Genomic DNA, 57,671 nt, shown 5'->3' with positions numbered 1-57,671 from the left:
CGAGTCCGCAAGCTTGTGACTAACTCGCCTGGTAAAGTCGCTTTGACATACAGCCGCAACAAATGCCAATCCCGCGCCTTGTTCTTAATTAACGCCTGGTAAGTACAAGCAACTGCCTCAGCAACTTGCTTACCCGCCGCCAACTCCTGATACAAAGCTGCGGCGGCTGCGGTTGCATCCGTATCTAAAACTTTTTGACCCCAACCTAAAACTGCTGTTGCACCTTCATTCAGCAACTCTTGTGCAAGCGAAGGCACAGCACCCGCGTTTCCTGCTTGCCCAGTGCGACAACCCGACAGAAAAATTAATTTGGGTAATCGAAATCTTAACTCTTGGGCGATATCGCTGGCGCTTGCATAGTTAGGCTCGCCCGTTTCCGATTCTGTTATAAAGTATGGTTTTGTATCTTGAATAGTAGCATGACCCGTCAAGTGTAAAACATCAAAATATCCCTTGTCGTAAACATCCACCAAAATAACCCAACTCCGACAAACAGCCGCTTTCTTCCACCGTCAGCGCTAAAGGTTGTCGTGCTGTCGCCGTCAAACTTGCCTCCTTCCTCCGCCTCAAATTCCAGCACTGGTTGTACACCTAGCGGGGAACTCGCCATAAACAAGACTTCGCAAACCCCGATTTTCTGGTTTCTCCTCCACAGATAACCGCTTCACCGGTCTCTGATGATAACCACCGCACCGACAATACCACGTTGAACCAGAAAGCCATTGCCATCGTGCAGCACTTCCCAGGCAAATGGGCGACTCTGCATCACAATGGCTAAAATGATACCTTCATCCCGATACTGATTGAGCAAACCTTGCCGGAAAGTCTGTTCATTGCCATCCAACCAGTTTTTATACAACTGCCGCCCAGTTATGGTATAATCCACAGCCAAACGCACATCCATCAGTCTTTTTCAGCTTGGTTGAGTAAGTCAGCAATTTGTTCTAAAGGTAGCGATCGCCGTTGATACTGATTAGGATTATCAACGAAATAACGTAGCTCTACATAATTACCCGCAACTTGTTTCAGGTCGAGATGAAGGACTTTCACACTGCATCACTCATCTAGAATTTGCTTAATTTGCTCAATTGTGGCGTTCTCCAAAAGGATGCGCCTACCATTGCGTCCAACAATCAGCACTTTTTCAATCTTTTTGCCAACTTACCTCTATATTCTTCTACCACTTGTCGATTCCTTCCGCCGCCGCCAAGGTACCGCCAACAATAAGCAACGATAGTACCGATTGTATGACGATGGTGGCTTCTCTATCAACTTCATCGACGGTTTCCCAATTACCGAAATTTCAATAATTCTTCTGTGGCTGTAACTGCATCTTGTCCTTGAATTTCAGTTGTATATCTGCCATTAATTCGCCTGCTATCACCTGCAACTATCTACAGGCTTATTTTATGAGGCGAGTGGTATTAACCAGGAACAGTAAACAGTGAACAAGAATTGATAACTGATAACTGGTAACTGGTAACTGATAAGTTGTCAATCAACTTCAGGCCTGCAAAATCAACCTTATCGTAAATATCTCTAACGAAATTTGAAAGGAAAGCGAAGCAAGTGACAGCATTTCATCACCATTTTCATATTCACAAAAGAGCCATTGATGATTATCAGTTTTGAAGTATTTCAATATGCATCGTGTACTGGTCAATGAGAACATATTCCTGAAAGCTGGAGATGCTTCGGTAAGCCGCAAATTTTTCATCTTTGTCATAACTTCTGGTAGATTTTGAGAGTACCTCAGCAATCATCAACGGGTTTGTGAGAGTGTCTCTCCGTCCTTCAGCAAATTCTAGTTGTCCTGCAACAACCATCACATCAGGATAAGTATGAATTCGCTTTTGGGGAATCCAAAGCCGTTGATCGGTGACAAACACTCGATAAGGCTGACGCTTGAGGGCAAAATTCAATGCACCGCTTAGGTTGAGCGCAATTTGGTTATGATTGGGTGTACCACCTGTCACAGGGATGATTTCTCCATTAATATATTCATGGCGTTCTTCTGAATTGACCTCCAGTTCCAGATATTCTTCAGGTGAGTAGTTGCGTTGCTCCTGTGCTTGGACGATCATGAAAGTTAAACCCCCAATATTTTGACTAGAGTATTGATCTGGGCGATCGCCTTCGCGGCGGCGGCTTCCGCATCGCCTTTCTATGCTTATATCAATTTCTCCCTGTCTGCGGACATCGTGAGATGGGGGAGAAATAACCAATGATTATATTGACTAATGACCGATGGCTAAAAAGCAGAAATTTCCTTACCTAGTTGGTTCTAAGTGGACAGCGCAGCAAAAGGTCGATGGCTGGCGACACTTCCAAGTCGTCAACCGTAAAAATCAGGGCAACTGGGTTTATGCTGAGATGGTCGCTGCTTGTGACCCTAATGTCCGCTTTTGGATAAACGCCAAATTGTTACAAGACCGTTCTCTGTGGGAAGCAGGCTGGCAATCTTTACAGGAGATGAATTCACCCCAAGAAGATGTTTCTTGAATTATTTCAATCCCTGATAGCGATTCATCACAAATCACATCCTGCCAGTACAAATGGAATTGCACACTCAGTGATGCGAGGTTTTTTCGCTGTGAATGAAAACCGCTATAACTGATTTTGGCAGCCTCAAGACCAGTAGATTTGATATTTGAGACAAAGTTTAACAAATATTGGCATCGGTAATAATTATTTATATTTTTCAGGCAGTTGCTCTCAAGTCGGAATAATTTTGTCTTAGCCGTTGACAATAAACTGCCAATTTATTTGCAAATTTACTTTCAACGACCCTCTCATAGCTCTTACACTCATTTCTCTACCAAGAGGTATACCTATCCACATAGGTCTTTTTGATACGCACAATCGGTGTAGCGGGATTTTTATTTTTTGTATTTTGTAACTTATTTTATATAAAAGTATTAATAAGGTATGATTTTTTAAGTTATTTTAGTTTTAAAAGTGTTTATAAATCAAAAAAACTATAATTCATTGAATTAAGGCATAATTCACTTGATAGAACCCTAGTAGACTTGAACAGCCCCTTTATTTTCCGTGTGATTTGCACAATAATGGCACTCACAGACCTCACAAATCGCCATCTTCGGCTAGGTGCAGGGAATTGTTTGAGCGACGAGTTTGACAAGAAACTATAAGAGGCAAACTACAGTGAAACTAGCAGTTTACGGAAAAGGCGGTATTGGGAAGTCCACAACAAGCTGTAATATCTCCGTCGCCTTAGCCAAGCGCGGCAAGAAAGTGCTGCAAATTGGTTGCGACCCCAAACACGACAGCACCTTCACCCTCACCGGGTTCTTAATTCCGACAATTATCGATACCCTGCAAGAAAAGGACTACCACTACGAAGATGTCTGGCCCGAAGATGTGATCTACAAGGGCTATGGCGGAGTGGATTGTGTGGAAGCAGGTGGTCCTCCCGCAGGTGCTGGATGCGGCGGCTACGTGGTAGGCGAAACCGTGAAATTATTAAAGGAACTCAATGCCTTTGATGAATACGATGTGATTTTGTTTGACGTTCTCGGTGACGTTGTTTGCGGTGGTTTTGCAGCACCCCTCAACTATGCTGACTACTGCTTGATTGTGACTGACAATGGCTTTGATGCCTTATTCGCTGCCAATCGTATTGCGGCTTCAGTCAGGGAGAAAGCCCGGACTCACCCACTGCGTCTTGCTGGGTTAATTGGTAACCGCACCTCGAAGCGCGACTTGATTGAAAAGTATGTGGAAACAGTGTCCATGCCAATTCTGGAAGTTTTGCCTTTGATTGAAGATATCCGTGTTTCCCGCGTCAAAGGTAAAACTTTGTTTGAAATGGCAGAATCTGATCCCTCTTTGAATTACGTTTGCGATTACTATCTCAATATTGCTGACCAAATTCTGGCGCGTCCAGAAGGTGTTGTCCCAAATGACGCCCCAGACCGCGACGTGTTCGCTTTGTTATCAGATTTTTATCTAAATCCCACTAAAACACAGGTTCCTAATTCAGAAGAGGAATTAGACTTGATGATTGTATAAATCATCTTAATTCCAGGATGGGGGACAATATGGCTTTCTTTGATAGTTTCACAGATTCTTTAAAGCAAAAGTGGTTGCAATTTTTCCAGTTAAATCGTGACTGGATTGCCCTGCACATGGAAGTGGAGTCTGTTTCCACCCCGGATGGTGGCAGACGACCATCTTCGTACCTCATCCTGGGAGTCGTTAACGCGCTGGAACCTAAGCTGGCACAGTTAATGCTGCCCTTTTCCAAATTGAATCCTGACGCCGATACCTTGGTCGAGGTGCTGGAGTTAAATTTTGATCCAGATATAGCTCTCGGTAACCGCGCCCTTCCCAATTTACGTATAGAAAAATACAGGGAATTAGATGTTTCATATGAAAACTTCAATGATGAAACACTAACAAATTCTCAGATAAGTAGCTTTGGGCAAGAGGGAATAGCTAACAAGTTGGAGCTGGGAGATACACACAACCAAACCCTTAGAGTATCTCATCCAACAATCGATAATGTGACTCAAAACCGGACCGGCAATTCCTCATCCAACGATACAAACTCGAACAATCAACCTCACCAAGCACATAACACAGTTAATGAGTTCGGTGAACTTTCTTTGGATCATTTGAACGAAGTAGACAGCAAAACTTCTGAGAGTGGCTTTGCCGGTGTGTTGTCAGATGCTTGGGGTGCTGAAAGCGCAACCCAAAATGAGGAAGCGCATAAAGAAATGTTTTTAGGGGAAGAACTACCTTCTGGTTCTTTTGATGACTCAGAAGATGACTCAGAGATTGCTCGTCTCTTCCCCAACCATTAAAGAGTGAAGAATGAAGAATGAAGAAGGAAACTCGATAAATTCTTCTTTGTTCTATCTTCTTTCTTATAAAAATTAAGGGGAGAAAATACCAAAATGATTGCTCAACCAGAAGCTTTAACTTTTGAGTGCGAAACTGGAAATTACCACACTTTTTGCCCAATTAGCTGCGTCGCTTGGCTTTATCAAAAAATTGAAGATAGCTTCTTTTTGGTAATTGGGACAAAGACTTGTGGCTACTTCTTGCAAAACGCAATGGGGGTGATGATTTTTGCTGAACCCCGTTATGCAATGGCAGAGTTGGAAGAAGGAGATATTTCCGCACAGCTTAATGATTATGAAGAGTTAAAGCGGCTGTGTTTGCAGATTAAGCGCGATCGCAATCCCAGCGTGATTGTGTGGATTGGCACTTGCACCACGGAAATCATCAAAATGGATTTGGAAGGCTTAGCACCCAAGCTAGAAGGCGAAATTGGTATTCCGATTGTTGTCGCACGCGCCAACGGTTTGGACTACGCCTTCACCCAAGGGGAAGACACCGTGTTAGCGGCGATGGCGACACGTTGTCCTGATAAAGCACCCGTGGCGGAAACAGAGAAAAACGAGCGCAACGCTATTTCCAAACTTCTCAACTTTGGTAAGAAGAAAGAAGAAGTCGTTAAAGAAGAGTCTGAGTATGTGGATCATCCACCTTTGGTGCTGTTTGGTTCCCTTCCTGATCCCGTTGTCACTCAGTTAACTCTGGAACTCAAGAAGCAAGGAATTAAAGTTTCTGGTTGGCTACCCGCAAAGCGCTTTACTGAACTACCTACCCTTGAAGAAGGGTATTATGTCGCTGGTGTCAACCCCTTCCTCAGCCGCACTGCTACGACTTTGATGCGTCGCCGCAAGTGCAAGCTGATTGGCGCACCTTTCCCAATTGGTCCCGATGGTACCCGTGCTTGGATTGAGAAAATTTGCTCGGTGTTTGGTATTACCCCCAAAGGGTTGGATGAAAGGGAAGCTCAAATTTGGGAAGGCTTGGAAGAATACGTCAAATTGATTCGTGGCAAGTCTGTGTTCTTCATGGGCGATAATTTGCTGGAAGTCTCGCTAGCACGGTTCTTAGTGCGCTGCGGTATGACGGTTCATGAAATCGGCATCCCTTACATGGATAAGCGCTATCAAGCTGCTGAGCTGGCGTTGCTGGAAAAAACTTGCCAGGAAATGGGCGCACCTCTGCCTAAGATTGTGGAGAAGCCAGACAACTACAATCAAGTGCAGCGAATTTATGAGTTAAAGCCAGATTTGGTGATTACTGGTATGGCTCATGCTAACCCATTGGAAGCACGCGGTATTAATACTAAGTGGTCTGTTGAGTTCACTTTTGCTCAGATTCACGGTTTTACCAATGCGCGTGACATTCTGGAGTTGGTGACTCGTCCGTTGCGTCGGAATAACAATTTGAAAGATTTGGGTTGGGATAAGTTGGTGAAGGAAGAAGCTAAGATTTAACCTTACTTCTAGATAATCTCTGTAATAAATTTCATTGGGTGCGTTCGTGTTTTTCGTAACGCACCTTATTTTTTTATGGAACCGCCAAGACGCCAAGGACGCCAAGAGAAGGAAAAGAGCGATCGCTTTCGCTGTGTTTTAAGCTGTCGCGCCTACAAAGGAAAAAGCGACAGCTTATCTGAGTTCTTGTGGGATGGGCATCTTGCCCGTCCAAATAATGCAAGTTAAAAGCAAGGACAGTTTAACTTAAAAGTGGCAAGTCTAAAGGCTTTTCTGGAATGATATACATTAAATTTGCCTTGTCCGGTTTTTCTTCTGTAGATGGAGTTAATTTAAGCCATTCATGGAAGCTGATTCCTAGTTGGGATATTGCTTGTACTTCTGCCTGATACGCTTCAAAACAGCGATTAGTTTCAATCATCGATTCCACGACTTCCAGCACTTGAGGAAGACGTTTATAAGCCTCTTTTTTCAAATCGTCGTGATTTGGACCGAACCAACCTCCTTGAACTTCAACACGAGTTAAAATTGCTGCTGGTAGCGAATCTACCCACTTACTGGGGTCTTGCGCTATCTTAATGAGATTTTCGCGTTGCATTTCAAATACAGTATTTTCATCCAAAGTTGGATTAATCCATTGGTAAATTCGAGTTAATCTCCGCAAGTCAATGTGTTCTTTAAACTCAGGCTGTAGGTATACTGCTGGATTTGAAGTAAGCAGAAGCTCAATATATTTCTGAATTCGTGAACGGAGAACTGTTGCACCTTCTTGGAAGCGACGAAGTGCTGTGTCATGTTCTTCTAATTCTAGATAACAACGCGCCTCAGCAAGATAAGCTAACGATAAAGTCAGCAGATATTCAAAAGAGCAAACTTCTGGGTAGTTGCAGCAGTTCCTCACCCTTACACCCGACAGCAAGCTACTCCTACAACCGTTAAAGCTACAATGAAAGGTAAACGGGAAAGCTGTTTAATATTTCTTAATTTATAAATTGCAATATATATGAGTAAAACATTATCTCAAAATGAAAGCCGCGAAATGTTGAAGTGGCTGAACCGCAACCGCCAAATGTTATTAGATTTATATCGAAATCAATATGTTGCTTACAATGCTAGTGGCTTAATTGCTCACAGTGAAAACTTGCGTGAAGTTTTAGAGTTAGCAGAGGCTTCAGAAGAGCTATATGCAATTTACTTAGTTCCCCGTAGCACCGCTTCTATCCAGATTTTGCCAATTCTCTTTCGTACAGTTAGTCGCCATGATTGGCAGCCAAATTATCATGTAAAGCTGAAGCACAGAGATATAAATATTTCTACAACAATGTTAGTAGACTCTGGTGCTGAACTGAGTTTAATATCATTAAAAGTTGGTCAAGATTTAGGATATGCTTTAGCTGATGCGGAATCAACTTTATTGGCAGAAACCATAGGCGGAAGAGTTGAGTATGTTTTACGCAATGTTGAAATGACAATTGATCAACACAGTTTTATTGCTCCTGTGGCATGGTTACAAACTAATACAGGTGGAGAGCAATTGCTTCTGGGGCGGGAAGTTGTATTTGATAAGTTTAATATCGAGTTTAGGCAGGCTGACGAGCAAATTATTTTTAAATGGCGTGAAGATTTAAACTCATAAGGCAAAGCTGGTATAAATGGCTGAAATCATTACTTTAGAACTTCCAGAAAGACTGGCACAACAGGCAAAAGAAATCGCTGCTCTCACTCATCGGCGACGGTCAGATGTATTAGTAGAATGGATAGACCGTGCAATTACGGAACTACCTGTTGAGTCGCTACCTGATGAGCAAGTTTTAGTTCTATGCGATCTACAAATGGAACGACAACAGCAAGAGGTTTTCAGTGACCTTTTGGCGCGTAACCAAGAAGGACAACTTAATGATGCAGAAGTGAAACGATTAGATGATTTGATGGAGGTTTACCGACGTGGGTTGGTACGTAAAGCGAGAGCCATGAAAGTAGCTGTTGAACGTGGCTTAAAACCTGCTCTCAACTAACAGCAATGGCTCGTAGTTATATTCCTATTAAGAAGGACTTATAAAATTATCCAAGCACAGGGCTTTTATTGTTATCCTAAACAATCATGAACTCACATTCCCTTTGAAGTTCAGAACATGAGTCAAGAGGAATGAAAAGTTCCACTCCAGGTACAAGTACAATCACATCTTGATTAGCATCATAAATTGTTTGCCAACAAGTGCGATCGCCATAAAATTTTTCAGCAATCCTCGGTAGTGTGTCTCCAGATTCTACGGTATAAAACATAACTAGCCTCTTTCATGAGTTGAGTTTTGGTGAGTAGAAGGTAACTTCTTCAAAACCTTTGTTCTGATTCTAAATATTTATAAGGTTGTGAAACTTACGCACTCTAAATAATTCTGGGCATGACGGTTGATACAGAATTACGCAAAGGCAAGCCTTCACAGCTTATTCCCCCAACTACCCGATCCTCTGATCCAGGACGTCGGTAGGATTGGAACCAAAAATCGAGTTTAGGATAAGGATTAAGGGTCTTCTTAAGAGCGGATAACACGGTAAAAGTGCTTAGTGTGTTGTACCTCTAACTTGTCTTGCAAGACGAGTTAAGAGGACGTTTGTTTCAAAAAAAAGAATAATTAAGTAGATATAGTAAAAATCCCCATTGGATTTGTATGTGATGAAGGCAATTTTAAATTAGTTAAGAATCATATTTTAGCCTAAAAACTACTATGAGACATGAGCAACCGCAGGATTTAGAGTCTACTTCTATTCAGGAGCCAGTGATATCAGCAGATACTGGACAAAATTCCCAGGAAGTAGAAGAAAAAGTTTCTTTTGAAAAAAAGACGGAACGCATTAGAGCTTGGAGTGACTTTATTAAGTCAGTGGCTCCCTTTATATGGGCTGTTGTCATTATCATTGTTATTATTCCCCTGCTAGGCAAAGCTTTAATAGCAGTCGATTCATCGCCCGTAAAAACAGGAAATTTAGGTAAGAATCCTAGTAAAGAAATCAGTGTAGTAATCCCACCACAAATACCCAAAGATATCGACCAAGCGCTTGTTACTGCTCTCAGGAATGCACACTCTCAATCAGAGAGTTTTGCTTCAGAACAATTAGATAAGTGGGTAGATGAATTAATGACCCGTGTTGATGATAGCTTTCTCGATTGGTATTTTAATTACTTCAATCAAAAGAAGATGGAGTTGAGCACTCCTTTTACATGGTTATATTCAGCAGTTGCTCATTGGACAAATAAAAATAACTTAGCTCCAGGACAAGCAGTCGCCGAAAAATTGACTGAGGATTTTCAAACAGAATTTGCCAAGCGTGTTCTTAGACCTAAAGTTGCACAGCTTGAACTTGAGAAAATCACAAGCGATAGTATAAATGTGTATGTGTCAGAATTGGGTAAAAATATTTCTAATATCCAAAGCAGTTACAAAATTCCCCAGGGAGATTGGGAGCGTTATCTGGGTGATATTGCAGTGACTATCAATGATACAGAAGGAAATATCTCTAATCTATCATTGAAGGTTTTGACGGGTGGAAGCGCTTACATACTTGCAAAGGCAATGATTCCAGCAGTGACAAAGGTAGGAAGTAAAATTGCTGTATCCTTTGCCGGAAAAGCTGGTGCAAAAATGGCAGCAAAGACTGGTGGTGTAGTGGCTGGAAAAATTGGAGCACAGTTATTAGACCCAATTGTCGGTATAGGTATAATAATTTGGGATATTTGGGATTATAATCATACAGTTGCAGTCGAAAAACCTATTTTACGCGATGCTATTTATGATTATTTTAAACAAGTCAAAATTTCTCTGCTAGAAAACCCAGAAAATGGCATCCTGGTAGCTATTAATCAAGTGGAAAATGGTATTTTTCAGTCAATTAAAACACCTCACTAACCGTTACCATTATAAATTTTACAACACTTGTTCTCAATAACAGGCTCAGCTTGTTATTGAAAATCCTAAAATTAGCCTTTGTAAGCATCAATAATTATTTTTTTATCCATCACTGCCAACATCACTGATAAATCTGGAGAAACTCTTTCAGATAAATTTAGTTCTTTCACAGCAGTATCAAAAGTTTTTCCTTGCAGTATTTGATAACCAATTTTCATGACTTCAGTCCAGGTAATATCGCTTTCAATATAAGCTTTAGCTACAGTTATGAGCAAATCTTGATATTTATTTCCCTCGGCTTTAGTCATCATAGTGTGAGGAATTTCAAAGATTTTATCAAAGTTGTGATACCAAGATTGTGGCAGTATATGAATTGCAGAGGTCGAAAATTTTAGTAATTCATGGTGGTTGATGGTTTGGTCGCTTTCACTATAAATAATAAACACTGGGACTGCTAAATCCTTTTTGACTCTCTCAGTAATTTCTTGCCCCATATCTAAAAAGAGCCGCAATGCTGGAATGCGAAAGCCGTCATAGCCAAAATTGCCTGGATTATCTTTATTGAGCCATTCATAATAAATGGGCAGAACCTCCACGCTGAAATTGACTATTGCATTGTTACCGCTGATATAAGGAGCAAATAATAAAGCTTTTTCAATTTGTTGGGGATGTTCTAAGGCTAAAGTTACTGCCAAATTTCCACCCGTAGACAATCCACCGACTATCACTTGCTGTCCTAATTTTTGTGCAACTTCCAACCAAGAAAGCGCAAAATCTTGATAAATTTCCCGTTCCGTCGGTAGAGGAGGGGGATTATCTCTATTCCAATTTCCTGCGACTCCATGACCTGGTTGTAAGGGAACCAAAACATTGTAACCTGCGTCAAATAATTTTTGTCCTATGGGTTCAAATTGGTAAGGACCAGCAGTGAATCCATGAAAAAAAAGGAAAACTTTAGCAGTTGGATGTGGATGCAAAAAAAATTTTGAGCGACAAGCATCGTTTTTTATTGGTATTTCCTCAACGGATTTTGCTTGTTCAATAATGGCTGCTGCTGTTGTGGAATAATCCGACATATTTGACATATTTTTTGACATATTTATGTATATTGAAGCCGCTATAATTAAAGTGGATAACAAAATTCATTTAAACTGAGATCTTGTACCTGTTGCAACAGTGAGTCGGCGAAGCCTCCAAACGCTCGTTACCAGGTTCAACCTGGTAACGAGATATTAGAGCCTCTGGCTCTTGTTAGGTGCAAGATCTGAGCTTAAATCTACTATCAGACGTAGAACTGTAAAAACTTAAAATTATTAGATTTTCCGTATCTTTTTTAACAAAACTTTTGTATGTAGAAAACATTAGACAACAAAAAAGAAGGTAGCAATAGTATTCTATGCTCCTACCCTTGGCAGGTTAAACTAAATCTGATAACAGCCGCTCTGTCAACATATGAGGCTTTTATGGCAGCTGATCTGCAACAGATTGCTTATTTCTTAGACAACTTAGGTTGGGATTACCGTATTGACGAACAAGAAGAGCGTATTATTACAGGTGTTGAAAGTGATAACGTCGAAGATTTCCTGATTGTTGTCCAGCTTGACGAGGACGGAAGATTTTTCCGGCTATTTGCCCCTCAGGTGCTATCAGGCGTGACAGATCATCCTCACAAAGAAGCTATTCTTCAAACAATGCTTTCCATTTCCTGGGAAACCAAAATGCTGCAATGGGAGTATGACCCATCGGATGGAGAGATCCGTGCGATAATTGAGTTCCCGTTGGAAGACTCAATTCTCACAGAAAAACAATTTAACCGTTGTTTACATGGATTAATTCAGCTTGTGGATAATGTCGCGATACCTCGCCTGATGGCGGTGATGGAGACCGGTCAGGATCCAGGGAATCTAGAACTGGGTGAGAGAATTTTACTTAGCATTCAAGAACAGGCTCCTGGATTGCTAGAACTTTTAGAAAAGGCGATGCAAGCTCGGAAAAGGCGGGGAAGTTTTCCTAGCGAATGAGCTGGAACGGCAGTGAAATCGCTATACTCCAAAGTGATACCCTCAATATACTGAAGTTTTCTAAGGCTGGATATTATGACATCCTATGTAACCTCATCTGCTAAAGCGGAAATGAGTGAACTAAGGCGGTTAAAGGGCTTACTACCGCCAGAATTGCAAAGCTGGGTCATGGTTGAAGGTACGACTGAGGTCAATCCACCCATGATCCGCTCTGAAGAAATTGGCAAAGACCAAGTTGAAATTCAAATTGACTTGGCAAAATGGGATTCGCTGGCGATGGATCAGCGGAATTTGTTGTTCTGGCACGAAGTTGCTCGCATTCAAAATGACACCATTCCTAAAGATGGTTGGGAAATGGCAGCTCTGGCGATTGGTTTAGGTGGTGCTGTCGGCGAGTTGTGGGTACAGGATGGATTGTTGCTGGTATTAGCTATGGCTCTATGCGGCGTTTCTGGCTGGCGACTCTATCAAAAAAATAGTGGCGAAAAGCAATTAAAAGAATTAGTCGATGCTGACGATAAAGCGATCGCCTTGGCAACTCGCTTCGGTTACAGTATGCCCAATGCTTACAAAAGTCTAGCAAGTGCCTTGAAAACCCTTATTGACACCACACCTAGCAAGAGAGCGCGCTCTAAATACGAAGCAAGGCTTTCTGCTCTCAAACGCAGTGCCAATAAGGCAAAAGCGAAATCTAAGAATAGTGAAGAGGGCGGAATTTAGCTTGCTCCGACACAAGCCCTACACCTGACCCGTTTGCGCAGGTGCCGTATCTCCTCCGGAGACGCTACGCCTTCCTTCGATAGCCGTGGTTTTAGCCATAGGCATAGGGCAGTGTGGGAATTTTAGGCTAACGTCGCCGTTTCAGCCATAAACCGCTTAAACCCAGCAACATTAGCCCAGCAGTTGCCGTGGGTTCTGGCACTTTTTGTGGTGGGACAAATTTGCCTAGTTCAGCAGAACTCACCTTAAACGAGTAAAGGAACCCAGGAATTAACTTTTGACCTTCTGGGCATCCACTGTCAATCGCTCTTTTGCTATAGCTGGTACCGTTGGCATTCGTACAAATATCAAACTGAGTTATAGAATTGCTCTCTTGAGTGACACTAAAATCGTTGTCAGTGCCTATGAGAAGCGCGTAGGAACCATCTTTAAGTTGCGGACCAATCGCCAGCCCCTCCATCTTTTCTGCTATCTTTGTCCAATCACCTGGATTGTCAGGGCTTATAGCTGCAGCAATATCTAGAAATAGGGATTTACTTACGGGGTTAACACCTGTGGGTAATGTATTGGTGTTTGCCAAACTGATAGCGCTCACATCGGTTGCGTTTGTGAGGTCAATTTTGTAAACTCGCTTGCTACCAACAGGTGGTGGTGTCTCGTTTGGATCATCCACTAAAGCGTTCAATGCGTCCACCCCAAACCCACGATTATCTCTTTCCAGCACCAAAAATTCCTTGTCATTGAGGGCTGTAATTGCACTGATACCAATGTTACGCCCTTGGGAATTGGCTCCAAAATCATCTGTTGTTCCAGGAATGCGCTGATTAATTTCTGCCAGACTTTCTAGCTGATAGATGTACTGTGCCGTACTCTGTCCTGTTGCTGTGTCAAATTCTACCAATCTTAAATTGCGGCTGCGGCGTCCATCTGCTGAACCATCGTTAGAACCCTCATTCACCAGAGGGTCTTGCAGCATAGCATAGAGTTTTTTACCATCTGGGCTTATAGTCAAACCTTCAAATCCTCTGTTATCTTGGCGACCACTGGTAATGGTTGGACGACCATCAACAAAGTTGGGATCGCCGTTAGCAATTCTGGGAATGAGATTTTGTGGGGTCGTAAATGCTCTGACGAAAGAACCATCTGGTTTAAATTCATACACAGACGGACCATACTCATCCGAAACGTAGAAATTGCCATTGGGAGCAACAGCAAACCCTTCTGGATCATGACTCAAACCAAGAGTTCCGGCATTGCCATTCAGTAACCTAGGATTCAATCCATTAAAATTTATACCATCTTTTGTGAATAAAATGGTTTCTAGTGTTTTAAAATTGGCAATCGCTCCTGTATTTTGTTCAACATCTACAGAAAATTTTTGGACTCGTGTTTGGTAGGGTATGACGCCGCCACCAGGACCGCGATCGCCTAATGCATAGTACACATTGTTAAAGCGATCGTAGTAGATATCCGAGAAAAATCCAAACCTGTTGACATTTGCACCATCCCCAGGTTGTAAATCTGTCGTTTCACCAGGAATAGAGAGGGTATTGGTCAGAGAAATTGCGTACGCTGATGTTGCCTGTCCTGCCATACTAACAGCAGACATTAGAAGCGTGCAACTTAATACAGAAAGCCAATGCCTTACTTGAACCATGTGTAATATCCAAAAAATCGCTTTTTTCAGCATCTGACTTCCGTATTAAGAACAGTTTAACTCTCCAGTTCTGTACTGTTTTTGATATCAAATTTTTATAAGATGTGGCTTTTGCTTGATGACATCTTCATAAAGAAAAACTCATAACCCGATTTGCTTTTCCTCAATTATGAATTTTCAATTCTTCATTGAAATCTTTAAATTTCTTAGTCAAAACATTCTAAATTACAACACATTGCAAGTAAATGAAATGCAACGTTGTTATCTAAAAGTCAGACAGAGAGCAAATTTTACTTCTGAGTTCCTAGCTGCGGTTTCTGAATTCTGCTGTATGAGTTTTCTTCTTAAAGCTGATTAAGCATTTTATGTGTTTGAGGAACCACGCGTACTTGCTTGACAAAACGCTTCATCAGAGTTTGCCAATTTAAAACTTGACTCGGAGAAGGAGCAAGGACAGGCGGTTGGTTGAAGGCGATCGGATCATCTAATGGTGTGACAGGTTGTAGAAATACTGGGATAGATGGACTGACAGATGCTACCAATTGAGCGGAACGTTCCAACTCAGTTGGATCTGTGGTTTGAGAAACAATTATTTTGACAAAAACTTCTACTTGTGATTTCCAACAAACTTGGAGAAATTCTGCGTGTTCTCGCCAACGGTTTTCGCCACTCGTGCTTGGCAGTTTGAAATCCATTCCTACAGAGTCTAGATAAGGTAGTATGGTATCCAGTTGTTCTGGACGATGTCCCCCAGTCTCCAAGTATACAGGTAAACCTGTCACTGAGCGTACTTCGGGTAAAAATTCCAACAAAAATGGGGTATGAAGAAGTGGTTCGCCGCCAGTTAAGCTAATGGTATCGTGTAGACATGGCAGATTTTGGCGCTCTACCCATGAGAGTAACATCGGTAGTGGAACAGGATTTGAGTAAATTTCAAAGTCACGTAATCCAGGGGTTTGCTCTATCTTACAAGTGGCGGGTGCGTTCCAAGTATGTGCGCTATCGCAAAAGTGACAGCGCAAGTCACAAAGAGCAAAGCGAATAAAAATCTGACGTGTTCCCACATTTAGTCCTTCCCCTTGTATGGCGGAAAAGACCTCTATCAGGCGTGCGGTAGGTGTAATAGTATTCTTAACAGTCATGTAATGATAGCAACAAGTATCTGCTATGTCGGCACAAAAACAAGGATGTTTTTTACTAAAAAAGTATGAAGTATCAAGTTAGAAGTATGAAGTTACGGCAAAAGTGAGAAATAGAAAGTATGAATTGAAGTATAAAGTATTTCATACCTGAACCTTTACGTTTTATCCTTTCTTTCATAGTTTATCCTTGATACTTCAAAGTATAGTTAGCTTCTTGTTCTATTGTGAATCGTCCCTGATGATATCCAATCTCAACTGAAGTAACTAGCGATGAGTCGTTATTCGTACTGATTAACACTCATGAGGTAAAGCTACTTGCTAAGACACAATAATGTTTGGCAGATTATATTGACATGGCAACGAAAGTGCAGGGCTTCATGACTAGCCAACCCAAAGAGGTAAATTTTCCGGTGATGTTCTCAAATGACACGGCAATTGTGCAGGTATCCGCGCGGTTGAGTGTGCTTGAGGCTGTAGCCTTTAAGCAAACCTGCCAAGAGATCACACGAGCAAATCCTGATACCAAACAGATTATCATTGACTTTCACCAAACTACTTTTATGGATAGTAGTGGTTTAGGTGCCCTAGTTAGCAATTTGAAAATTGCTCAGGAAACAAATATCGAATTTATACTGCGGAATGTCACTCCTCAGGTGATGTCAGTCCTTAACCTTACGGGACTGGATAAAGTTTTTTCAATTGAATCTCGAGGGGAAATGCCACCCCAAAAGAGTCAATTTGAAGAACAGTTACCAACTACACATCCTTCTGTCCGTTCTTGGATGAAACGATTTATAGATGTAGTTGGGTCACTTGTAGGATTGGTAATTACAGGAATTTTATTTATCCCAATCGCCGCTGCTATTAGACTCAATAGTCCTGGTCCAATTTTTTTCAGTCAAATCCGTTGTGGTTGGATGGGTAAGCGCTTTCAAATTTGGAAATTCCGCTCAATGTATATTGATGCAGAAGCGAGAAAAGCCGAATTAGAAAAGCAGAACCAGGTTCAAGGGGCATTTTTCAAAATAGACAACGACCCACGAGTTACCAAAGTCGGGCGCTTTTTGCGTCGAACCAGTCTAGATGAACTGCCCCAATTTTTGAATGTTTTAAAAGGAGAGATGAGTTTAGTAGGCACTAGACCACCTACGCCTGATGAAGTTGAACGCTATGAAGTCCCAGAGTGGCAACGTTTGGATGTCAAACCGGGAATGACCGGAGAATGGCAAGTGAATGGGCGGTCTACTGTCCGTAAATTTGAGGACGTTATTCGCCTAGATTTGCAGTATCAAAAAAACTGGAGCTTGATGTACGATTTGAAGTTGATTTTTAAAACAGTAGCTATTTTGTTTAACAAAAACAGTGGTGCTGTTTAAAACTATTTTTAAGGGTGTAAAGAACTAAGAGTGTAGCCAACCTACTTAACTTCTTCACTGCAAAATTTAAACAACTCATGTTGAATCTCCTGGCATAAATGCCGGGTTTTTTATTGTCTAATGATATTACCAATCCTAAATTCGTGGAAAAACAAGATCCCCGACTTCGTAAAAGTTGTCGGGGATCTGAAGGGTAGTCAATTTGTGCGCTTCCCTCCGGGACGCTATTGGCACAACCCTCCTTTAGACTTACAAAGCAGGTTACGCCCAGAAAAATATACAGAGGATTGCCATATTTAAATATATTTTTTTTATATATAAAACCTATGGAACAATAAATTTACATAACAATAAACAATACAGACAGCGTTTACGTAATTATAAGGATAAAAAAATATATAATATTCAACCCTTAACAAAAATACCAATCCATTTTTCAGAAGTCGTGTCAAATTTTACTCAATCTTTAATGAAGAATGACTGATATTAAAAGAGTCTGAAGGCAAAATACAACAAGGAGGCGCACTTACGTGCGAAATGATGTTGCGAACAAATGTTGTCATAAAACAGGACACCGGGTTTCTTCGGACGAAGACTAATTTGTAATGCGCATTTTGATTTACTCGTACAACTATTACCCAGAACCAATTGGTATCGCCCCTCTCATGACTGAATTAGCAGAGGGACTGGTCAAGCGCGGACACCAAGTGCGCGTAGTGACTGCTATGCCCAACTACCCTGAACGTCGGATATACCCGGGCTATCGGGGCAAGTGGCATCTCACTGAGTACAAAAATGGAGTTCAAATCCAACGTAGTTATGTTTGGATTCGTCCGCAACCCAACTTCATAGATCGGGTATTGCTAGATGCTAGCTTCGTGCTTACAAGTTTTCTGCCAGCGCTTACAGGGTGGCGTCCAGATGTCATTCTCTCAACCTCACCATCCTTACCTGTTTGTTTACCAACAGCCCTTTTGGGATGGCTACACGGCTGCCCTGTGGTCTTAAATCTTCAAGATATATTGCCGGAAGCTGCCGTACATGTTGGTCTTCTAAAGAACAAATGGCTGATCAAATTGTTTACAGCGTTGGAAAAATTTGCTTATCACAGTGCTACCAAAATTAGCGTTATCGCTGATGGCTTTGTAGAAAACTTGCTTAAAAAGGGCGTAGCACCCAGAAAAATCGTACAAATTCCCAACTGGGTTGATGTCAATTTCATCCGACCTTTAGCGAAAAAAAATAATCCTTTCCGAGCAGCCCATAACCTAGATGACAAATTTGTAGTACTATACTCTGGCAACATTGCCCTCACTCAAGGCTTAGAAACTGTTGTCAAAGCTGCTTCTTTGTTGCGGCATATTCCAGATATTGCCTTTGTGATTGTTGGTGAAGCAAAAGGTTTGCAGCGATTGCAGAAGGTTTGTCAGGAATCCGGTGCAACTAATGTTTTACTACTGCCTTTTCAACCTCGTGAACATTTGCCAGAAATGTTGGCAGCTGCTGATGTGGGTTTGGTGGTGCAAAAGAAAAATGTCATATCTTTCAATATGCCATCGAAAATCCAATTGTTACTCGCCAGTGGTCGCGCATTGCTGGGATCTGTGCCTGGAAATGGCACAGCAGCACGAGCTATCAAACAAAGTGGCGGTGGAGTCGTTGTTCCTCCAGAAGATCCTCAAGCTTTAGCAAAGGCAGTTTTGGATTTGTACAACCACCCAGAAAAAGTGAAAACATTTGGTTATAAGAGTCGCCAATTTGCAGTTGAGCAATATGCTTTTGAACAAGCATTAAATCAGTACGAGTCTTTGTTCTACTCACTGACGGCTGAGCGTTCAGCAATTGAGCCAGTCGTCGTGTCCAAGCAGGAAGTTTAGCCTATCTAGGTTTTGGTCGCTCGACACTTACCGCAAATCTGGATATCTCTTTCCTCACGATTGAAAACAAGGCTGCTCGCCACAACAGGGTACTTTCTACTCAACAGTCATAGCTCAATCAGCGTATGGTTATCCTACTAAACAGGACTAAGTACGTGTAGCCTTGATGATTATTTTACTTTTAGAGAATATTTTGATACACTCATATGACAGAATTGTCAGGCTCGCATCTATGGCTCCCGTCGCCCACGCATGTGGTGAACATCTAGGCTGAAAAATAGGTCATGCTTAGGGCGAAGCAATCCAAAGTAAAACTTCGTTAGAATAGAATTACATCTTTATTATTCACTGTATTCGTGGCACAAAGTATTCCTGCCACAAACCCCAATTCTAAGAGTACAGCCATTATGCACGAAAAAGTCTTAGCCTGGTTAACAGAGAATGTTCCAGTTTCTAGGGTCAACCACATTCTTAGGGTTGAGCAAATGGCGGTGGATCTGGCGGTACACTACAAAGTGGATCAGCAAAAAGCTGCAATGGCAGGGTTGATGCACGATTTAGCAAAATATTTTAAGCCGCACAAACTCTTGCAAATGGCACACAAAGAGGGATTGGAAGTAGACGAAGTGATGCAAGCAAATCCGCATTTGTTGCATGCAGACGTGAGCGCTATCGTAGCAAGAGATACATTTGGCATAGAAGATAAAGAAGTATTACAAGCCATTGCCAATCACACTTTGGGTAGACCAGGCATGAGTGTACTGTGCAGTATCGTATTTTTAGCAGATAGCTTAGAGCCAGGACGTGGGGATAGCTCGGAATTACAAGCTTTACGACAACTTAGCCGTCAAGATATTAATCAGGCTGTGTGGAAGACAAGCGATTACACTCTCAAATTCTTGCTCGAAAGTTCTTGTTTAGTTCATCCGCGAGTCGTGTTTACGCGCAACTGGTTCCTACAAAAATGGAAGGCAAACGGTCCAGTTGTACAACAAACCGCGTAGACACCTCTTTTTTTTGTTAGTATTCAAAAAAACCAGTTCTCACAGTTGCAATTCCATCTTAATTTTTGTTTGTTGGTAAAAATTGTCAAAAATAGTTACACAAAAAGATAAAGCAGCTGAGGTTTAATGTCTGATTATTTCCAACCAAATTTCCTAAGACAATCCGTCGCAGTGACAAACAGCCCACTAGGAAATCCAGTGGGTGACGCCAACGATGTAAGTGGAAACATAGCTTTGAGCATTGCCGAAGCGGCATCAGACCGCAAAGCAGGTGATATATTACTGCTGAGGGTAGCAGATGTCTCTTACCTGGCGGATTATTTTGTGGTAGTGACGGGCTATTCGAGGGTACAAGTCAGGGCGATCGCACAAGCAATTGAAGACAAAGTGGAAACAGAATGGCAACGGCGTCCCCTGCGCTCAGAGGGAAAATCTGAGGCAAGTTGGGTGGTGCAAGACTACGGCGAAGTCATTGTTCACATCATGTTGCCTTCTGAGCGGGAGTTTTATAATCTTGAAGCGTTCTGGGGACATGCGGAACGTATCGAGTATCCAACAACCGTTGACGGTGGGGGTAAACCAACATGATTAAGTCTTCAGTCTCAAATTGCCCAGTTCCTGCAGAACAGCAACCACTCAATGAGTACGAAGAGTTAAAATCCTCTTGGCTGTTTCGTGACTGCACCTTAAGTTGGCGCGACTATATTACAAAAATCGCTCTGATTTGGGGTTTATCGTGGTTCGTGGCAGGACCAGTAGCAGCCACTAGCTTTCCCCCACATAAGCATACTGCACAGTTTATTCTCAGCAGTTCAGCAGGAGCAAGTGTCGCTTTAGTGCTGGTACTCGTGCGGTTATCTTTGGGCTGGTCTTACGTTCGGGATCGCCTGATAAGTCCAATCATCTTTTACGAAGAGTCAGGTTGGTATGACGGTCAAACTTGGACGAAACCAGAGGAAGTGGTAACACGCGATCGCCTGATTGTTTCCTACTCGATTCAACCAATTATTCAGCGATTACAAATTACCTTTGCTGGCTTGGCTGTGTTGTTCGTTGCTGGTACGATAGTTTGGCACCTAGTGTAAATAGTTAGGAGTTAGAAGTTAATAAGTTGTAACTCCTAACTCATAACTCATAACTCATAACTCAAAAAGGTGGTACATTTTAACCCATGACAATGGGAAAACGAACACAAGCCGCCGCATTAGAAGTCAGGTTACTGCGTGAAGGCATTATAGAATCAAAGCATATCGTCCAGGCTGTGGTATGCGACGATCGCGGGCGGGTGCTTTCCGTTGCCGGAAACTCCGAAACTGCGACATTTGTCCGTTCCGCACTCAAACCATTTCAGGCGATCGCTGTAACCAGCACCGGGGCTTTAGAACGCTATAACCTAAGCGATAAAGACCTAGCAATTATCACAAGTTCCCATAGAGGAACAATAGAGCAAGTCCGACAGGCATTTAATATACTTTGGCGAGCTGATGTAGACCCAACAGCACTCCAATGTCCAATTCCAGAAGGCAAGCACAGTCCTTTGGAATACAATTGCTCAGGCAAACACGCCGGAATGCTAGCCGTTTGTCAGCTATGCAATTGGTCCTTAAACAACTACTTACAGCGGAAACACCCTGTACAGCAGCTGATTTTAAGCAAAGTATCAGAATTGCTGCGAATGCCAGCAGAGGAATTCATCAGCGTTCATGACGACTGTGGCGCACCAACGTATCTGATGCAACTCGCTCACATGGCGTCATTGTATGCTCATCTCGCTGCTCGTAGCAGTTTGGATATGGAGCGCATTGTCCGTGCAATGACTCATCACCCAGTCATGGTGGCTGGAGTTGGAGAATTTGATACAGAACTGATGCGTTTAGCCCCTGGGGAAGTCGTCAGCAAAGCTGGTGCCGAAGGAGTACAGTGCCTTGGCAGACTGGGTGAAGGCATGGGATTGGCAATTAAAGTTATGGATGGAGCCAAGCGAGCAAAATATGCCGTTGCCATTCACTTACTCAAGCAATTGGGCTGGATTAGTCCCAGCGTTGCCGAAGCCCTGTCGGAAAAGTTTATGAACCTAGGTAAATACAAGCGTTTAGAAGTTATTGGAGAATTATCGATTTTATAGTTGCCAAATTTCTGAGTTTGGTGTTATAGTTAAAAAGACGAGAAGGCGACGCGGGATAGAGCAGCCTGGTAGCTCGTCGGGCTCATAACCCGAAGGTCAGTGGTTCAAATCCACTTCCCGCCACCAAATGAAAGATAAAACAAAACCCTGCAATCTTAAAAGGTTGTAGGGTTTTGTTTTACGCCAATTTAATTTGTTTAAAAATCCAGTCTCTTTGATCAATAGTTCCTGATAGCATACCTTCGCCAATTACAAGTGGTTAACGCTGTAAAAAACCTGAGCCAATAAAATTCGCTCAGGTTTTTGTGCAAGACATTTTTATTACCTCGTTCATATGATTGGAGCTTCTACATTTTGCCTAATGGTTCACCACCCTTTGTTTTGGCTTATCTTGGCAAAAGCCCCACATACAACCGATTTGGCAAAGGTATTGTTTGATAAAATTGGGATTTTATTAGATTTAGTTGCTAGGTAACGACTTTGATCAAGCGAGAAACGGTGATGTCAATCAGCTTATCTTCAGTTGAAGCACTATGTCCTTGAGGACTCTGTCCGGAAGGACACAAATCATCTTTGTTAGGCACAAATGCCCAGTTAGATGGAGAACATCCTTTGTAAAAGTGTCTGATCATTTGCACCCGTGCCGTTGCCACAAATTCTCCGACATTGTTATAAGTTACCGAACCACTGCCAACTAAGTATTGAGCAGAAGTCGGGGAAGGAGGCTGATCTATAATTCCTGCATGTCCAAATTCTTTCGTTATCTGTTGTGGATTTGATGGATCGCCAGAGTTGAATGTAACCTTGTTATTCGTGAAAACAGGTTCTGTCGAAGTAGGATAGTTTAGTGGCCACATAGGACCTGCACCGACATGGGGAACATATTTAATACCATCTTCGACATAAGACGCAGGTAAGAAAGATTGAGGACCAATAAAAAAGTTGACCGATTCTCCTGGTGTAATAACTAATGGATTGGGAGGAGAGGAGGTTCCACCGTAGTAAGCTCCAAGATTTGGGCTAATTAATGGTCTGTCTTCTCTGGGCATGATGTTGAGAGCTTCGTAAACATTAATATCCAAGCACTTCTGATTTGTATTAGCAGGACAACCGACTGTTGTTTGAGCTGATACTGCTGAAGTTTTTGTTTGTCCCCAAGTATCCCAAGTAATAATTCCTGTTGTAATACTGGCAATGGTAATACAAGCAACAATTGTTGTTGTTATAAATGCTAGAACCTTACGCATAAGTCAAACTCCAAGTTATTCAAAGTTTTAGACACGCAAAAGACTGAGCTTGATTAACTCTTCACCTGTAGCTTCAGCATTACGTAATGCGTTATAAAAATTTATCTAAAGGAAAAAGTGATAACAGCCTAAATCTGTGTTTTTATGATGTGTTCAGGGATTGAAGTAGCTAAATATACTTAGTTTTTAATAAGAAGCGACAGCGTAAACCTGGCTCCGCAAAGTATCGCGGCGTTTGGAAGTTGATCTTAAAAGCATCTCTATGTAAAGAAAATTTGATGCCTCTGCCAGTCGGATTCCCATAAGCGGGTTTTGAGCTAATCTGGAGTAGAAGCCATCCAAAAAGCGGGGAGAATCATAGTTGTGAAGTTGCGGCGACCGGTTTTAGTGGGAGGATTGGGACTGTCCTTTTCTTTATGGATGTTACAAAGTTGGCAAGATTCACTCGTGCAGGTAGGTGAATTTGGCTTATTAAGTCTCTTAGCAGTTGGCGGCGGTTTGTGGTTGTTAAAGCAAAATCGCACTCAAGATAATTCTGAACTGCTAGATAGTCTACCTGTAGATCGGGCAACAGTGTTCGGGGCGATCGCCAAAGCCGAAGCCGTGGTTAACCAACTGGCACAAGAAGCAGAAAATCATGTAGAGACGTTGCATGCAACGTCTCTACTGCGAGAACAAGTTGCCAATCTCACAGCTGAGTTAGACAGACAAGAGATGATTGCTGCTGTCACGGGCGGTAAGTCGGTAGGTAAAACGACTTTAATTAAAGTATTAAAGCAAAATCTAGAACTCTCGGATGCAACGCCTCTACACTTTCAAGAGACACAACCTTTGTTTGTAGAAGCAGCCGAAAATTCAGATGCAGCTGTTTTGGCAGAAGCGAAGACATCTGATGTTGTTTTGTTTCTGACAAATGGTGATTTAACAGATTCAGAATTTCAGAGCTTGCAGCAGCTAAAAGCAGCAAATCAAAGCACAATGCTGGTTTTTAACAAACAAGACCAGTATTTGCCAGAAGAACGCGTGTGCGTGTTGCAGTCGCTGAAACATCGGGTGCCGTCAATTGTCGTAGCAACTGCGGCGTCTCCTATTCCCATCAAAGTACGTAAGCATCAACAAGATGGTTCCGTGCAAGAGTCGCTGGAAGTGCCAGCGCCAGATATCCAACAGTTGACTTCTGTGTTGGGTGAAATGTTCGCACAGCAAGGACAGCAGCTGGTGTGGGCAACTACGATGAGGAAAAGCCTATTGCTGAAAGCTGAGGCGAAAAACTGGCTGAATGGAATTAGACGCGATCGCGCTATACCAGTCATTGAACAATACCAGTGGATAGCTGCGGCGGCAGCATTTGCCAACCCAGTACCAGCGCTTGATATCCTGGCAACAGCGGCAATTAATGCCCAGATGGTTATGGATTTAAGTGGTATCTATCAGCAGAAATTTTCCTTGGAACAGGCGCAAACTGTTGCTGGAACAATGGGAAGTTTGATGCTGAAATTGGGTTTGGTAGAACTGTCTTCCAAGGCGATCGGTACAGTACTTAAGACTAACGCTATCACCTTTGTTGCTGGTGGCGCAGTACAGGGGGTTAGTGCAGCTTATCTGACTCGCATAGCTGGTTTAAGCCTAGTCGAGTATTTCCAACAGCAGGAAGTCGCTATGAATTCTGAAGGTGGCTTGAATCTCGACAAGTTGCGCCAAACCTTGCAAAATGTGTTTCAGCAGAACCAGCAGATTGGTTTGTTGCAAAGTTTTGTTAAGCAAGGAGTGGGGCGTTTGTTGCCAGAAGCACAGCAGCCACAACTCATTGAATCTCAGACAATTGCCTAGCCTTGGCGACTGGAAGTCGCAGAGTTTACGGGCACACAGACGAAGTCCGCCTACGCGGACTAAATTTCCTGAAACCCGTGCAGGCGGGTTTTGTCTGTGTAGGCGCGATTTCTAATCGCCAGCTTTATAGTGAGTATTGAGTATTTGTGTAATTAGTTATTAGGGTGGTTAATGCCACCCTATTTTATTGAAAATAGTCATTGCATTAAATTTATTATTTTTATTTCAATATAAACACTTTCAAAATCAGCAAATGAGAAATTGCCCTACTATCTTCTCCTTTTTTGCAGGTTCAGGTTTTCTTGATTTAGGTTTTGAAAGCAGCGGTTTCAATATTGTCTATGTCAATGAAATATTTTCTCAATTTATGGAAGCACACCGCTATTCACGTCAGCTTCTCAATTTACCATCACCAGAATATGGTTATCATCATGGAGAAGAGGGGGACGTAACTAAACTTACTGAAGGAGTACAAGCAATTCGCCTACAAGAATTAATAAAAGATTGCCGAAAGTCTACTAATATTATTGGATTTATTGGTGGTCCTCCATGTCCTGACTTCTCCGTAGGTGGAAAAAATCGAGGACACTTAGGAGATAATGGGAAACTTTCCGCTTCCTACGTTGAATTAATTTGCCAACAGCAACCCGATTTCTTTTTATTTGAGAACGTCAAAGGTTTGTGGAAGACAAAAAAACATCGTTTGTTTTTTGAAAGCCTTAAGCAGCGGTTAAAAAAAGCTGGTTATATATTAACAGAGCGATTAATTAATGCTATTGAATATGGTGTGCCTCAGCATAGAGACAGAATTATTCTTCTTGGTTTCCGAACTCAGTTAATTAAGGACATAGGAATAGAACTTGACAAGGAAAACCTTTTGCCTGAAGGTGCTTTTCCTTGGGAAAAATATATTTTCTATCCTCTAGATAAAGTTTTTTATTACAACTGGAGTCAATCACAACCATTTAAAGAAGATTCTATTCTCTCTTGCCCTGATGGTATTCCTCAAGAACTCACAGTTGAATATTGGTTTAGAAAAAATGATGTGCTAAACCATCCCAATGCTGGACACTATTTTCAGCCAAGGGCGGGGATGAAAAAATTCGTTACCATAGATGAGGGAGATGATTCCAAGAAATCTTTTAAACGCCTCCACAGATGGCGTTACTCTCCTACAGCTTGCTATGGAAACAATGAAGTCCATTTACATCCCTACAAAGTTCGCCGCATTTCAGCTGCTGAAGCTTTAGCTATACAATCTTTGCCTGCTAACTTTGTGCTTCCAGAGAATATGTCTCTAACTAATATGTTTAAAACAATTGGTAATGGGGTACCTTACTTAGCATCAAAGGCACTAGCTCAAACTATTCTTGAATTTTTAGCAACTTATAATAAAAACTATTTTGGACTGACGAGCTTAACTAAACTTAATGTAAATTAGAAGACTTGCAGAAATTTAGTAAATTTTCTAGCAGTTACCAGTAGCACTCAGTAAGACCGTAAAGTTCAGGTAAAGAACGTAAAAATTATGATTTAATTTATCTAAATAGTTTTAAATTTTTTTATAAAGGTTAATAATTTATCACTGGTAGAAAAGGCGATGGCAGCAGACTATCCAGACATTGATATTGCACTATTTATCGATCACTCCCTGCTGATACCAACGGCTACCCCAGAGCAGGTTGAACAATGGTGTGAAGAAGCAGATAGATTTCATTTTGCTGCAGTTTGTGTATACCCGGCATACGTAAGGCAAGCAGCAGAACTCCTCCACGGCAAAAAGCCCAAAGTTTGTACAGTCATTGGCTTTCCTAGTGGTGCGACGACTTCGGCAACGAAGCTGTATGAAGCTCAAGAAGCAGTGGAAAATGGTGCTACTGAGTTAGATGTGGTGATCAATTTGGGCTGGTTGAAAGCAGGCAAAACTGACGACGTACATCGGGAAATTGCGGAAATTTGTGAAGAAACTGGGCAAACTGTGAAGGTGATTTTGGAAACTAGCCTGCTGACGGATGAAGAAAAAAGAATAGCCGCAGAAATATGTATGGAAGCGGGTGCGGCATTTCTTAAAACCAGTACCGGTTGGAATGGTGGTGCAACAATAGAGGATGTACGACTTTTGAAGGAAGTTGCACGGGAGAGGGTTGGAATTAAAGCCTCAGGGGGTATTCGCAGCATCGACCAAGCTTTAGACTTGATCGTAGAAGGTGCCACTAGATTGGGTACGTCTCGCGGTATCGATTTGCTCCGCCAGCGCGGTAGGCTGGAAAAAAGTGAGTAGTCATTTGTCCTTTGTCCTTTGCTAATGACTAATGACTAATAACTAATGACTAAAACGTATAAAGTAACTGGAATTAATCTTAAGGCTCAGGCTTTGGGAGAATCAGATAGACTAGTGACAATTTTGACACGAGAGTTTGGTTTGATGCGAGCAGTTGCCCCTGGTTCACGCAAGCACAACTCCAGCCTAGGCGGCAGGAGTGGGATGTTTGTGGTCAATGAGTTACTGATTGCTAAAGGGCGATCGCTCGATAAAATTACTCAAGCACAAACTGTAAAATCTTACCCTGGTCTTGCAAAAGACTTGGGAAAACTTGCTGCCAGCCAGTATTTAGCGGAAATAGTACTGTATCAGGCGTTAAGCGAACAACCCCAAGAAGAACTTTATGAGTTACTAAACGAACATCTCAGTCGCTTAGAAGCATTGCCCAGCAAAAATGCATTTGATGTTCTTGCACATCTATCTCATGGGGTATTTCACTTTCTAGCTTTGGCAGGGCTCACTCCGGAAGTACAAGTTTGTTGCCTCTCTGGACGCTCTGTGATACCAGATTTCACAGATCCCAACTGGCATGTGGGATTTAGCATACCAACTGGTGGAACAGTTTGCTTAAGTGCTTGGGAACAGCTCAAACAGGAGATGAGACAAAATCTTCCTCATCGTTCCCACTCTCCTGCTACTGTGAAAGAGAAGGCTTCCAGCTACCAAACAGTCATTCATCGGCAAGAAATACCAGTCATATCTAGTCGCTTGAATGCCACAGAACTTGCTATACTCCAGCATCTGTCGCAACCAGAGATAATACAAGATGCAGCCAGAAATGATGCCTGGTTATCCGTTGAGCAAATTTTGCGCTCCTATGCTCAGTATCACTTTGGTCGCCCTATTCGCTCCGCTGCTTTAATAGATTCTTATTTTGCTGCCAACCATGATGCAACCGTCTGATTTGGATACAAAAATCCTGCCATTGTCACAAAGCTACGCTAAAAAACAGCATAGGGCATCGGTGCCTAAAGGAACCAAGCACTCAAGTGTTCCAAAGTCTTTATCTAGTCATATTCACTTTCATGAAATGTCGGCAAAAGACGTTTCTGGAAACCAAAAAAATTGCACATCGGAAATGCCAAAAACTGATGTGACTAACCTAAGCGAACAAAAATCGGAAAATCAATTAACCCATAGTCAGGCAAATGGCAAAAGTAGTGCCTCTGAACATAGTATGCAATCCGCTACAGCTACTGTAGTGAAAACACCAGATATAGAGGCTTCTGATTCAAATGGAGACGCCGCGTTAGGTGATGAACAAGGGTTTTTGCCGATCTTAAAAAACTCCAACTTCTTAGCACTTTGGGGTGGTCAAGTCTTCTGTCAATTGGCAGATAAAGTGTATTTGGTTTTGATGATTGCCATCATTAATACTCAGTTTCAAAGCAGTGACCAAACTATTAGTGGTTGGGTTTCAACGCTGATGATGGCATTTACCATTCCCGCAGTCCTCTTCGGTTCCGTCGCTGGTGTGTTTGTGGATCGCTGGTCGAAAAAGACGGTGCTGGTAGCAACAAATATTTGGCGCGGCATACTGGTTTTGGCAATTCCACCATTACTATGGTTGACTCATGATTGGCAACCATTCGTGGGAGTGTTGCCAGTGGGTTTTACTATTCTTTTAGCGATGACTTTCTTAGTTTCCACGTTGACGCAGTTTTTTGCACCAGCAGAACAGGCGGCAATTCCTTTAGTAGTCAAAGAGCAGCATTTACTTTCTGCTAACTCACTATATACCACAACAATGATGGCGTCGGTGATAGTCGGGTTTGCTGTTGGGGAACCATTGTTAGGTCTCGCAGATCAAGTATGGTCGCAATTAGGTGGTAGCAGCGGATTGGGCAAAGAATTGGTGGTAGGTGGTAGTTATGCGATCGCCGGACTCATTTTGTTGCTGCTTGTGACTCATGAAAAACCCCACCAAACGGAAACAGAACCCCCTCACATTTTTGCTGACTTGCGAGATGGTTTCCGCTATCTTGGAGAAAATCGTCACCTCCGCAGTGCGCTGGTCCAACTTATCATTTTGTTCTCCATATTTGCGGCATTAACCGTTTTAGCGGTTCGTATGGCAGAATTAATTCCGGATTTAAAAGCTTCCCAATTCGGCTTTTTACTGGCAGCTGGAGGCGTTGGTATTGCTCTTGGAGCAACGATTTTAGGTATATTTTGTCAACGCTTCTCTTACACCCAGTTAAGTCTGTTCGGATCTGTGGGTATGGCAGCATCTCTGATTGGTCTGTCGATATTTACCAAACAGTTATGGATCGTTCTGCTGTTGATAACACTGTTAGGTGTTTCTGGGTCGCTAGTGGGTATCCCCATGCAAACTGCTATCCAAACAGAAACGCCACCAGAAATGCGTGGCAAAGTCTTTGGTCTGCAAAACAACGTGATTAATATTGCTCTCTCATTACCCTTGGCATTAGCAGGCGTAGCAGAAACCTTTGTCGGATTACAGACAGTGTTTTTGGGATTAGCTGCCATTGTCTTTTCAGGTGGTATATTAACCTGGTATACCTCTTCTAAATAGGTATTAGATAAAAGGAGTTAATTTGAGCTTTCTGCAACCGCTTATTGACTGAAAGCTTCTGTTTTCATGGTAAACTTAGCTCAGTAAGAAATTCTCACCGACTTGCTGGCGAGCAATCTGAACTTTAGCTAGACGTTATGTATAGCGTCTAGGTAAGTTGTTATAAAACTCTATAAATTAACAACTGAAAAATAAAGTTAAGTCAAGCCAAAAGTGCGCTATTTGGGGAAATGTAAAAATTTTTCCAACAGATGTAACAATGAGTTGTGTTTTGTGATACTTGAGGAGCCAGCAAGTAGAGCGAGACAAAGGACTGATTAAACAAGGACAAAAAGCTAATATAATAATTTCGCTTTCCTGATAGCTAACAAAGAATGCGTATAGCCTGGATTGGAAAAAAATCACCCTTTTGTGGCAATGTCACCTACAGTAGAGAAATTACAAATGCCTTGCTAGACCGGGGACACCAAGTTAGCTTTCTTCACTTCGCGCAAGAAGAATCAGACTTGGATAACTGGCCCAATTGCCCAGAAGTCACCCTACCCTTCATTTACAAGTCCCAGGTTTACACAATTCCAACTTTCAAAGCGACCAAGGTTTTAACTCAGTCGCTGCGACGCCTCAAACCTGATATAGTCCATGCTTCTCTCACCCTATCTCCTCTTGACTTTGTTCTGCCGGAAATTTGTGAGCAACTGAATTTGCCACTAGTTGCCACTTTCCACACACCGTTTGCTGGAAAGGGAGCAAAACTGGTATCAGGAACACAACTTTTGGCTTATCAACTCTACGCACCCTTTTTGGGTAACTACGATCGCGTGATTGTATTTTCCCAAATTCAACGAGAATTGTTGGCTCGCATGAGTGTGCCGGAACAAAATATTGCGGTTATTCCCAACGGTGTGGATGTTGAGAAATATTCTCCGGGTCCTTCCAGAGTCAAAGAGGAATTTCGAGCTGAACGCTTGTTTGTCTACCAAGGTCGGATAGCCCCAGAAAAAAATCTTGAAGCCCTGCTGCGTGCTTGGAAACAGGCAGAAATGGGACCAAACAGCAAATTACTTATTGTGGGCGATGGTCCTTTGAAGCCTTCCTTAGAACCATTCTATGGTTCGGAGTACAACATTACCTGGTTGGGATTTGTTGCCGATGAACAACGACGCATCGAAATTTTACAGGGAGCAGATGTCTTTATTTTACCATCATTAGTAGAGGGTTTGTCTCTGTCTCTATTAGAAGCAATGGCTTGTGGGCTTGCTTGTTTAGCAACAGATGTAGGTGCAGATGGAGAAGTTCTGGAGAAGGGAGCGGGTGTCGTTCTTAACACAAAAACCACACGTTTTCAATTAAGAACCCTTTTGCCACTCTTCCAAGACCATCCCGAATTAACAACTTTGCTAGGGCAGAAAGCAAGAAAGCGGGTATTAGAACAGTATACTCTTAGCGGCAACATTACTCGACTTGAAGAACTTTATACCAAAGTTTTGGAACAGCGACGACGTGTACCCCTGAGTTGGGGAGCGTAGAGGGGACAAAGGGACAGCTTTTTGAGCGACGCCCAGACGCGGAGAAACGGAGACGCAAAGAAAAATTTTTGCAAGGAAAAATAAACTTTGCGGACTCACTTTCAAAAAACCTGCCCTTAAAAGCAGGGGGACAGGAGACAGGTATGGGGAAAAACCTGTAACCTGTAACCTAAAAACTTTCAGAATAAGGAATATTTTTCTCTTTCCTGAGTGAAACAAGAGGGATTCAATTAACTTGCCTGTGTAACTTATTTAGTTAAAGTCAAGTTAGAAATTGAAACCAATTCCTAGCATCAGCCCGACATCAGTCTCATCTAGGAAAGCTGCATTCACAGAACCTGTTAATGTAAATCTACGAGTTAATGGCACATCAACACCGCCAGAAAGAAGGAAACCAACATTAGCATCATCACTAGTTTCAATAGCGACGCCAGCACCTACGTAAGGGGCTATGTTAAACCCTTGTCCTGTTCCTCGTTGGGAAAGGTCGAAGGTAATGGGAACTAGAACAATGGGATCATCCCCAATTACTGCTGAAGGTCGCACCGAGATGTTTCGTGTCAGCCCAATTTTACTGAAAACTGCAAAGTTCCCTTCAGCAAGAGCTGAATCACCGCCTAACCCAATATTGCCACCAACCCCAATATAGCTAGAGACACCACGAGTGGCTCTACCTGGCGTAATACCGTCTCCACCATTCTGCGGCTGCTGATTGAGACTCACGTCAGACGGTATAAGGACTTGATTAATCGCGTGAATAACACCATTGCTTGCTTGGATGTTTGGCTGAATCACACTGGCGTTGTTCACTGCAATTTGATTACTACCAGCATTGACGTTAACGTTTAAGGGTAAGCCCTCAGCAGTTTTTAGATTGCCAGTCGTAAGGTCATTAGCGCTGAGACCACCAGGCACCACATGGTATCTCAAAATTTTAATCAGTGCTTCTCTGTTTTCTGGCTGCTGTAACCGCTGTAGAGTTTGTTGCGGCAAAGCAGCAAATGCCTCATCGGTCGGAGCGAAAACAGTATACGGACCCGGTTGTTGTAGAATTTCTGCTAAACCTGCTGTTTTTAGTAAAGAAGTCAAGATTGTAAAGGAATTACTAGAGGCAGCAAGGGATACAATGTCTTGGTTGGTTTGAGTGGCACTAGTGGTTCCACCTACAATATAACTAGCCGCTGCGATATTCTTAGGAATAGGTTGTAACTGTCCCTGTCTGACTAAAGCTTGATATAAATGTGCTGCAGCTTCTGCACGAGTTAGAGGCGCAAGGGGATTGAGCGTGCTTACATTGGGATAGTTAACCACAAGATTAGCTTGTGTTGCAGTTGCCACGTTATTCACGGCGTAGCTTGGGATAGCATTGGCATCTGAGTAGGTACTAAGAATATTTGTTGCATCACCGCTAGCAGTCAAACCCAGACCACTTGTTAAAGCAACGATCGCCTGCACCTTGGGAATTTGCTGATTTGGCAGAAACAAATTCCCTGGATAGCCTGACAGGAATCCAGTCTCATAAGCTGCCTGAATTGCAGGAGCTGCCCAGAAGCCAGAAGGAACATCCTTAAATCCACCAGGACTTAACTGCCGAACTCGGTTTTGGTTGAAAGCTTTTTGAATCATTGCTGCAAATTCAGCACGAGTCACAGGTTGATCCGGTCTATAAGTGCCATCAGGAAAGCCAGTAATTATATTCCTTGCGGCTAGGGCTTGAATAAATGGTTGTGCCCAGTAATCTGCTCCAACATCCGGAAAGTTACTCGCTGGAGTTGTCGTTGGAGTTGTCGTTGGAGTTGTCGTTGGAGCGGTTTCTTGAGCTAAAGTTTGAGCAGAAATTAATGTGGGACTAACTGTAGCAGTTATTATTCCTAGCGCTATGAATCCCGTGCTTACTATTGACAAACGCCTTAAGCTATACATAAGTTTTTTCACTCCTCACATAAAAGATGACACCCATCTCGCCTACCGAAAAATCCTGAGAAGTCATGAGACTCAGTTGATAGATTGCACTTGAATCAACGACAGAACAAGCTATCGTTGCAACTTAGACCTCAATAGAAATAACAACTCATGGAAAATTCAAAATGTTTTGATACACCTAGGTATCAATTAGCTAAAAACGTAGAAAACAATACAGTAATGAACTTTTCATTTTAGAAAAAGACAATTACTGCAACCAATGAAGTATTTATATAGCTTGATATAGCTCTTTAAGAAGAGACTAAACATCTATCTTAGGCAAGGATTTAGTTTAGTTGTCACTAAATAAAATAATGACTCTTGTATTACTTTCAGCAGAGAACAACCTTAAATCCTGGCTTTAACTTAGTTTCACAACAATTTTTGATTGAAACTCAAATGCTTCAATCAGTTATTTCAAAGGTATTGAGACGGATTTTTCCTGCACAGACCATCCCAAACTCGTTGGCTGTTCATAAACCCGCTTGAGGGTATTCAGATCTCTAGGAGAAATTGGCGGCGGGTTGCGGACTTGAGAAAAGTATAAGGCGTCACTTGGTAGCGGACTATGTCCCCAAATTCCCAGTGCATGACCAAATTCGTGGCGGGTCGCTGCTAAAAGATACTGACCTGTTTGGCTGGGACTTAACAGGATAGTGAAGCGGTGGGATAAAAGATTATTTTTACTGACGTAGAACTCGTAGGTGGTTTGAGCAGAACGCGCCCGGGGTATTTTACTGTTAGGAGAAGTTTGCAGTGGTGGAGCTTTCCGGACAATAGTAATATCTGCATCTGTTGGTTGTTCAACTATTGCTAAAGGCAAATAAACATTCCACTCCTGTACAGCTTGTAAAACGCTATTTACCCATTGTTCTGCCTGCTTAGTGTTCACTGCTTGCGGCGGTTCTACATAAACCCGAACAGGAAACTGGGACCAAACTAGATAACCAACTTGGATTTGAGTAACTTGAGAAAAGTAGTCACCACTGTTGGTACTATCTTGCCACTGCGCCAGTGTTGGTGGTAAGGGATGAGGTTTAGGGGAAGGTGGAGAGGTGGGGAGAGTGGAGGAAGATGAGGAAGATGAGGAAGAGGTAACAAGGATGGCGCTGGATTGGAAGTTGGTCAAAATAATAAGCAGCGCTATACTCATAGCCAATGCTAAAGAGGTCATCAAGCGCTGCCAAAATACAGTTTTTCTGATCGTATTCTTCAAAGTGCAATGTTGGGTGCTAGATGTAGAGTTGTTGGTTATTTTATTTCCCTCATCTCCCCCATCTTTTTTACTTAGGGAGCCAACCAGCACTCAAAACCACGGTTAAACCGAGAAAAATGACTGTAAGCGCCCAAGTGACTCGGTTTAATGTGTTTTCTGCACTCTTGGTGCTGCTAAACAACTGAGCCTGTCCGCCAATGGCTCCTATGCCATCACCTTTGGGGCTGTGTAGCATAACTAAGACAATCAAACCAACAGCGGAAAGTGCCCAAATGGCTTCTACGACGTTATTAACGGTCATAATAGTAGCTAATCTAAGTGATGATAAGTTTCAACAAAAACTAACCTTAAATTATTCATTATAAATCATGAATGATGAATTATGAGTTGTGTTAAGTGTGTTTCATAATTCATCATTCATACATAATCCCTCATTCTTGAACTGTGTTAAAGCCCCAGTTTTACAGGAGTGCGAGAGAGTCGCACTTGATACTCGGCAGGTTGCAGCAGGGACTGCCCTGTCATTTCCGAGGGCTGAGGTAGCTGTAAAATATCCAGAATCGTAGGTGCAATGTCGGCTAGCTTACCATCGCTTCGCAAGTTGACATCTGTACCGTGTCCTGGTATTGTCACTTTTTCGCCTTCTACTAAGATGAGGGGGACTGGATTGGTCGTATGCGCTGTCCAGGGATTCCCGTCAGTATCTAGCAAATGTTCGGCGTTGCCGTGGTCGGCTGTAATAATTGTTGTACCTCCGACTTTAGTTATGCTGGCAAGTAGGCGACCTAAACACTCATCAACTGTCTCAATTGCTGTCACAGTCGCTTCTATGTTACCCGTGTGTCCCACCATGTCCGGGTTGGCATAGTTGATCACAACCAGCGAGTAGATCCGCTTTTCAATGGCGGCGATCGCCACGTCTGTCACGGCTTGAGCTGACATCGCTGGAGCGCTATCATAAGTCGCCACCATCGGAGAGCTTACCAGTTCCCGGTCTTCTCCTTCAAAGGGTTCTTCCAAACCGCCATTGAAGAAGTAGGTGACGTGAGCGTATTTTTCTGTTTCTGAGGTGCGAAACTGCTTTAAACCATGCCCAGATATGACTTCCCCTAGAATATGACTCAAATTCTGAGGCTCAAAAGCTACCCCAACTGGTAATTCTGGCTCATACTGGGTAAAGGTTACAAAGGACAGCGGCGTGATTTGCTGCCTTTCAAAACCGTTAAATCCTGGGCTGACAAAAGCTTGGGTGAGTTGTCTCGATCTGTCGGGACGGAAGTTAAAAAATATGACTCCATCCCCTGGTTCTACTGCTCCGGGTGCAATTCTAATTGGAACAATGAACTCGTCTTTCACACCCTCTGCATACGATGCTTGTAGAACTTCCACAGCCGAACGACCATCTAATGGTCCATCAATAGTCATCACGTCGTAGGCGCGTTTGACCCGATCCCAGCGGTGATCGCGATCCATCGCGTAGTAGCGACCGCTGAGGGTGACTATGCGCCCAACTCCTATACGGTCGATGTAGTCTTGAACAAGCGAGAGTGCTTTCACACCTTCGGTTGGGGTTGTGTCACGCCCGTCGGTGATGGCGTGTATGCAAACTTGTGATACTCCTTGAATCTTGGCTAAGTCAAGTAATCCGAATAGATGACTGATGTGCGAATGCACTCCACCCTCAGAAGTCAGCCCCACCAGATGTAGCTTGCCATTTCGACTATTCACTTCCTGGCAGATTTTGACAAGTGCTGGGTTTTTGAGGATAGAACCGTCTTCTACCGCATCTGAGATACGAACCAATTCTTGGGGCACAACTCTACCAGCGCCTATGTTCAAATGACCAACTTCTGAGTTGCCCATTTGACCCTCTGGTAAGCCCACCGCTTTCCCTGATGTTTGGATGAGGGTGTGGGGATAAGCTCCCCATAAGCTATCCATCACCGGAGTTTTAGCAACGGCAATAGCGTTTCCATGAGTTTCCTCGCAGTAGCCCCATCCGTCTAAAATGACTAGCACCACGGGAGCAACAGGTGCTTTGGTCATAGTAAAACTGCCCTTTACTTTTTGTAATACCCGAATGATACCATTGCTAATTACAGCCGCAAGTGAATTTCTGCCTAATACCCATTTTTTTTGCAGATTTGCACTTTCTTAAATATTTCTTAAACTTTTGTTATCTTTGGTTACTTCTTGTGATAGTAGCGAATTGTTGCTTGTTAGTTCTCACATAACGACTCGCTACTAAATGCCTATCATTTCTTTTTCGTGCCGGCTTTAGCTGCTTTAGCTGCTTTCTTTGCCGCTTTTTCCGCAGCAATTGCCGCTAATTTTGCCTGTTCTTTTTCCTCTTCTATTTTCTGCAAATAATAGTGGTAATCTCCTAGATAGACACGAAAATCTCCTTCGCGGATTTCCACGATTTTGTTTGCTACCTTGGAGATAAAATAACGGTCGTGGGAAACAACAAGTACGGTGCCATCATAGTTTTGGATGGCTTCTTCTAACATTTCTTTTGCTGGAATATCTAAGTGGTTTGTAGGCTCATCCAGGATTAACAAATTTGCTGGTTGCAAAAGCATTTTTGCCAAGGCAAGACGTGCTTTTTCACCTCCACTTAATGCCGCAACTGGTTTCAAGACAGTATCGCCACTAAATAAAAACCTTCCCAAAAGGGTGCGAACTTCTTCATTTTTCCAATCGGGAACTTCGTCATGAATAGTTTCCATGACAGTCTTTTTCAAATCTAAAGCTTCTGCTTGGTTTTGCTCAAAATATCCAGGTAACACGCCGTGTTCGCCCATTTTTACGGTACCTTCTGTGGGTTGCTCACTACCCATAATCAGGCGTAGCAAAGTGGATTTGCCGGCACCATTGGGAGCGATAAAAGCAATGCGATCGCCTCTCTCAATCAAAAGATTCGCACCCAGAAACAAGATTTTATCATCATAGGTGTGAGTCAAATCTTTGATTTGTACCACTTCGCGTCCGCTACGGGGTGAAGGCGGAAAACGGAATTGCAGGGTTCTTACACTAGATGTGGGTGCTTCGATACGCTCGATTTTGTCCAGTTGTTTTTCCCGGCTTTTTGCCTGAGTGCTGCGCGTTGCACTGGCACGGAACCTATCAACAAATGCTTGTTGTTTGTCTAGTTCTTTTTGCTGGCGTTCGTAGGCGGCAAATTGTGCTGTTTGGCTTTCAGCTTTTTGTTGCAAATATGCCGAGTAATTACCAAGATAACTGGTGGAAACGCCGCGTTCGGTTTCCACAATTTGGGTGCAGAGGCGGTCAAGAAACTCGCGGTCATGGGAAACTATGACCATAGGCGTGTTCAAGCCTTTGAGGTAATTTTCCAACCACTCAATCGTTTCTAAGTCTAAATGGTTCGTTGGCTCGTCTAACAGCAATAAATCAGGTTCTTGCAACAGAATTTTGGCTAAACCCATTCGCATTTGCCAACCGCCACTAAAAGCACTCACAAGGCGATCGCCATCTTCTAGCCCAAACCCCATTTCTGGTAAAATTTTCCCAATCCGTGTATCCAACACATAGCCATCCAAAGCTTCAAACTGTCTGTAGAGGCGATCCAACTTATTGATGAGTTTTTCCAGTTCCTCTGGAGAGGCGCTTTCCATGTCTCGCTGCACCTGCGCCAAAGACTGCTGCACAGAGTTTGCTTCTTTAAACACTGTCCACAATTCTTCTCTAACTGTGTGAGTCGGGTCTACTTCAAATTCTTGATTGAGGTAAGCTATATGTAAGCTGGCAGGACGAATAATTTCGCCAGAGGTGGGTTCAACTTCCCCAGTGATAATTTTGAGTTGGGTTGATTTTCCGGCACCATTGACACCAACTAAACCAATGCGATCAGAAGCTTTGACTTCCCAGTTGACATCCTTGAGGACTTCACCTGTGGGGTAGATTTTACTGATGTGTTCAAGTCGCAGCATGGGGTGTCTCCAAGGTAGGCAATGAATAAAGATGGCAGAAGTGCTCGTATCGAGTCCAATCTTAACAAAATTTAACTAAAATTTCTTGAGTGTAAACTGCTTGGAGACAGAAAGTTTTGAGGGGAAGCCAGAAATTACGAAGCCGGCTCCTCTTGTGCTGCTGTTTCCTCCGATGCCGTCCATGCGATGGGTTCCCACACTTACCGGGAGGTTTTATGAGTGTCAGGCAATTGAAGCAGATAGAGTCGTTTCGCGATCGCCTAAACATGCTACAGCAGCAAATCGGCGAACTGCCAAAAAGCCAAAGGCAATCTGAGCAAATTTCCCAAACTTTTGCCGCCCTGCACACTAGCCTCGAAAAACTGATAGCGGATTATACCACACAACAACCCTCCGAAGAAAGATTTTCGAGTGGGGAATACGAACTACAGGCGTTATTTGATGAAGCCCTGGATGCCATACTGATTGCTAATGATGCAGGCTTTTATGTAGATGCCAATCCCGCCGCCTGTGAAGTGCTGGGGTTGTCCAGAGAAGAGATTTTGACCAAAAGCGTCGGTGACTTTCTAGAACCTGGTGTTGATTTTTCTCAAGGGTGGCAACAGTTTTTAGAACAGGGAAGGGTTAGGGGCGAATCTCGCGTCCTACGTCCAGATGGCACGGTACGGGAAACGGAAAACACAGCCGTAGCAAACTTTGTTCCCCATCGTCACCTGTCGATTTTACGAGACATTACTCAACGCAAGCGCATTGAAGCCGAACGCAATCAGATGGAGGCAAAACTGCAACAGAAGCAGCGATTTATTGAGCAGATTGCTGAGTTGATGCCAGCAATTTTGTATGTCTATGATCTGTGTGAACGACGCAATGTGTATGCAAATCGGCAGCTGAGTGAAGTTCTGGGTTACTCTGTTGAAACTGTTCAGGCTGGGGGAACAGCATTTGTGCAAACCCTTATCCATCCTGACGATAAGGTCAAAGTGGCTGAGGTTTTCAAGCAACTTGCAAAAGCCAAAGATGGGGAGGTTGTAGAAATTGAGTATCGAATGCGTCATGCTAGTGGAGAGTGGATTTGGCTGTATAGCCATAATGTAATTTTAAGCAGAAATGCTGATGGCTCTCCGCAGCAGGTACTCGCTACGGCAACAGATATTACACGAATTAAGCAAACTGAGGAGGAATTGCGCCAGAGTCAGGCAAAGTATCAGGCTTTGAGCCAAGAACTTGAGCAACGGGTGGTAGAACGAACTGCCGAGTTGACCAGGGAAATTAGCGAACGCCAACGCTTGGAGGAAGAGTTACGCGCCAGTCAACAGAAGTACAAAACCCTGTTTGATATCCTACCTATCGGCATTGTTATTACCGACCCCAAAGGCAAGGTGGTTGAAGTCAACCCAGCTTCTGAGGAAATTTTTGGCGTTTCTGCTATTGAACATTGTCAGCGGTGGTATAACGGTCCTGAGTGGCAGGTTATCGACCCGGACGGTAGCCCGAAGCCTAATTCTGAATATGCCGGTATGATAGCGCTAACCGAGCAACGGGTTGTTCGAGATGTGGAAATGGGCGTGTTTAAGCCCGATGGTGAAATTGCTTGGATCAGCTTGACGTCAGCCCCAATTCCCTTGGAGAGTTACGGGGTTGCATCTGTTTATATGGATATCACCCAACGCAAACAAGCAGAGATAGCGCTGCGCCAGAGTGAGGAACAGTTGCGCTTAATCACCGATTCTCTACCAGTGTGCATTTGCTACCTCGACCGAGAGCAACGCTATCGGTTTGTCAACAAGACCTATGAAGCGTGGTTTGGGTGCAACCGGGATGAAATCTACGGTAGAACTTTAAGGGAGTTTGTTGGTGAAGCTGCCTATAGTGCGATTCAGCAATATAACGAGCGGGTGCTTGCCGGGGAGACGGTATACTATGAATCTGAAGTACCCTATCGATTGGGTGGCAGTCGCTACATTTCTGGAATCCTCATCCCAGAATTTGATGCTCAATCTCAGGTTAGGGGATGGTTTGCTCTGATTACTGACATCACGGAACGCAAACGGACAGAAATGCAACTCGTGGAGACTCGTAATTTCCTGCAATCGGTTTTAGATCATTTGCCCATTGCTGTCTTCACTAAACAAGTCAGCAATCTCCGCTTTGTGCTTTGGAACCCCGCCTGTACTGAGTTGATGGGCTACACAGCAGAGGATGTTTTAGGTAAGACTGCTTATGAGGTATTCACAACACAGCATGCAGATTTTTGCACTGCTCAAGACCGGGAAGTGTTAGCCACCTCTGAGGCGGTGGAAATCCTTGAAGGGATGATTTGCACAAAGCAGGGGGAAACAAAGATTGTCCGCGCCAAAAAAGTCGGTATTTACGACGAGCAAGGAAATCCACAGTTTTTGTTAGGGTTTGCCGAAGACATCACAGAACGCAAACGAGCAGAAATTGCCCTGCGCGAAAGCCAAGAACGTTTGGCAAACATCATTGCCAATATTCCGGGGGGAGTCTATCGCAACATCTTCCATGCAGATGGCAGGTTCTCCATTCCCTATGCTAGCCCTGCCTATCGAACCCTAATGGGAATCGACCCCGATGAGATGATGAATGATCCAGAAAAGATATTGGCAATGGTTCACCCAGACGACCGCGACAAGTTTTCAGCCGCAATTGAAGTTGCCAAACAAACCCTTGAACAGGAGTATCTCGTCGAGTTCCGCCTCATTTCACCTGAAGGCAAGGTGACCTGGATTCAAGACAACGCCTGGTATTTCAGGAATGAGAACGGGGATATTATTGTGGATGGAGTAGACATTGTTATTAACGATCGCAAACTTGCCGAAGACCGACTGCGAGACTCACTGCAAGAAAAAGAAGTTTTGTTAGCAGAAATTCACCACCGGGTCAAAAACAACCTGTATGTCATTTGCAGTTTGCTTGAGCTTCAGATGGATCGCCTGAGCGATCCACAAGCCAAAGGCGCTTTGGAGGATAGCTGCAATCGCGTCAGTTCAATGGCGCTGGTGCACGAAAACCTCTACCGGGCTAACGACTTTTCCGGAATCGATTTTGCCGGCTACGTTCAACAACTGACAGGTGATTTGTTGGCAAACTACGAATCTCTTGCCAGCAAGGTAATGCTCAATTTTGAAGGCGATCCGGTTTTCCTTAGTCTTGACCAGGCTATTCCCTGCGGATTGCTGCTCAATGAGTTAATGACCAACGCTCTGAAACATGGCTTTCTACAAGGTAGTTCTGGGCATATCTACATCCTCTTGACTTGTCTAGCTGATGGCTGGATTGAGCTAAAAGTGGGCAATGATGGCGATCGCCTTCCTCCCGATTTTGACTTTGAGCAAAACGCCTCAATGGGGTTGAGGCTAGTCATGATGTTTGTTGAACAACTCACAGGCTCTCTTGAGCTAGAGCGGGGCGAGGTAACATGGTTTAAAGTTCGATTTCCTCAAAGTAAGTAACCGTGAATCCGTTGCTAGGACTCAAAAAATTGGGAATTTTGGGTTCAGTACTGACACATTACAGAGATAGCGATCGCACAAAAGGAATGCGGGTTCTATCGTTTCTTTTGGTAATTAAAGTGCTGGTAGAATACAACAACGTTAGCTTGCAAGCTTAACTTCGCGAATGAGCATCAGTAGAGACTTAACCACATCTTAGAAAATTTTTGTCAATGTGTTAGTCCTACATTTTTAACACTAATTTTCCTTTTTTTGTAGAAAAATATGACTAGTGCAACATTAACCAAGACAAATTCTGACCTTGAACTGTTCTACGAAGAAGTATTGCGGGACTATTTACTGCAAGAGCAACTCAAAGCCGCAACTAGTCCAGAAAGCTTGATAAAGCTATCTGTCAAACTGGCTGATGAGCGCGGCTATCATTTCACTATTGAGGAAGTGCTTGATGCTGTGAATGGAAAGAACACTTATGAAGAAGTAAATCTCAATACTGTGCAGCCCACTGCTATATGTTCTTCATTATGTATTATGTGTTTACCCTGCTGCTGATTGCCTGTAGTGGCGTGTGCTACCAGCAATGTATTACATTTTCAGTCTTTGAGACTGACACTTGAAACGCAAGTTTGTAGTAAGCGCTTGAGCCGCTTGTCTAGAGCGCTAAAGCGCTTACTACGAATAAAGATTGCATACAATGTTTCATTTCAGCCACTGACTTAATTAACTTCCCCAGTTAGATAAACTGGCTGGTTTTGCTGTGGGTTTGTACTTACAGCGCTTCTCAGTTGCATAAACTACAAACCACATGGTAGGGGCACAGCATTGCTGTGCCCCTACAGCACTCTGCCCTGTTGCCTCGTTCCCAGCCTCAGGCTGGGAATGCAGCCTTGGGAGGCTCTGCCTCCCAATTGAGCGGCTCTGCCGCTTCAAGGGCATTTCCAGCTTCGACCTGGAAACGAGATTTTAGAAGGGTTTTAACTTAAGTTGACACGCATGAGCAAAGATCTGTGCCCCTACAGCGCTCTCCCCTGTCTACCCAATTAACTCATCCGCCGTAATACCCCAATACGGTTGCTGATGAGACCAGAACCCTTATCAGGAAAACAATGTAGAGACGCTTCAAACAGCGCGTCTTCAAACAATCATCATGTATAACAAACCCCAGTTTAAACCCCATTTCCACGTTGAAGTCGTAGAACCAGAAACAGTTTATCTACTCAGTGAGCAAGGACATTTTGCTCTGCGTGGTCGCCTTTACGTGCAACTAGCGCCGTTACTGGATGGTCGCCATACGGTTGATGAAATAGTGCAACAGCTAAAAGCCGAAGTATCTATTCTTGCAATCTACCATGCATTAGTCTACTTAGAAAGCAAAGGCTACTTGACAGAAGCAGATTATACTCTGAACGATTCAGAAGCAGCATTTTGGAGTGGGCTGGATATACACCCTAGAGTCGCTGTTCACAAACTACAAAATACTAAAGTTTCTGTTATTACCTGCGGTGCAGTCGAGAGTGACTCTTTTGTTTCTGCTTTGGAAGTACTAAACCTCCAGGTTGATCAAGCGGGGGATTTTACAGTTGTCCTAACCGACGATTACCTGCAAGTGAATCTGGATGAATTTAACAAAAAAGCTTTGGACAATCAAAAACCTTGGCTGTTAGCGAAACCTGTTGGTAGTGTAATTTGGCTCGGACCGTTGTTTATTCCCAACCAAACTGGATGTTGGGAATGTCTTGCTCATCGCCTACGGGGAAATCGGGAAGTGGAAACGGCGGTACAGCATCAACAGAAAATTACCACACCCTTTCCTACCTCCCGTGGAATTCTCCCCAGTAGTTTGGCAATTGGGGTCAATTGGGCGGCGATGGAAATTGCAAAAGCGATCGCACGGGGGACGCATCCACAATTAGAAGGTAAGATACTCACCTTTGATTTAGCAAAATTATCACTGCAAGAGCATACTTTGGTGAAGCGTCCTCAATGTCCAGTCTGTGGTGTTTCTGTGGATTTGGACTCTCAAAAACCAAAGCCGATTGTACTCAACAGCCACAAGAAGCAATTCACTGCTGATGGCGGACATCGCAGTTTATCCCCAGAGCAGACTTTGAAAAAATATTCTTATCACATCAGCCCGATTACCGGAGTCGTTAGCGCTCTACCTAAAGTTGAGATTGGGAACAACGACCTGATTCAAGTTTACACTGCGATTCATAAGAATGGCGAAGGAAAACTAGATAATTTAACTGAACTGCGCCTGAATTTAAGGCACAAGAGTGCTGGTAAAGGGAAAACTGACCAACAATCAAAAGCTAGTGGTTTTTGCGAAGCGATTGAGCGCTATTCTGGTATTTTCACCGGAGATGAAATCCGTATCAAAAGGATTTATACCGAATTGGGTTCCGTAGCAATTCACCCCAATGACTGTATGCAGTACAGTGCTACCCAGTACCAAAACCGGGAAACCTTGAACTCTCAACAACATACCAATTTTGCTTGGATACCTCAACCCTTTGATCAACAGCGAGAAATCGAGTGGACACCCGTTTGGTCACTCACCAACCAAACGTTTAAATATGTGCCAACAGCTTACTGTTATTACGATTATCCTCTTCCAGATGACCATTGCTTCTGCAAGGGAGATTCTAACGGAAATGCTGCCGGCAATACCTTGGAAGAGGCAATTTTACAAGGGTTTATGGAATTGGTTGAACGAGACAGCGTGGCGGTGTGGTGGTACAACCGCGTGCAAAGACCTGGTGTCGATTTAGACAGTTTTGACGAGCCGTATTTCCAAGCTTTGCGGGACTATTACAACACACAAAACTATCACCTCTGGGTCATAGATATTACTAACGACCTAGGAATTCCCTCATTTGCTGCTCTCGCGCGACGCATTGATAAAACATTAGATCAAACAGCAGAAGAAATTCTGATGGGTTTTGGTACCCATTTTGACCCCAAAATTGCTATCCTCCGGGCAGTTACTGAATTGAACCAAATGTATGTGGTCGTTCTCAATCAACCAAATGATGTCCAGTTTGACGACCCAGACATGGAATACTGGATGAAAAATGTCACTGTAGAAAACCAGCCTTATCTTGCCCCTGATCAGAACACCCCAGCAAAAGTCTATGCAGATTATCCCTACCTGTGGAGCGATGATTTACGGCAAGACGTTCTCACCTGTGTGGACATTGTCGCCAAACACGGTATGGAAACCCTTATCCTTGACCAAACCCGCCCTGATATTGGGTTGAACGTGGTTAAGGTGATTGTCCCCGGAATGCGCCACTTTTGGCCCAGATTTGCTCCTGGAAGACTCTATGACGTTCCTGTGAAACTGGGTTGGTTACCTGCACCACTCAAAGAAGAAGAGTTAAATCCCATACCCATGTTTTGTTAATCACTATACAAATTATAGGATTTTCAGCTTATCAAGCCCGGTTAAATACTTATTCTTAGCGTAAGAACCCCACCCCGGTAAAGCTGCGCTTCACGTCCCCTCCCCGCTTGCGGGGAGGGGATAAAGGGGTGGGGTCAAATCAACGTGGAATAAAGGTTTGAACGTGATTGTTGACACCAATGCTCTTAGCCCCTCCCTTGTAGGCGAACTTCGATTTCACATAAGAATTATGAATTGTAAATATATATAAAAATCTATGATGAGAAAATAAGATAAAATGTAAAATCGCAGGCTGGCATTGTAACAAAAGCCATATATGGCAGGCATTTTGATAGTTGAAGATGAGAGGGTGGCTGCCTGGAATATTCAATCTGCTTTAGAGAAGTTTGGGTATACCGTGGTAGCAAATATTGGTTCTGGTGACAAGGCAGTTGGTCTTGCCGGAACACTCAAACCAGATTTGGTACTTATGGATATACGGCTGCCTGGTGAAATTGATGGTATTGAAGCAGCCGCCAGAATACGCAATCAGTTCAAAATCCCGGTTGTTTATCTGACTGCTTACACCGATGATCAAACCATAGAGCGGGCGATCGCCACCGATCCCTACGGCTATCTAACTAAACCCTTCAAACGCGCCGAGCTTCATACCACAATTACCACAGCTTTGCATCGTTGTCAATTAGAAAAACAATTACAAGCAACACAGCAATGGCTAACATCGACCTTAAACAGCATCGGCGATGGCACAATAACCACTGATCAAGAAGGTCGCATCACCTTTATGAACCCTGTCGCGGAAGCTCTCACAGGCTGGCTCTTAACAGAAGCGATGGGCAAGCCAGTCAATCAGGTGCTTGAACTATATAATGCACAGACGGGGCAAGCAATTGAAAATCCAGTATTGTTAGCCATGCAAGAGGGTATCCCTTTTGAGTTGCCCAAGCAATGTCAGTTGCGAACAAAACAGGGCAAAGAACGCTTAATTGATGATGTGGCGACCCCAATTCGCGACGCTTTTGGTCAGGTACAAGGTGGGGTGATCGTTTTTCGGGACACCACAGAAACTCAGCGTATGCAAGCGGCGCTACAGGAGAGCGAAGCCAGATTTCAGAGGCTAGCAGCAAACCTTCCCGGCATCATTTATAAAGTGCTGCATCGGCTGGATGGCTCAGTTGAATGCCTCTACCTCAGTCGCTACTTCCAAATACTGTTTGAAATGGCACTAGAGTCCTTCCAGCAGGGAAAAGATTTCATTCTGGCTGCTATCCACCCTGATGATGCCAGTTCTTTGCACACAGCGATTGAGACGATGCTGCAAACGCTGCAACCTCACACGTGGGAGGGACGCATTCAAGTTCCTTCTGGACAGATCAAATGGATTCAAATCATTAACCGCTCCTCCCGACAGGCAAATGGAGACATTATTTGTGATGGTTTGATTGTAGATATCAGCGAACGCAAACGAACTGAGCAAGCTTTGCAAAGGCAAATGCAGCGCGAACGGTTACTGAGTGAGGTTGCCCAGCAAATTCACAAATCTTTTGATTTGCATGAAATTCTCACCACAGTAGTGACTAAAGTGCGTCAAATGCTTGAGGTTGATCGAGTGTTAATTTTTCAGATCAATCCAGATGGTTCGGGAGTTGTCATCCAAGAATCAGTACGTTCTGTCTCCCCAACACTAGGGCTTAGCTTCTGCGACAAATGTTTTCCATCCGATTGTTATGAGTTTTACTGGCACGGACAGTCGCGGGTGATTCCTGATACAAGCGAAGATGAGTGGAGCAACTGTTTGACGGAATTGATGCAGAAATTAGGCGTTAAATCCAAGGTTGTTATCCCCATTATTCAACACCAAGGAACTGCCACAACAAGCCTCAAATCTCCAGCAAGAAAATTATGGGGTTTGCTCATTGTTCACGCTTGTGATGACTACCGTCAATGGGAAAGCGAAGAAGTTGATTTACTGCGCCAAATTTCAAATCATTTGGCGATCGCCATTCAGCAGTCAGAACTTTACCAAAAACTACAACAAGCAAACGAACACTTAGAGTGCCTTGTGAAAATTGATGCGCTCACTCAAGTTGCCAACCGTCGCCGCTTTGATGAGTACATACAGCAACAGTGGAACCAATTAGCACGCGAACAAAAACCGCTATCGTTAATTTTGTGCGATATTGATTTTTTCAAACGCTATAACGATACTTATGGTCATCCAGCGGGAGATGCATGTTTAGTGCAAATTGCTGAGGCAATCAACCATTCCGTTAAACGCCCAGCAGATTTGGTAACACGTTACGGTGGTGAAGAATTTGCCGTAATTTTGCCTAACACTGATCACAAAGGCGCGGTTCATGTGGCGATAACTATTCAAAACCAAGTGCGCCAGCTTCAGTTAGACCACATTGGTTCTAATGTAGCAGATTACGTCACCGTGAGTATGGGCATTGTCACTACTGTTCCCAGTGACAACAGTTCGCCCCAAGCCTTAATTGCAGCAACGGATCGCTCACTTTACCAAGCAAAGCAGCAGGGGCGCGATCGATACTGCATCAAAACACTTTGACCAACAAATAACTTATAAGCTGTTCCACAAAAAAGTTGCATTGCTTTATTGTGTAGACTGTTCACTGTTAACTGTTGAGTGTCAACCGTTAGCCAGAGGGCGACCTACGAGCATGGTGCTATTTTAATGTCTTTTAGCTGATCAAGCCCGGTTGATAAGTGTTTATTTATTTTTAGGTGTCTTTTGTTGCGAAATTGATAGACTATAGTTATGCTGTCCTTTGGATAAGTCTCCTACATATAAAGAGTAGTTTCCTGCCTGCCAATAACCAGAAATTTCTGGCTTGCCTCCAGAGTAGCTATCTGCTAGCACACAGAAGCGTCCACCTGGACCATCAATTAATAAAGTAGGTTGTCCACCACTTTCAACTGTTAATCGTAGGTAAGGCAGTGATTCTGTCACCTGGATAACTTGATTGGGTTTAGGGGCAATGTTGCCACAGTTGCTTTGGAGTGTTCCCCCAGATGTACCATTTACAATCAGCGGATCTTTCTGCAAATTAGAATTAATTCGCACAACTTGTGCCTCTACTAAATGAGCATTGGTCAGAACCAAACTGATCGCTAATGATGCGGGAACAACTTGAAATCGCGTACGCATCTTCATATTCTTCATATTATTGTTTTATTGTTATGCTTGGTTTGTTTTTTATAGCAATTATTGATACACATATCTTAAAGTGAAAAGACGATAACAAATTGTCTTTGTTCCAAACTAAATATTATAAATTTTTCTTGGGCAGATGAATTCCTATATGGTTAAATATTAAAAAAAATAAAAGGAGTCAGAATGTCAGCTAAAAACTCAGAATGACTCCACCTATAAAGGGATGGAGTTTCAACAAGGAAGAAAATTTTAGTATTGCTTTCGTCTACAAGCAGCCAGGTCTTCAGGGCAGTATTATCACCCACTTGCACAGAACTAAAGCTGAGTTCTGAGTTGTTCTTTATAAATTTTTTAGGCAAAGCTAACACAAAAAGCTTGTCTAACTACCAACAGCGGTCTATCAAACAAAGGTATTCGCTAAAATCACGCTAGAAAGTATCAACAAAGGGATTTTGTTGGTTCGTTGTTCATAAGAGTGTTTAAGCTAAGGTAGAAACAAATGAATCCTCAACCAGAAGAAGACTTAAAGCGTCGCCTCGAAAAGCTAGAGGCAGAGATTAATAGCTCGTATGTGATCACACCGTCACAAAAAAGAGTCAAGTCCTCTGAGTTTGGTTTTGCAAGCTTGGAGCATCGCTTGGTGCGATTTGTGACTTGGTTCAACAATCTGTCAGTCGTGAAAAAGGTTATAGTTTCTAGTGCAGCTTTGCTGTTGGGGTTTGCCATACTGCAAGCAGTCCTGAAACTCGTCGCTGCTGCGATCAGTTTGGCACTATTGGCAATATTAGTGTACCTTGGATACAAATTTTTGGTATCTAATAACTCTCAAAAAAAGCAATAGTTTATTTTTAAACGTGCAGAGAGTGGCGTAGAAATAAAGTTAAAGGGAATTATCCAATGGCAACCCCAGGTGTGAGGAGAACGAATCAATCTAGTCAAGCTAAAGAACCGGGAAAATCTAACTCATTGCCTTTAGCAACTAGGCGCATTGCCGCTTGGGCAGTAGAAATCACACTGGTGGTTGCCAGTGGATTAGTGCCCTTTGGTATCGGTGCATATGCCAACTCTAGAAGCGATTTGGATCGATCGCCGCTCAACCCTTTGTTAGTACAAACCGAACGAACGATCGCCCGCCCACTCGCTTTGCCTGTCAGCTACGGAACCCGGAATGTAGCATCAGTCACGAATTTTTTATGGACAATCGCCTTGCTCGCACCCCTGACAGTTTCGGGCTGGCAATTATATTTACTAGCGAAAACTGGAAGCACACTGGGGAAACGTCAGTTTGGGATTAAAGTTGTCAACGATCTTGGTAAACCGCCAGGTTTCAAAGCCGTTCTCGTGCGAGAAGGACTCGGTCGTTGGGGTTTGCCGACGGCGATCGCTTATTTTCTGTGGCGCAACAGCTTCTTGTTTCCCAGTTTAGGTGGTTTTACCAGCTTGGCGACAATTATGCTTGTGTTAGAAGCAACTGGCTTCCCCTGGCAGCAAAACCGCCGCGCACTGCACGACAGGCTGGCAAGGACTTATACGATAGATGCCACCAAACCATTTACATCGCCACATAAAGATACCAAGCATCAATCTCCGTTGAGCGAACCAGATGAAGAAGCGGCGATCGCATCCATTGTGCTCACTCCAGAAGAGCCAAGCTCGGAGCATTCCAAGGTATGGCAGTGGACGCAACAAAATCCAAACCAAACGCTGACCGCAGTTGCACTCCTGAGCATGAGTGCAGTTTTAGCACTTTTAGTAGGTACTCAAATATACATTCAAGCTCAGCAAAATCAACGTGCTATCGAGCAGCGCAACAGCCAGCAGTTTCTTACACTGATCAAACAGTTAACTCCCAACTCAACAGCGACAAAGGACGAACGCCAGAAAGCAATTTTGGCTATGGGTACTCTCAATGACCCCCAGGTAACTCAATACCTTGTCAACTTGCTGTCTAAGGAAACCAACCCTATCTTAGTTGAAACGATTCAGCAAGCTTTGGTTAGCATCGGACCGAATGCCATGCCTGATTTAAAACACATGAATCAGTACCTGACTGGCGAATTAGACCCAGCAAGAGGCAGCAAAGCCTTACCACGACAAGTGCTACAAAAGCAGTTGCAAGCAAATCAGCGTGTGATGAATAAGATTTTGGCTGTCTACAACGGTCAAGCCAATGGTTTAGATCTGAGCAATATCAACTTAGGTCAAAACGGCTCACAGCAAAGCTCGTTCAACTTGGTACTAGATAAAACTGATTTATGGGGAATTAGGTTCAAATCCGCAAACCTATCCTTTGGCAGTTTCAAAGGGAGTCGTTTCCGGGGAGGAGGCGAGGATGGTCGCTGGGATACTTACGACGATTGGATTGCTGATTTAACCCAAGCACGGATGACGCAAGCAAATCTCACTGAAGCTAACCTCAGCCGTGTTTTGATGATTCGTACTGATTTGAGCCGCGCCATTCTCAACAAAGCTAACTTATCCAACGCACGCTTAACTGGTGCTAACCTCAGTAGCGCTCAGCTAGAGGGAGCCGATTTGGAAGGTGCTGTGCTGGAAAATACCAGCCTGACAGGAGCCGACTTGAGCAATGCACAGTTGAAAGACGCGGATTTGTATGCTGCTCGTCTAGGTCGCGTGATTGCAATAGGAACGCAATTGTCATTCGCCAACTTAACCAAAACCGATTGGCAAGGAGCAGACCTGACAGGAGCTTATTTAGATCATGCCAATCTCAGCAATGCCAACCTCAACGCCACTCGCCTTGCTAATGCTATTTTACGCTCTGCGAACATGGAAAATGCTAACTTGCGAAACGCCGACTTGAGCCTTGCAGATTTAAGGGGCGCGAATCTCACAGGAGCCGATTTTCAGGGAGCAATTCTTTCCCCTAGCAAACAAGACCAAGCAGAGCAATTTGTCCAAATCCCAGCTATAGGGGCAAAATCTGCTGTTGTCGATGGAGTGGATTTCACTCAAGTCAAAAATTTAGATCCCAGGCAAATCGCTTACATTTGTACTCAAGGAGGTATTCATCCTCGTTGCCCGTAGATATCGGGAGCAGGAGCAAATGATGACTTCTGACTAACAGAAGGTACTATTAACTATAAAATCTACAATTAACTCAGCCATTGTGTGAGGAGCGGGGAAATGAAGCGTCTTCAGTACTTAGTATCACTTGTTTTAGCTGGTTCAGTTTTTAGCTTTGCTCAATTTACCCAACCAGCACAAGCTCAAGTCGCATATGGTAGCTATGTCGGCGTTGGTCCAGCAGTTGGTTTTGCAGATGGTGCGCGAGTTGGAGGAGTAATTGCTGCCCGCTACAAGCTTCTTGAAGTTCCCGTTTCTTTCCGCGCTCAGGCTTTCATTGGTTCAAATGTCGCCCTTGTGCCAACAGTTTCCTACGACTACCCCATCAACTGGCAAACTGATGCCTACATAGGAGCTGGCGTTGTTTTAGCTGGCGGTGATACACCTTCCCCAGTTGGCAATAAAATTGGTTTTGCCCTGCAACCAGGAGTTGATTACGTTGTTCCAAATAGCAATACGGTGATTTTTGGGAACGCTATCATTGCCTTTGACGCTGTCCGTGACGGCGGTACCGCTTTCTCGTTACAAGGTGGCGTTGGTTTGAGATTCTAATTCATCAACATATTCAGAATGTAGAGGACAAAAGTAGGACAAAAGTCGTCTTGGGTGAACTCCGCAACAGAGGTTGAGGGGTTCTAATTTTAGCTATAAGTATTTAAAGTTTTCAAAATACATACATTTTTCAGTAGCCATTAGCCTGAGATCTTGCTTTTTTCAGCAAGCTATGAGATATTGCTTACAAATACCACTAAATCTATCCAATTACCGTAGTTTAACTGCAAAATTGAGTAGCTTAGGTAGGGTGTTAAAGGAGCAGTAATGAAAATGGCAATGGCGAATAGAGCAACATCCTTGGTTGTCAGTATCGACGATTCAAAGAGTGTAACTTCCCGTTTATGGGAGCCTGTACAACTGGGTACAGCACTGCTTGTGCGGTTTTGGTGGTACAGCAAGGCTTATGGAACAGTTTTGATGATTGGGTTACTGACGTTACTCAGTTTGGTGTTCTTGCGTATTCATAGGGCTTGCCGCAAGCTAGTGTTAGTTTCCATTCATCAAGGCGTTGCAGGAGACAAATGGCATCCCACCAGCCGCAAGTTACTCGATTAACTCAGATGAAGGCTGTGTCTTACCTAGCTCCCAACTGGTTTAATTTCTACGAAACCATTTTGGCTTATTTGGGTCGCCTCTTGGGAGTTGAAACACAGCTTTATCAAGGTGAATGCGACCCATTAGAAGACCCGGTACTCTTAAAAGACCAAGTGGATCTGGTATTCATCTGTGGATTACCTTTGATTCGGTATTGCCAAGTTGTCCCACATCAGTTGCAAGCGTTGGTTGCTCCAGTGATGCAAGCACCGCGCTATCAAAACCGTCCCATTTACTTTTCAGATGTGATTGTGAATGCTACCAGCAACTTGGCAAACTTTGAGGATTTGGCTCTTAAAACAGTCTGCTACAATGACCCAGGTTCCAACAGCGGCTACAATTTGCTGCGCTATCGGTTAATTCAAGGCGGACATCCCAAAAACTTTTTTAGCAAGGCAATACAATCAGGTTCTCACCAGCGTTCAATTCGGTGGGTGGCAGACGGGTTCGTAGATTGTGCAGCAATTGACAGTGTTGTCTTAGAGCAGGAACTGCGCGAGTTTCCGGAAATATCTGCTCATCTGCAAGTTGTGGAAGTGCTTGGACCTTGTCCTATGCCGCCTTTGGTCGTATCCCAGCGTCTGGGTGCATCTGTGATTAAGCAGCTTCAGTTTGCTCTACTTCAGCCAAATGCAGAACTACAAGCCGCGATGGAACAAGTGGGAGTTCAGCGTTTTGCAGCAGTGAAGTTGGAAGATTACAGTGTACTTGCGGAAATTTATAATGCGGTGTCGGCTGAATCGGTATTGTAAATTATGGATATCTTGCACTATTCTTGATGACTGTCCTCACCCGCCCTATGTAGAGACGTAGCATGCTACGTCTCTACAGCTGTTCTAGAGACAAACTATATTGGTCTCAAGCAATTGTGCAATGAACTCTACTGTGCTTTTCACTTCGCAACAAAGCATTTAAATAAACTTGTTCAAACAAAGCTCGCTGAGCATGGCTTCCACCAATCTTATGTAATAGAGGCAAGACAGGTTTTAGTTGAGCGATCGCCTCTAACCAGTCACCTTTTGCATGAGCAACCAGACCTCTCGCCGCTGGAATTGCCAAAAGAAACCAGTTTTGCCGTAAGTAGGGATTGACAGTAGTAGCGTGTTTGTGCATACTCAGTTGCATTTCAAGCAACCATTCGCTACGTCCTGCTCTTGCCAGTGCATAGATATAATGCAAGTCTTGAAACGGCAATGCGTGTTCGTGAAGGCGCGGAAAAAGATATGCACTCAACTCGTGCCAACGTCCGCCGACATTAACACCACGCAACTCCAAGCGTAACAGTAGGGCGATCGCCCCCACTTGGTCTTTGGGAGATTCTTTCTCGGCGCGTCCCCATACATGAGTATCGTACAGCGTCAACACCTTTTGTTCATCCCCTTGTTCTAGGTAGTACAACGCCACGTGCCACCAGTTGTGCGTATACAGCATAGAGTTGCAGTTTTGCCAAGTGTCAGCATGGGTTTCCATCCAAGCAATGCCTTCATCCACTCGTCCTTGAGTTTCCATTACATGAGCAATAGCATGATGCGCCCAAGGATCATGACGATTGAGAGTCGTTGCGATTCGAGCCATTGCTTCGGCTTGTGTCAGCCGATGGCACTGTTCCAAACCAAACGCCAGCATACCGTACAGATAGTGATTTTCCTGATTAGCAGCAAGAACTTTTTCCGCAATTTTGAGCAATCTTTCTTTATCGCCCAAATAGAAGTAGTGATACTGTCCCTGTTGAACCGAGATCAAGTCAGTGGGAAAGTCTTCAGCAAGAGTCTCGTGTAGGGCGATCGCCCAGTCAATTGCTCCAGAAGCCCAAGCGGCGATCGCTTGTATGTATAACCGCTCTCGCTTTGTGATCTTTGCTAAATACCGTTGAGCTGTTTGTAAATGGGGCGTAGCTTGCTTCCAAGCTGTAGCGTTTTCTTGACAGAGGTAATGAGCAGCTGCATAGGCATGAATCAATGCACAGCTTGGATCTGCGGCAATTCCTCGTAAGATACAAGCTTCAGCATCCTTACCATAGCTGAGGGCTTGTTCGATGAAACAGTCTATGGCTGCGATCGTCTCTTTTGAGTCTGTTGTAACTTCAAGTCCTTGTGCGTCTTTTAGCATTGTTCATTCCTAGTTCAAGATCGGCTTTTCTTTTTCAACACCCGTTAACGCACGAAATTTTGGAGTCGATTCTTAATTAACATGAGTTTGATGTATCCTGATTTGACCCCTCTCCAAACCTCTCCCCTTGTAGGGGAGAGGCTTAAAAATCCCATTTTTATATAGCTCCTCCCTCTCCTTGTAGGAGAGGGAGGTTGGGTGGGAGAGGTCATCGAACTCACGTTTAATTACACTAATCCTACCAAATAACCGTACTTTTTTTTGAGTATGTCACAGCCAATCTTCAAATGGCAAGAACAATGCAAGACTTACGCAAAAAACTCTTTGTTCTCTCTTCCTCTGCGTTTTCTGCGCCTAAAGCCCTTTGGGCATGCGTCTTCGGCGTAGTGCGGTTTATTTATTTCAAGGACAAGCAACCACCAATTCTAATCACAGTGTGGTGACACCAAGCTTGTTGGCAACTCTTTTGAGTTCTTCATCAAGTGTTGCAAGAGCTAATCCTTCACGCAGCGCAAGCTCTAAATATGCTGCATCGTACGAGGTAAGCTTATGGGTTCGCGAAGGGTAAGCACGTCAGTAAATGCCTTCTCCGCAGTTTTTGCATCAACGGTAATGGGAAGACTGCTTAACAGTCGGAGGAATTGAGTTATCTTTGCCTGATTGGTTCGTCCCCTTCGTTCACTTATCGCTAGGAGATTTGCAACCTCCAGAAACCAGATAGATGGCACTTTTGCACTTCCTTGGGCAAGCCCCTCAAGTACTGAGTCGGTAAATTCTGTTGCTTCGTCCTCAAAGCACCATGCTATGGCTATTGAGCAGTCAAGAACAAAATTCATCGTCTGCCCTCATTAATCATCTCTCGTACCGAGAGTCCTCCCAAAGTGTGCCCTTTGCGGAACTGCTTTAACTCTTCAATCACTGAGCGAACGTCACGCTGTTGGTTTTGATCCACGGGAACAAGTCGCGCAATGGGGACTCCGTGCTTTGTAATCACAAACTCTTCTCCCTTAGCGACTCGTTCAAGGAGCGCTGGAAGGTGCGTCTTTGCTTCGTATGAGCCTACTGATTCCATAATTATTATTAGACTGGTGTTAGACTAGTCTAAATATTTCTTGATGAGATGCGCAAGTTTCACAACTGCGATCGCCGAAACCGCTTACTAAGGAATGTGGATTAAATAACTTGTAAAATTCATAACCTCCGTAGGGGTTGTTCTTTGCCGATGCGTGTCAACAATCACGTTGATTTGACCCCACCCCTTGATCCCCTCCCCTTGCTAAGGGGAGGGGCGGTTTTGGCGCAAGACAAAACCGGGGTGGGGTAGAGCGAGAATTGTGTGCCTTTATAAGGCAATACGGTTCAGATAAGACCACAACCGTTATCAGGAACAGAATGTAGAGACGCGCCATGGCGAGCCAGCGCTGCAGGAGGGTTTCCCTCCGCAGGCGACTGGCGTCGCGTCTCTACACACGTGATTTTTGACACATCAACCTTAACTGAACCGTATTGAATCATAAGGTTCTTGCCTTAGACACCAATGGGCAAAACCTTGTGCCCTTACCCAAAAATTGGATATCAATGAATTTGTGTTCCTAACCACCATTGCAAGATGCAGAATTGAACCACGGACCATGAGGTGTCATAGTGGGTGCTTGAGCCACTAAAATCACATCACCATTCCTATCAACCACCCAACCCTGTGCTTCCACAATCTCATTTGGTGCAGTATTGATATTTTTGTTATTTTGTGTATTATTTCTACTTCTGCGCTCTTGCGTTTCCCTGCTTGAAGCACCAGAAGAATAATTTGCATCCCCATCCAAAGACACCCAATCTACGTGCACATTGTTGCTTCTAAGAATTTCCCTAGGGTTGGATGGTATGCCGCCGCGTCCGGTGATAATGAATTCGCTTTGATTTTGTGGAGCTACATCACAGCGTTGTGCCAGTCTCGGTTCCTCAACTTCCACAGGCAAGTTGATGAGTCCACGGTTGATCTCAACTTCTGGTGTATTGATATTTACCACTCCGTCTAAAGTCGGGTTGGTCTGAGAAATTGCGGTAATGTCGTTTGTAAAAAGGTTTTGCGGATTTAGTTTGGTTGGGTCGTCAGTTCTCAATTGTCTCGCCAAGTCTTCTCGACTACGCGGTGCTATGCCAAAAATACCAGTAGCGTTGATTTGAACTCTGCCACCAGAACCCATGAAAGCATTGGCGGTGATGTCGCTGTTTTCTTGGGGTTTGGCGACGATGAAGCCATTAGGAACATTGATGGTGATATTACCGCCGTCACCAAAGCCCTGTGCTTTGCCTGCATTGGTGGATATTTGACTGTTGCGGCGCAGCTGTAATAAGTCCCGCACTTGTAGGTTAATATTTCCGCCTTGACCTGTGTCAGTTTCAGATGTCAGTTTTCCTTGGTTGTCTAGAAGTATAGAGCGAGCGGTGACATTAAGTTCGCCTGCCTTCCCTAAATTGCGTGCATCCCCAAGGTAGATATCATATTCCTTTGGGACTTCACTGCTCACAGTTACTGCAGCT

General features: G+C 43.6%; 52 protein-coding genes, 1 tRNA gene and 2 pseudogenes (1 of these 55 running past the window's edge). 33 read left to right on the top strand and 22 right to left on the bottom strand.

Annotation, left to right across the window (positions count from 1 at the left end):
• The 5 genes and pseudogenes from V5G28_RS09050 to V5G28_RS09030 all read right to left on the bottom strand — a co-directional run.
• On the bottom strand, positions 1-470 hold the 5' end (the start) of the coding sequence (locus tag V5G28_RS09050; RefSeq protein ID WP_336230153.1) for a tetratricopeptide repeat protein. The gene continues 2,413 nt to the left of window position 1, outside the view; only the first 470 of its 2,883 coding nucleotides appear in the window; the start codon lies at positions 468-470; the stop codon falls past the left edge of the window.
• Complete coding sequence (locus V5G28_RS09045; protein WP_336230150.1) at positions 428-610, bottom strand: hypothetical protein; 183 nt, start codon at positions 608-610, stop codon at positions 428-430. Before V5G28_RS09045 ends, V5G28_RS09050 begins: the two co-directional genes overlap by 43 nt.
• A 54-nt stretch (positions 611-664) precedes the next feature.
• Positions 665-904, bottom strand: a complete 240-nt coding sequence (locus V5G28_RS09040) for a hypothetical protein (protein ID WP_336230148.1) — start codon at positions 902-904, stop codon at positions 665-667.
• Entirely contained in the window at positions 904-1,050 is a 147-nt protein-coding gene (locus V5G28_RS09035; RefSeq protein WP_332993058.1) for a hypothetical protein, read from the bottom strand. The genes V5G28_RS09040 and V5G28_RS09035 overlap by 1 nt, the downstream gene beginning before the upstream one ends.
• A gap of 464 nt (positions 1,051-1,514) precedes the next feature.
• A pseudogene (locus V5G28_RS09030) lies at positions 1,515-2,084 on the bottom strand (Uma2 family endonuclease); the annotation flags it as partial.
• A 163-nt stretch (positions 2,085-2,247) separates the two neighbouring features.
• On the opposite strand from V5G28_RS09030, the gene V5G28_RS09025 reads away from it, so the two are divergent.
• The 5 genes from V5G28_RS09025 (at position 2,248) to V5G28_RS09005 (ending at position 6,548) form a co-directional block, all read left to right on the top strand.
• Positions 2,248-2,502, top strand: coding sequence for a TIGR02450 family Trp-rich protein (locus tag V5G28_RS09025; RefSeq protein ID WP_073630269.1), 255 nt, complete (start codon positions 2,248-2,250; stop codon positions 2,500-2,502).
• Positions 2,503-3,165: 663 nt separating this feature from the next.
• The gene (bchL, locus tag V5G28_RS09020) at positions 3,166-4,032 is read left to right on the top strand and encodes a ferredoxin:protochlorophyllide reductase (ATP-dependent) iron-sulfur ATP-binding protein (protein ID WP_332993053.1); all 867 of its coding nucleotides are present in this window, start codon (positions 3,166-3,168) and stop codon (positions 4,030-4,032) included.
• Between the two features lie 29 nt (positions 4,033-4,061).
• The gene (locus tag V5G28_RS09015) at positions 4,062-4,829 is read left to right on the top strand and encodes a DUF5331 domain-containing protein (protein ID WP_332993048.1); all 768 of its coding nucleotides are present in this window, start codon (positions 4,062-4,064) and stop codon (positions 4,827-4,829) included.
• Between the two features lie 93 nt (positions 4,830-4,922).
• Entirely contained in the window at positions 4,923-6,320 is a 1,398-nt protein-coding gene (locus V5G28_RS09010) for a ferredoxin:protochlorophyllide reductase (ATP-dependent) subunit N (protein ID WP_332993045.1), read from the top strand.
• 75 nt (positions 6,321-6,395) lie between these two features.
• Positions 6,396-6,548 (top strand): hypothetical protein, encoded by a 153-nt coding sequence (locus V5G28_RS09005; protein WP_158054593.1) that lies wholly within the window; start codon positions 6,396-6,398, stop codon positions 6,546-6,548.
• Positions 6,549-6,561: 13 nt separating this feature from the next.
• Here the strand turns inward: V5G28_RS09005 and V5G28_RS09000 are convergent, their stop codons facing one another.
• Entirely contained in the window at positions 6,562-7,221 is a 660-nt protein-coding gene (locus tag V5G28_RS09000) for a hypothetical protein (RefSeq protein ID WP_332993041.1), read from the bottom strand.
• A gap of 102 nt (positions 7,222-7,323) precedes the next feature.
• Between V5G28_RS09000 and V5G28_RS08995 the strand changes: the two genes are divergently transcribed.
• On the top strand, positions 7,324-7,956 hold the full coding sequence (locus V5G28_RS08995; RefSeq protein WP_332993039.1) for a retropepsin-like domain-containing protein: 633 nt from the start codon (positions 7,324-7,326) through the stop codon (positions 7,954-7,956).
• A 16-nt stretch (positions 7,957-7,972) separates the two neighbouring features.
• Positions 7,973-8,335 (top strand): hypothetical protein, encoded by a 363-nt coding sequence (locus tag V5G28_RS08990; RefSeq protein ID WP_332993037.1) that lies wholly within the window; start codon positions 7,973-7,975, stop codon positions 8,333-8,335.
• A gap of 76 nt (positions 8,336-8,411) precedes the next feature.
• Here V5G28_RS08990 and V5G28_RS08985 read toward each other — a convergent pair whose 3' ends face one another.
• A complete protein-coding gene (locus tag V5G28_RS08985; protein WP_332993034.1) occupies positions 8,412-8,603 on the bottom strand; it encodes a LysM peptidoglycan-binding domain-containing protein in 192 nt (63 codons plus the stop codon).
• Between the two features lie 443 nt (positions 8,604-9,046).
• On the opposite strand from V5G28_RS08985, the gene V5G28_RS08980 reads away from it, so the two are divergent.
• Positions 9,047-10,225 carry a hypothetical protein gene (locus tag V5G28_RS08980; protein WP_332993032.1) on the top strand — a complete coding sequence of 393 codons (1,179 nt, stop codon included), beginning with the start codon at positions 9,047-9,049 and terminating at the stop codon, positions 10,223-10,225.
• A gap of 71 nt (positions 10,226-10,296) precedes the next feature.
• On the opposite strand, the gene V5G28_RS08975 is transcribed toward V5G28_RS08980, so the two are convergent.
• Positions 10,297-11,301, bottom strand: coding sequence for an alpha/beta hydrolase (locus V5G28_RS08975; protein WP_332993030.1), 1,005 nt, complete (start codon positions 11,299-11,301; stop codon positions 10,297-10,299).
• A 387-nt stretch (positions 11,302-11,688) separates the two neighbouring features.
• Between V5G28_RS08975 and V5G28_RS08970 the strand changes: the two genes are divergently transcribed.
• Positions 11,689-12,246, top strand: coding sequence for a hypothetical protein (locus V5G28_RS08970; RefSeq protein WP_332993028.1), 558 nt, complete (start codon positions 11,689-11,691; stop codon positions 12,244-12,246).
• A 75-nt stretch (positions 12,247-12,321) separates the two neighbouring features.
• Complete coding sequence (locus tag V5G28_RS08965) at positions 12,322-12,966, top strand: DUF3318 domain-containing protein (RefSeq protein ID WP_096564659.1); 645 nt, start codon at positions 12,322-12,324, stop codon at positions 12,964-12,966.
• 127 nt (positions 12,967-13,093) lie between these two features.
• On the opposite strand, the gene V5G28_RS08960 is transcribed toward V5G28_RS08965, so the two are convergent.
• Positions 13,094-14,623: an esterase-like activity of phytase family protein gene (locus tag V5G28_RS08960; RefSeq protein ID WP_332993024.1), complete on the bottom strand. Its 1,530-nt coding sequence runs from the start codon at positions 14,621-14,623 to the stop codon at positions 13,094-13,096.
• A gap of 344 nt (positions 14,624-14,967) precedes the next feature.
• Complete coding sequence (locus V5G28_RS08955) at positions 14,968-15,765, bottom strand: 7-carboxy-7-deazaguanine synthase QueE (RefSeq protein ID WP_332993022.1); 798 nt, start codon at positions 15,763-15,765, stop codon at positions 14,968-14,970.
• A gap of 353 nt (positions 15,766-16,118) precedes the next feature.
• Here V5G28_RS08955 and V5G28_RS08950 point away from each other — a divergent pair, with 353 nt between their 5' ends.
• From V5G28_RS08950 to V5G28_RS08920, 7 genes are all read left to right on the top strand, one after another.
• Positions 16,119-17,141 (top strand): anti-sigma factor antagonist, encoded by a 1,023-nt coding sequence (locus tag V5G28_RS08950; protein ID WP_332993019.1) that lies wholly within the window; start codon positions 16,119-16,121, stop codon positions 17,139-17,141.
• 605 nt (positions 17,142-17,746) lie between these two features.
• The gene (locus V5G28_RS08945) at positions 17,747-19,018 is read left to right on the top strand and encodes a glycosyltransferase family 4 protein (RefSeq protein ID WP_096564661.1); all 1,272 of its coding nucleotides are present in this window, start codon (positions 17,747-17,749) and stop codon (positions 19,016-19,018) included.
• A gap of 407 nt (positions 19,019-19,425) precedes the next feature.
• Positions 19,426-20,022: a bis(5'-nucleosyl)-tetraphosphatase (symmetrical) YqeK gene (gene yqeK, locus V5G28_RS08940; RefSeq protein WP_332993015.1), complete on the top strand. Its 597-nt coding sequence runs from the start codon at positions 19,426-19,428 to the stop codon at positions 20,020-20,022.
• A gap of 126 nt (positions 20,023-20,148) precedes the next feature.
• Positions 20,149-20,610 carry a ribosome silencing factor gene (gene rsfS, locus V5G28_RS08935; protein WP_096564663.1) on the top strand — a complete coding sequence of 154 codons (462 nt, stop codon included), beginning with the start codon at positions 20,149-20,151 and terminating at the stop codon, positions 20,608-20,610.
• The gene (locus V5G28_RS08930; protein ID WP_096564664.1) at positions 20,607-21,107 is read left to right on the top strand and encodes a CGLD27 family protein; all 501 of its coding nucleotides are present in this window, start codon (positions 20,607-20,609) and stop codon (positions 21,105-21,107) included. The genes rsfS and V5G28_RS08930 overlap by 4 nt, the downstream gene beginning before the upstream one ends.
• 86 nt (positions 21,108-21,193) lie before the next feature.
• Positions 21,194-22,147, top strand: coding sequence for an asparaginase (locus V5G28_RS08925; protein WP_332993010.1), 954 nt, complete (start codon positions 21,194-21,196; stop codon positions 22,145-22,147).
• 49 nt (positions 22,148-22,196) lie between these two features.
• A tRNA-Met gene (locus tag V5G28_RS08920) sits at positions 22,197-22,273 on the top strand.
• A 341-nt stretch (positions 22,274-22,614) separates the two neighbouring features.
• Here V5G28_RS08920 and V5G28_RS08915 read toward each other — a convergent pair.
• The gene (locus V5G28_RS08915) at positions 22,615-23,394 is read right to left on the bottom strand and encodes a hypothetical protein (protein ID WP_332993008.1); all 780 of its coding nucleotides are present in this window, start codon (positions 23,392-23,394) and stop codon (positions 22,615-22,617) included.
• Between the two features lie 357 nt (positions 23,395-23,751).
• Between V5G28_RS08915 and V5G28_RS08910 the strand changes: the two genes are divergently transcribed.
• From V5G28_RS08910 to V5G28_RS08885, 6 genes are all read left to right on the top strand, one after another.
• A complete protein-coding gene (locus tag V5G28_RS08910; RefSeq protein ID WP_332993391.1) occupies positions 23,752-25,224 on the top strand; it encodes a YcjF family protein in 1,473 nt (490 codons plus the stop codon).
• 253 nt (positions 25,225-25,477) lie between these two features.
• Positions 25,478-26,665, top strand: a complete 1,188-nt coding sequence (locus V5G28_RS08905; protein WP_332993388.1) for a DNA cytosine methyltransferase — start codon at positions 25,478-25,480, stop codon at positions 26,663-26,665.
• 159 nt (positions 26,666-26,824) lie between these two features.
• Positions 26,825-27,505 (top strand): deoxyribose-phosphate aldolase, encoded by a 681-nt coding sequence (deoC, locus tag V5G28_RS08900; protein WP_332993006.1) that lies wholly within the window; start codon positions 26,825-26,827, stop codon positions 27,503-27,505.
• A 45-nt stretch (positions 27,506-27,550) separates the two neighbouring features.
• Positions 27,551-28,450: a DNA repair protein RecO gene (recO, locus tag V5G28_RS08895; RefSeq protein WP_332993004.1), complete on the top strand. Its 900-nt coding sequence runs from the start codon at positions 27,551-27,553 to the stop codon at positions 28,448-28,450.
• On the top strand, positions 28,434-30,083 hold the full coding sequence (locus tag V5G28_RS08890) for an MFS transporter (RefSeq protein WP_332993002.1): 1,650 nt from the start codon (positions 28,434-28,436) through the stop codon (positions 30,081-30,083). Before recO ends, V5G28_RS08890 begins: the two co-directional genes overlap by 17 nt.
• A 374-nt stretch (positions 30,084-30,457) precedes the next feature.
• On the top strand, positions 30,458-31,609 hold the full coding sequence (locus tag V5G28_RS08885; protein ID WP_332993000.1) for a glycosyltransferase family 4 protein: 1,152 nt from the start codon (positions 30,458-30,460) through the stop codon (positions 31,607-31,609).
• Between the two features lie 267 nt (positions 31,610-31,876).
• Here the strand turns inward: V5G28_RS08885 and V5G28_RS08880 are convergent, their stop codons facing one another.
• The 5 genes from V5G28_RS08880 to V5G28_RS08860 all read right to left on the bottom strand — a co-directional run bounded on the left by V5G28_RS08880 (position 31,877) and on the right by V5G28_RS08860 (position 38,737).
• A complete protein-coding gene (locus V5G28_RS08880) occupies positions 31,877-33,532 on the bottom strand; it encodes a fasciclin domain-containing protein (RefSeq protein WP_332992998.1) in 1,656 nt (551 codons plus the stop codon).
• A 451-nt stretch (positions 33,533-33,983) separates the two neighbouring features.
• Positions 33,984-34,826, bottom strand: a complete 843-nt coding sequence (locus tag V5G28_RS08875) for a peptidase (RefSeq protein WP_442994237.1) — start codon at positions 34,824-34,826, stop codon at positions 33,984-33,986.
• Between the two features lie 28 nt (positions 34,827-34,854).
• A complete protein-coding gene (gene secG, locus V5G28_RS08870) occupies positions 34,855-35,088 on the bottom strand; it encodes a preprotein translocase subunit SecG (protein WP_073630319.1) in 234 nt (77 codons plus the stop codon).
• Between the two features lie 146 nt (positions 35,089-35,234).
• On the bottom strand, positions 35,235-36,833 hold the full coding sequence (gene gpmI, locus V5G28_RS08865; RefSeq protein WP_332992995.1) for a 2,3-bisphosphoglycerate-independent phosphoglycerate mutase: 1,599 nt from the start codon (positions 36,831-36,833) through the stop codon (positions 35,235-35,237).
• A gap of 209 nt (positions 36,834-37,042) precedes the next feature.
• On the bottom strand, positions 37,043-38,737 hold the full coding sequence (locus V5G28_RS08860) for an ABC-F family ATP-binding cassette domain-containing protein (protein ID WP_332992993.1): 1,695 nt from the start codon (positions 38,735-38,737) through the stop codon (positions 37,043-37,045).
• A 215-nt stretch (positions 38,738-38,952) separates the two neighbouring features.
• Here V5G28_RS08860 and V5G28_RS08855 point away from each other — a divergent pair, with 215 nt between their 5' ends.
• The 5 genes from V5G28_RS08855 (at position 38,953) to V5G28_RS08835 (ending at position 48,179) form a co-directional block, all read left to right on the top strand.
• Positions 38,953-42,207, top strand: a complete 3,255-nt coding sequence (locus V5G28_RS08855; protein ID WP_332992990.1) for a PAS domain S-box protein — start codon at positions 38,953-38,955, stop codon at positions 42,205-42,207.
• 2 nt (positions 42,208-42,209) lie between these two features.
• On the top strand, positions 42,210-42,365 hold the full coding sequence (locus V5G28_RS08850; RefSeq protein ID WP_332992988.1) for a hypothetical protein: 156 nt from the start codon (positions 42,210-42,212) through the stop codon (positions 42,363-42,365).
• Positions 42,366-42,471: 106 nt separating this feature from the next.
• Positions 42,472-42,756 (top strand): Nif11-like leader peptide family natural product precursor, encoded by a 285-nt coding sequence (locus V5G28_RS08845; RefSeq protein WP_332992985.1) that lies wholly within the window; start codon positions 42,472-42,474, stop codon positions 42,754-42,756.
• 595 nt (positions 42,757-43,351) lie between these two features.
• The gene (locus tag V5G28_RS08840; RefSeq protein WP_332992983.1) at positions 43,352-45,610 is read left to right on the top strand and encodes a TOMM precursor leader peptide-binding protein; all 2,259 of its coding nucleotides are present in this window, start codon (positions 43,352-43,354) and stop codon (positions 45,608-45,610) included.
• Positions 45,611-45,926: 316 nt separating this feature from the next.
• Positions 45,927-48,179 carry a diguanylate cyclase domain-containing protein gene (locus V5G28_RS08835; protein ID WP_332992981.1) on the top strand — a complete coding sequence of 751 codons (2,253 nt, stop codon included), beginning with the start codon at positions 45,927-45,929 and terminating at the stop codon, positions 48,177-48,179.
• Positions 48,180-48,341: 162 nt separating this feature from the next.
• Here the strand turns inward: V5G28_RS08835 and V5G28_RS08830 are convergent, their stop codons facing one another.
• Complete coding sequence (locus V5G28_RS08830; RefSeq protein ID WP_096564684.1) at positions 48,342-48,785, bottom strand: hypothetical protein; 444 nt, start codon at positions 48,783-48,785, stop codon at positions 48,342-48,344.
• Positions 48,786-49,284: 499 nt separating this feature from the next.
• Between V5G28_RS08830 and V5G28_RS08825 the strand changes: the two genes are divergently transcribed.
• The 5 genes from V5G28_RS08825 (at position 49,285) to V5G28_RS08805 (ending at position 53,773) form a co-directional block, all read left to right on the top strand.
• Positions 49,285-49,626, top strand: coding sequence for a hypothetical protein (locus V5G28_RS08825; RefSeq protein WP_096564685.1), 342 nt, complete (start codon positions 49,285-49,287; stop codon positions 49,624-49,626).
• A gap of 56 nt (positions 49,627-49,682) precedes the next feature.
• Positions 49,683-51,833 (top strand): pentapeptide repeat-containing protein, encoded by a 2,151-nt coding sequence (locus V5G28_RS08820; protein WP_332992976.1) that lies wholly within the window; start codon positions 49,683-49,685, stop codon positions 51,831-51,833.
• Positions 51,834-51,932: 99 nt separating this feature from the next.
• Complete coding sequence (locus V5G28_RS08815) at positions 51,933-52,424, top strand: hypothetical protein (RefSeq protein WP_096564687.1); 492 nt, start codon at positions 51,933-51,935, stop codon at positions 52,422-52,424.
• A gap of 273 nt (positions 52,425-52,697) precedes the next feature.
• Entirely contained in the window at positions 52,698-52,982 is a 285-nt protein-coding gene (locus V5G28_RS08810) for a hypothetical protein (protein ID WP_332992973.1), read from the top strand.
• Positions 52,949-53,773, top strand: a complete 825-nt coding sequence (locus V5G28_RS08805) for a phosphate/phosphite/phosphonate ABC transporter substrate-binding protein (protein WP_332992971.1) — start codon at positions 52,949-52,951, stop codon at positions 53,771-53,773. The genes V5G28_RS08810 and V5G28_RS08805 overlap by 34 nt, the downstream gene beginning before the upstream one ends.
• Positions 53,774-53,879: 106 nt before the next feature.
• On the opposite strand, the gene V5G28_RS08800 is transcribed toward V5G28_RS08805, so the two are convergent.
• The 5 genes and pseudogenes from V5G28_RS08800 to V5G28_RS08780 form a co-directional block, all read right to left on the bottom strand.
• Complete coding sequence (locus tag V5G28_RS08800) at positions 53,880-55,130, bottom strand: tetratricopeptide repeat protein (RefSeq protein ID WP_332992969.1); 1,251 nt, start codon at positions 55,128-55,130, stop codon at positions 53,880-53,882.
• Positions 55,131-55,559: 429 nt separating this feature from the next.
• Positions 55,560-55,640, bottom strand: coding sequence for a hypothetical protein (locus V5G28_RS08795; RefSeq protein WP_332993383.1), 81 nt, complete (start codon positions 55,638-55,640; stop codon positions 55,560-55,562).
• An 8-nt stretch (positions 55,641-55,648) separates the two neighbouring features.
• Positions 55,649-55,966, bottom strand: coding sequence for a type II toxin-antitoxin system VapC family toxin (locus tag V5G28_RS08790; RefSeq protein ID WP_332992967.1), 318 nt, complete (start codon positions 55,964-55,966; stop codon positions 55,649-55,651).
• On the bottom strand, positions 55,963-56,202 hold the full coding sequence (locus V5G28_RS08785) for a type II toxin-antitoxin system Phd/YefM family antitoxin (RefSeq protein WP_073630354.1): 240 nt from the start codon (positions 56,200-56,202) through the stop codon (positions 55,963-55,965). The genes V5G28_RS08790 and V5G28_RS08785 overlap by 4 nt, the downstream gene beginning before the upstream one ends.
• A 520-nt stretch (positions 56,203-56,722) precedes the next feature.
• Positions 56,723-57,671, bottom strand: a pseudogene (locus tag V5G28_RS08780) (S-layer family protein); the annotation flags it as partial.

Source organism: Scytonema sp. PRP1 (genome assembly GCF_036697665.2).
In the GTDB taxonomy this organism is placed as follows: Bacteria; Cyanobacteriota; Cyanobacteriia; order Cyanobacteriales; family Nostocaceae; genus Kalymmatonema; species Kalymmatonema gypsitolerans.
This window is presented reverse-complemented; position numbering and strand designations above follow the sequence as displayed.

What these genes read in the sequence shown, in the direction of transcription:
- V5G28_RS08945 (WP_096564661.1), top strand. Translation starts at nt 17,747, where the DNA reads ATGCGCATTTTGATTTACTCGTACAACTATTACCCAGAACCAATTGGT.
- V5G28_RS08925 (WP_332993010.1), top strand. Translation starts at nt 21,194, where the DNA reads ATGACAATGGGAAAACGAACACAAGCCGCCGCATTAGAAGTCAGGTTA.
- V5G28_RS08950 (WP_332993019.1), top strand. Translation starts at nt 16,119, where the DNA reads ATGGCAACGAAAGTGCAGGGCTTCATGACTAGCCAACCCAAAGAGGTA.
- V5G28_RS08790 (WP_332992967.1), bottom strand. Translation starts at nt 55,966, where the DNA reads ATGAATTTTGTTCTTGACTGCTCAATAGCCATAGCATGGTGCTTTGAG.
- V5G28_RS08915 (WP_332993008.1), bottom strand. Translation starts at nt 23,394, where the DNA reads ATGCGTAAGGTTCTAGCATTTATAACAACAACAATTGTTGCTTGTATT.
- V5G28_RS08805 (WP_332992971.1), top strand. Translation starts at nt 52,949, where the DNA reads ATGGCATCCCACCAGCCGCAAGTTACTCGATTAACTCAGATGAAGGCT.
- V5G28_RS08830 (WP_096564684.1), bottom strand. Translation starts at nt 48,785, where the DNA reads ATGAAGATGCGTACGCGATTTCAAGTTGTTCCCGCATCATTAGCGATC.
- V5G28_RS08840 (WP_332992983.1), top strand. Translation starts at nt 43,352, where the DNA reads ATGTATAACAAACCCCAGTTTAAACCCCATTTCCACGTTGAAGTCGTA.
- V5G28_RS08845 (WP_332992985.1), top strand. Translation starts at nt 42,472, where the DNA reads ATGACTAGTGCAACATTAACCAAGACAAATTCTGACCTTGAACTGTTC.
- V5G28_RS09015 (WP_332993048.1), top strand. Translation starts at nt 4,062, where the DNA reads ATGGCTTTCTTTGATAGTTTCACAGATTCTTTAAAGCAAAAGTGGTTG.
- rsfS (WP_096564663.1), top strand. Translation starts at nt 20,149, where the DNA reads ATGTCTGATTATTTCCAACCAAATTTCCTAAGACAATCCGTCGCAGTG.
- V5G28_RS09010 (WP_332993045.1), top strand. Translation starts at nt 4,923, where the DNA reads ATGATTGCTCAACCAGAAGCTTTAACTTTTGAGTGCGAAACTGGAAAT.
- V5G28_RS08890 (WP_332993002.1), top strand. Translation starts at nt 28,434, where the DNA reads ATGATGCAACCGTCTGATTTGGATACAAAAATCCTGCCATTGTCACAA.
- V5G28_RS09005 (WP_158054593.1), top strand. Translation starts at nt 6,396, where the DNA reads ATGGAACCGCCAAGACGCCAAGGACGCCAAGAGAAGGAAAAGAGCGAT.
- V5G28_RS09025 (WP_073630269.1), top strand. Translation starts at nt 2,248, where the DNA reads ATGGCTAAAAAGCAGAAATTTCCTTACCTAGTTGGTTCTAAGTGGACA.
- V5G28_RS08980 (WP_332993032.1), top strand. Translation starts at nt 9,047, where the DNA reads ATGAGACATGAGCAACCGCAGGATTTAGAGTCTACTTCTATTCAGGAG.
- gpmI (WP_332992995.1), bottom strand. Translation starts at nt 36,833, where the DNA reads ATGACCAAAGCACCTGTTGCTCCCGTGGTGCTAGTCATTTTAGACGGA.
- V5G28_RS08810 (WP_332992973.1), top strand. Translation starts at nt 52,698, where the DNA reads ATGGCAATGGCGAATAGAGCAACATCCTTGGTTGTCAGTATCGACGAT.
- secG (WP_073630319.1), bottom strand. Translation starts at nt 35,088, where the DNA reads ATGACCGTTAATAACGTCGTAGAAGCCATTTGGGCACTTTCCGCTGTT.
- V5G28_RS08825 (WP_096564685.1), top strand. Translation starts at nt 49,285, where the DNA reads ATGAATCCTCAACCAGAAGAAGACTTAAAGCGTCGCCTCGAAAAGCTA.
- V5G28_RS08990 (WP_332993037.1), top strand. Translation starts at nt 7,973, where the DNA reads ATGGCTGAAATCATTACTTTAGAACTTCCAGAAAGACTGGCACAACAG.
- V5G28_RS08930 (WP_096564664.1), top strand. Translation starts at nt 20,607, where the DNA reads ATGATTAAGTCTTCAGTCTCAAATTGCCCAGTTCCTGCAGAACAGCAA.
- yqeK (WP_332993015.1), top strand. Translation starts at nt 19,426, where the DNA reads ATGCACGAAAAAGTCTTAGCCTGGTTAACAGAGAATGTTCCAGTTTCT.
- V5G28_RS08970 (WP_332993028.1), top strand. Translation starts at nt 11,689, where the DNA reads ATGGCAGCTGATCTGCAACAGATTGCTTATTTCTTAGACAACTTAGGT.
- V5G28_RS08885 (WP_332993000.1), top strand. Translation starts at nt 30,458, where the DNA reads ATGCGTATAGCCTGGATTGGAAAAAAATCACCCTTTTGTGGCAATGTC.
- V5G28_RS08975 (WP_332993030.1), bottom strand. Translation starts at nt 11,301, where the DNA reads ATGTCGGATTATTCCACAACAGCAGCAGCCATTATTGAACAAGCAAAA.
- V5G28_RS09045 (WP_336230150.1), bottom strand. Translation starts at nt 610, where the DNA reads ATGGCGAGTTCCCCGCTAGGTGTACAACCAGTGCTGGAATTTGAGGCG.
- V5G28_RS08960 (WP_332993024.1), bottom strand. Translation starts at nt 14,623, where the DNA reads ATGGTTCAAGTAAGGCATTGGCTTTCTGTATTAAGTTGCACGCTTCTA.
- V5G28_RS08860 (WP_332992993.1), bottom strand. Translation starts at nt 38,737, where the DNA reads ATGCTGCGACTTGAACACATCAGTAAAATCTACCCCACAGGTGAAGTC.
- recO (WP_332993004.1), top strand. Translation starts at nt 27,551, where the DNA reads ATGACTAAAACGTATAAAGTAACTGGAATTAATCTTAAGGCTCAGGCT.
- V5G28_RS08800 (WP_332992969.1), bottom strand. Translation starts at nt 55,130, where the DNA reads ATGCTAAAAGACGCACAAGGACTTGAAGTTACAACAGACTCAAAAGAG.
- V5G28_RS08785 (WP_073630354.1), bottom strand. Translation starts at nt 56,202, where the DNA reads ATGGAATCAGTAGGCTCATACGAAGCAAAGACGCACCTTCCAGCGCTC.
- V5G28_RS08880 (WP_332992998.1), bottom strand. Translation starts at nt 33,532, where the DNA reads ATGTATAGCTTAAGGCGTTTGTCAATAGTAAGCACGGGATTCATAGCG.
- V5G28_RS08985 (WP_332993034.1), bottom strand. Translation starts at nt 8,603, where the DNA reads ATGTTTTATACCGTAGAATCTGGAGACACACTACCGAGGATTGCTGAA.
- V5G28_RS08815 (WP_096564687.1), top strand. Translation starts at nt 51,933, where the DNA reads ATGAAGCGTCTTCAGTACTTAGTATCACTTGTTTTAGCTGGTTCAGTT.
- V5G28_RS08955 (WP_332993022.1), bottom strand. Translation starts at nt 15,765, where the DNA reads ATGACTGTTAAGAATACTATTACACCTACCGCACGCCTGATAGAGGTC.
- V5G28_RS08820 (WP_332992976.1), top strand. Translation starts at nt 49,683, where the DNA reads ATGGCAACCCCAGGTGTGAGGAGAACGAATCAATCTAGTCAAGCTAAA.
- deoC (WP_332993006.1), top strand. Translation starts at nt 26,825, where the DNA reads ATGGCAGCAGACTATCCAGACATTGATATTGCACTATTTATCGATCAC.
- V5G28_RS08965 (WP_096564659.1), top strand. Translation starts at nt 12,322, where the DNA reads ATGACATCCTATGTAACCTCATCTGCTAAAGCGGAAATGAGTGAACTA.
- V5G28_RS08835 (WP_332992981.1), top strand. Translation starts at nt 45,927, where the DNA reads ATGGCAGGCATTTTGATAGTTGAAGATGAGAGGGTGGCTGCCTGGAAT.
- V5G28_RS09040 (WP_336230148.1), bottom strand. Translation starts at nt 904, where the DNA reads ATGGATGTGCGTTTGGCTGTGGATTATACCATAACTGGGCGGCAGTTG.
- V5G28_RS08855 (WP_332992990.1), top strand. Translation starts at nt 38,953, where the DNA reads ATGAGTGTCAGGCAATTGAAGCAGATAGAGTCGTTTCGCGATCGCCTA.
- V5G28_RS08905 (WP_332993388.1), top strand. Translation starts at nt 25,478, where the DNA reads ATGAGAAATTGCCCTACTATCTTCTCCTTTTTTGCAGGTTCAGGTTTT.
- V5G28_RS08995 (WP_332993039.1), top strand. Translation starts at nt 7,324, where the DNA reads ATGAGTAAAACATTATCTCAAAATGAAAGCCGCGAAATGTTGAAGTGG.